General features: G+C 71.3%; 53 protein-coding genes, 2 tRNA genes and 1 riboswitch (2 of these 56 cut by a window edge). Of the genes, 26 read left to right on the forward strand and 29 right to left on the reverse strand.

The window, feature by feature from the left end; all coding sequences use genetic code 11:
* From ACFUJY_RS07015 to ACFUJY_RS07025, 3 genes are all read left to right on the forward strand, one after another.
* Positions 1 to 847: the 3' portion of a globin domain-containing protein gene (locus ACFUJY_RS07015; protein WP_383296459.1), read on the forward strand. Its footprint begins 347 nt before the window's first position; the window shows 847 of its 1,194 coding nt (coding positions 348–1,194); its start codon lies off the left edge, out of view; it ends in the stop codon at positions 845 to 847.
* A 132-nt stretch (positions 848 to 979) separates the two neighbouring features.
* On the forward strand, positions 980 to 1,573 hold the full coding sequence (locus ACFUJY_RS07020) for an N-acetylmuramoyl-L-alanine amidase (RefSeq protein ID WP_383295680.1): 594 nt from the start codon (positions 980 to 982) through the stop codon (positions 1,571 to 1,573).
* Between the two features lie 34 nt (positions 1,574 to 1,607).
* Complete coding sequence (locus ACFUJY_RS07025) at positions 1,608 to 2,525, forward strand: 1-aminocyclopropane-1-carboxylate deaminase/D-cysteine desulfhydrase (protein ID WP_383295683.1); 918 nt, start codon at positions 1,608 to 1,610, stop codon at positions 2,523 to 2,525.
* On the opposite strand, the gene ACFUJY_RS07030 is transcribed toward ACFUJY_RS07025, so the two are convergent.
* Positions 2,507 to 4,102, reverse strand: a complete 1,596-nt coding sequence (locus ACFUJY_RS07030; protein WP_383295686.1) for a Na+/H+ antiporter — start codon at positions 4,100 to 4,102, stop codon at positions 2,507 to 2,509. The genes ACFUJY_RS07025 and ACFUJY_RS07030 overlap by 19 nt on opposite strands.
* 35 nt (positions 4,103 to 4,137) lie before the next feature.
* Between ACFUJY_RS07030 and ACFUJY_RS07035 the strand changes: the two genes are divergently transcribed.
* The 3 genes from ACFUJY_RS07035 (at position 4,138) to ACFUJY_RS07045 (ending at position 6,020) form a co-directional block, all read left to right on the forward strand.
* Complete coding sequence (locus tag ACFUJY_RS07035; RefSeq protein ID WP_164398999.1) at positions 4,138 to 4,398, forward strand: UBP-type zinc finger domain-containing protein; 261 nt, start codon at positions 4,138 to 4,140, stop codon at positions 4,396 to 4,398.
* A 231-nt stretch (positions 4,399 to 4,629) separates the two neighbouring features.
* Positions 4,630 to 5,043, forward strand: a complete 414-nt coding sequence (locus ACFUJY_RS07040) for an anti-sigma regulatory factor (protein ID WP_018105584.1) — start codon at positions 4,630 to 4,632, stop codon at positions 5,041 to 5,043.
* Positions 5,040 to 6,020 (forward strand): RNA polymerase sigma factor SigF, encoded by a 981-nt coding sequence (locus ACFUJY_RS07045; protein ID WP_383295689.1) that lies wholly within the window; start codon positions 5,040 to 5,042, stop codon positions 6,018 to 6,020. Before ACFUJY_RS07040 ends, ACFUJY_RS07045 begins: the two co-directional genes overlap by 4 nt.
* 68 nt (positions 6,021 to 6,088) lie before the next feature.
* Here ACFUJY_RS07045 and ACFUJY_RS07050 read toward each other — a convergent pair whose 3' ends face one another.
* Positions 6,089 to 6,547, reverse strand: coding sequence for a hypothetical protein (locus ACFUJY_RS07050; RefSeq protein WP_383295691.1), 459 nt, complete (start codon positions 6,545 to 6,547; stop codon positions 6,089 to 6,091).
* 141 nt (positions 6,548 to 6,688) lie between these two features.
* On the opposite strand from ACFUJY_RS07050, the gene ACFUJY_RS07055 reads away from it, so the two are divergent.
* Both ACFUJY_RS07055 and ACFUJY_RS07060 read left to right on the forward strand, forming a co-directional pair.
* The gene (locus ACFUJY_RS07055; RefSeq protein WP_383295694.1) at positions 6,689 to 7,657 is read left to right on the forward strand and encodes a diacylglycerol/lipid kinase family protein; all 969 of its coding nucleotides are present in this window, start codon (positions 6,689 to 6,691) and stop codon (positions 7,655 to 7,657) included.
* Positions 7,658 to 7,976: 319 nt separating this feature from the next.
* A complete protein-coding gene (locus ACFUJY_RS07060) occupies positions 7,977 to 8,234 on the forward strand; it encodes a WhiB family transcriptional regulator (protein WP_003953983.1) in 258 nt (85 codons plus the stop codon).
* 161 nt (positions 8,235 to 8,395) lie between these two features.
* Here the strand turns inward: ACFUJY_RS07060 and ACFUJY_RS07065 are convergent, their stop codons facing one another.
* On the reverse strand, positions 8,396 to 9,862 hold the full coding sequence (locus tag ACFUJY_RS07065) for a sensor histidine kinase (RefSeq protein WP_383296461.1): 1,467 nt from the start codon (positions 9,860 to 9,862) through the stop codon (positions 8,396 to 8,398).
* Positions 9,863 to 10,221: 359 nt separating this feature from the next.
* A complete protein-coding gene (locus ACFUJY_RS07070) occupies positions 10,222 to 11,292 on the reverse strand; it encodes an SIS domain-containing protein (protein WP_383295696.1) in 1,071 nt (356 codons plus the stop codon).
* Positions 11,293 to 11,488: 196 nt separating this feature from the next.
* Between ACFUJY_RS07070 and nagB the strand changes: the two genes are divergently transcribed.
* Complete coding sequence (gene nagB, locus ACFUJY_RS07075; protein ID WP_383295699.1) at positions 11,489 to 12,274, forward strand: glucosamine-6-phosphate deaminase; 786 nt, start codon at positions 11,489 to 11,491, stop codon at positions 12,272 to 12,274.
* A gap of 60 nt (positions 12,275 to 12,334) precedes the next feature.
* Here the strand turns inward: nagB and ACFUJY_RS07080 are convergent, their stop codons facing one another.
* The 4 genes from ACFUJY_RS07080 to ACFUJY_RS07095 all read right to left on the reverse strand — a co-directional run bounded on the left by ACFUJY_RS07080 (position 12,335) and on the right by ACFUJY_RS07095 (position 17,170).
* A complete protein-coding gene (locus ACFUJY_RS07080; protein ID WP_383295702.1) occupies positions 12,335 to 13,873 on the reverse strand; it encodes a glycoside hydrolase family 3 protein in 1,539 nt (512 codons plus the stop codon).
* Between the two features lie 9 nt (positions 13,874 to 13,882).
* Positions 13,883 to 14,746: a carbohydrate ABC transporter permease gene (locus ACFUJY_RS07085; RefSeq protein WP_383295704.1), complete on the reverse strand. Its 864-nt coding sequence runs from the start codon at positions 14,744 to 14,746 to the stop codon at positions 13,883 to 13,885.
* Positions 14,743 to 15,756: a carbohydrate ABC transporter permease gene (locus ACFUJY_RS07090; protein WP_383295706.1), complete on the reverse strand. Its 1,014-nt coding sequence runs from the start codon at positions 15,754 to 15,756 to the stop codon at positions 14,743 to 14,745. Before ACFUJY_RS07090 ends, ACFUJY_RS07085 begins: the two co-directional genes overlap by 4 nt.
* A gap of 115 nt (positions 15,757 to 15,871) precedes the next feature.
* On the reverse strand, positions 15,872 to 17,170 hold the full coding sequence (locus ACFUJY_RS07095; protein ID WP_383295708.1) for an extracellular solute-binding protein: 1,299 nt from the start codon (positions 17,168 to 17,170) through the stop codon (positions 15,872 to 15,874).
* A 281-nt stretch (positions 17,171 to 17,451) separates the two neighbouring features.
* Between ACFUJY_RS07095 and ACFUJY_RS07100 the strand changes: the two genes are divergently transcribed.
* The 5 genes from ACFUJY_RS07100 (at position 17,452) to ACFUJY_RS07120 (ending at position 24,061) form a co-directional block, all read left to right on the forward strand.
* Complete coding sequence (locus ACFUJY_RS07100; protein ID WP_018105573.1) at positions 17,452 to 18,222, forward strand: GntR family transcriptional regulator; 771 nt, start codon at positions 17,452 to 17,454, stop codon at positions 18,220 to 18,222.
* Between the two features lie 241 nt (positions 18,223 to 18,463).
* A complete protein-coding gene (locus ACFUJY_RS07105; RefSeq protein WP_383295710.1) occupies positions 18,464 to 18,718 on the forward strand; it encodes a DUF3311 domain-containing protein in 255 nt (84 codons plus the stop codon).
* Complete coding sequence (gene mctP, locus ACFUJY_RS07110) at positions 18,715 to 20,331, forward strand: monocarboxylate uptake permease MctP (protein ID WP_383295713.1); 1,617 nt, start codon at positions 18,715 to 18,717, stop codon at positions 20,329 to 20,331. Before ACFUJY_RS07105 ends, mctP begins: the two co-directional genes overlap by 4 nt.
* A gap of 58 nt (positions 20,332 to 20,389) precedes the next feature.
* A riboswitch (cobalamin riboswitch) is annotated at positions 20,390 to 20,522 on the forward strand.
* A gap of 138 nt (positions 20,523 to 20,660) precedes the next feature.
* A complete protein-coding gene (locus ACFUJY_RS07115; RefSeq protein ID WP_383295714.1) occupies positions 20,661 to 23,042 on the forward strand; it encodes a ribonucleoside-diphosphate reductase subunit alpha in 2,382 nt (793 codons plus the stop codon).
* Positions 23,042 to 24,061 carry a ribonucleotide-diphosphate reductase subunit beta gene (locus tag ACFUJY_RS07120; RefSeq protein WP_383295716.1) on the forward strand — a complete coding sequence of 340 codons (1,020 nt, stop codon included), beginning with the start codon at positions 23,042 to 23,044 and terminating at the stop codon, positions 24,059 to 24,061. Before ACFUJY_RS07115 ends, ACFUJY_RS07120 begins: the two co-directional genes overlap by 1 nt.
* Here ACFUJY_RS07120 and ACFUJY_RS07125 read toward each other — a convergent pair.
* Complete coding sequence (locus tag ACFUJY_RS07125; protein WP_383295719.1) at positions 24,058 to 24,270, reverse strand: hypothetical protein; 213 nt, start codon at positions 24,268 to 24,270, stop codon at positions 24,058 to 24,060. The genes ACFUJY_RS07120 and ACFUJY_RS07125 overlap by 4 nt on opposite strands.
* Positions 24,271 to 24,351: 81 nt before the next feature.
* Here ACFUJY_RS07125 and ACFUJY_RS07130 point away from each other — a divergent pair, with 81 nt between their 5' ends.
* Positions 24,352 to 25,326 carry a GlxA family transcriptional regulator gene (locus ACFUJY_RS07130; protein ID WP_383295721.1) on the forward strand — a complete coding sequence of 325 codons (975 nt, stop codon included), beginning with the start codon at positions 24,352 to 24,354 and terminating at the stop codon, positions 25,324 to 25,326.
* A 95-nt stretch (positions 25,327 to 25,421) separates the two neighbouring features.
* Positions 25,422 to 27,326: a family 20 glycosylhydrolase gene (locus ACFUJY_RS07135; RefSeq protein WP_383296465.1), complete on the forward strand. Its 1,905-nt coding sequence runs from the start codon at positions 25,422 to 25,424 to the stop codon at positions 27,324 to 27,326.
* A gap of 47 nt (positions 27,327 to 27,373) precedes the next feature.
* Here ACFUJY_RS07135 and ACFUJY_RS07140 read toward each other — a convergent pair whose 3' ends face one another.
* The 9 genes from ACFUJY_RS07140 to ACFUJY_RS07180 all read right to left on the reverse strand — a co-directional run bounded on the left by ACFUJY_RS07140 (position 27,374) and on the right by ACFUJY_RS07180 (position 35,584).
* The gene (locus ACFUJY_RS07140) at positions 27,374 to 28,105 is read right to left on the reverse strand and encodes a D-Ala-D-Ala carboxypeptidase family metallohydrolase (protein WP_383295723.1); all 732 of its coding nucleotides are present in this window, start codon (positions 28,103 to 28,105) and stop codon (positions 27,374 to 27,376) included.
* A gap of 143 nt (positions 28,106 to 28,248) precedes the next feature.
* Positions 28,249 to 28,887 carry a peptide deformylase gene (def, locus tag ACFUJY_RS07145; RefSeq protein WP_073964049.1) on the reverse strand — a complete coding sequence of 213 codons (639 nt, stop codon included), beginning with the start codon at positions 28,885 to 28,887 and terminating at the stop codon, positions 28,249 to 28,251.
* Between the two features lie 59 nt (positions 28,888 to 28,946).
* Entirely contained in the window at positions 28,947 to 29,939 is a 993-nt protein-coding gene (locus tag ACFUJY_RS07150) for a hypothetical protein (RefSeq protein WP_018549909.1), read from the reverse strand.
* Positions 29,940 to 30,030: 91 nt separating this feature from the next.
* A complete protein-coding gene (locus tag ACFUJY_RS07155; RefSeq protein WP_383295727.1) occupies positions 30,031 to 31,305 on the reverse strand; it encodes an HD-GYP domain-containing protein in 1,275 nt (424 codons plus the stop codon).
* Entirely contained in the window at positions 31,302 to 32,687 is a 1,386-nt protein-coding gene (locus ACFUJY_RS07160; RefSeq protein WP_383295730.1) for an HD-GYP domain-containing protein, read from the reverse strand. Before ACFUJY_RS07160 ends, ACFUJY_RS07155 begins: the two co-directional genes overlap by 4 nt.
* 109 nt (positions 32,688 to 32,796) lie before the next feature.
* Complete coding sequence (gene rsrA / locus ACFUJY_RS07165) at positions 32,797 to 33,117, reverse strand: mycothiol system anti-sigma-R factor (protein ID WP_164401170.1); 321 nt, start codon at positions 33,115 to 33,117, stop codon at positions 32,797 to 32,799.
* Positions 33,114 to 33,770, reverse strand: a complete 657-nt coding sequence (locus tag ACFUJY_RS07170; protein WP_018105559.1) for a sigma-70 family RNA polymerase sigma factor — start codon at positions 33,768 to 33,770, stop codon at positions 33,114 to 33,116. Before ACFUJY_RS07170 ends, rsrA begins: the two co-directional genes overlap by 4 nt.
* A gap of 283 nt (positions 33,771 to 34,053) precedes the next feature.
* Positions 34,054 to 34,713 (reverse strand): alpha/beta family hydrolase, encoded by a 660-nt coding sequence (locus tag ACFUJY_RS07175; protein ID WP_383295735.1) that lies wholly within the window; start codon positions 34,711 to 34,713, stop codon positions 34,054 to 34,056.
* A 55-nt stretch (positions 34,714 to 34,768) separates the two neighbouring features.
* Entirely contained in the window at positions 34,769 to 35,584 is an 816-nt protein-coding gene (locus ACFUJY_RS07180; RefSeq protein WP_383295737.1) for an SOS response-associated peptidase, read from the reverse strand.
* A 65-nt stretch (positions 35,585 to 35,649) separates the two neighbouring features.
* On the opposite strand from ACFUJY_RS07180, the gene ACFUJY_RS07185 reads away from it, so the two are divergent.
* From ACFUJY_RS07185 to ACFUJY_RS07210, 6 genes are all read left to right on the forward strand, one after another.
* Positions 35,650 to 36,363, forward strand: coding sequence for a M50 family metallopeptidase (locus ACFUJY_RS07185; protein ID WP_383295739.1), 714 nt, complete (start codon positions 35,650 to 35,652; stop codon positions 36,361 to 36,363).
* A 47-nt stretch (positions 36,364 to 36,410) separates the two neighbouring features.
* Complete coding sequence (gene aroA / locus ACFUJY_RS07190; RefSeq protein ID WP_383295742.1) at positions 36,411 to 37,760, forward strand: 3-phosphoshikimate 1-carboxyvinyltransferase; 1,350 nt, start codon at positions 36,411 to 36,413, stop codon at positions 37,758 to 37,760.
* A 3-nt stretch (positions 37,761 to 37,763) separates the two neighbouring features.
* A complete protein-coding gene (rsgA, locus tag ACFUJY_RS07195) occupies positions 37,764 to 38,780 on the forward strand; it encodes a ribosome small subunit-dependent GTPase A (protein WP_383295744.1) in 1,017 nt (338 codons plus the stop codon).
* Positions 38,781 to 38,891: 111 nt separating this feature from the next.
* On the forward strand, positions 38,892 to 39,215 hold the full coding sequence (locus tag ACFUJY_RS07200; protein ID WP_383295747.1) for a DMT family transporter: 324 nt from the start codon (positions 38,892 to 38,894) through the stop codon (positions 39,213 to 39,215).
* Between the two features lie 51 nt (positions 39,216 to 39,266).
* Positions 39,267 to 40,067 carry a histidinol-phosphatase gene (hisN, locus tag ACFUJY_RS07205; RefSeq protein ID WP_383295750.1) on the forward strand — a complete coding sequence of 267 codons (801 nt, stop codon included), beginning with the start codon at positions 39,267 to 39,269 and terminating at the stop codon, positions 40,065 to 40,067.
* Positions 40,068 to 40,252: 185 nt separating this feature from the next.
* Positions 40,253 to 40,654 carry a cyclic nucleotide-binding/CBS domain-containing protein gene (locus ACFUJY_RS07210; RefSeq protein WP_383295753.1) on the forward strand — a complete coding sequence of 134 codons (402 nt, stop codon included), beginning with the start codon at positions 40,253 to 40,255 and terminating at the stop codon, positions 40,652 to 40,654.
* 73 nt (positions 40,655 to 40,727) lie between these two features.
* Here ACFUJY_RS07210 and ACFUJY_RS07215 read toward each other — a convergent pair whose 3' ends face one another.
* Positions 40,728 to 42,179: a catalase gene (locus tag ACFUJY_RS07215; protein WP_383295756.1), complete on the reverse strand. Its 1,452-nt coding sequence runs from the start codon at positions 42,177 to 42,179 to the stop codon at positions 40,728 to 40,730.
* A gap of 176 nt (positions 42,180 to 42,355) precedes the next feature.
* Between ACFUJY_RS07215 and ACFUJY_RS07220 the strand changes: the two genes are divergently transcribed.
* Positions 42,356 to 42,775, forward strand: a complete 420-nt coding sequence (locus tag ACFUJY_RS07220) for a Fur family transcriptional regulator (RefSeq protein ID WP_143622241.1) — start codon at positions 42,356 to 42,358, stop codon at positions 42,773 to 42,775.
* Positions 42,776 to 42,894: 119 nt separating this feature from the next.
* Here ACFUJY_RS07220 and ACFUJY_RS07225 read toward each other — a convergent pair.
* The 4 genes from ACFUJY_RS07225 to ACFUJY_RS07240 all read right to left on the reverse strand — a co-directional run bounded on the left by ACFUJY_RS07225 (position 42,895) and on the right by ACFUJY_RS07240 (position 48,462).
* Positions 42,895 to 42,968 (reverse strand) — tRNA-Met (locus ACFUJY_RS07225).
* Between the two features lie 93 nt (positions 42,969 to 43,061).
* The gene (locus ACFUJY_RS07230; protein WP_383295758.1) at positions 43,062 to 45,065 is read right to left on the reverse strand and encodes a sel1 repeat family protein; all 2,004 of its coding nucleotides are present in this window, start codon (positions 45,063 to 45,065) and stop codon (positions 43,062 to 43,064) included.
* A gap of 292 nt (positions 45,066 to 45,357) precedes the next feature.
* A tRNA-Met gene (locus tag ACFUJY_RS07235) sits at positions 45,358 to 45,431 on the reverse strand.
* 52 nt (positions 45,432 to 45,483) lie between these two features.
* The gene (locus ACFUJY_RS07240; protein ID WP_383296467.1) at positions 45,484 to 48,462 is read right to left on the reverse strand and encodes a UPF0182 family protein; all 2,979 of its coding nucleotides are present in this window, start codon (positions 48,460 to 48,462) and stop codon (positions 45,484 to 45,486) included.
* 128 nt (positions 48,463 to 48,590) lie between these two features.
* On the opposite strand from ACFUJY_RS07240, the gene ACFUJY_RS07245 reads away from it, so the two are divergent.
* Positions 48,591 to 49,160, forward strand: coding sequence for a PPA1309 family protein (locus tag ACFUJY_RS07245; protein ID WP_383295760.1), 570 nt, complete (start codon positions 48,591 to 48,593; stop codon positions 49,158 to 49,160).
* 28 nt (positions 49,161 to 49,188) lie between these two features.
* On the opposite strand, the gene ACFUJY_RS07250 is transcribed toward ACFUJY_RS07245, so the two are convergent.
* From ACFUJY_RS07250 to ACFUJY_RS07265, 4 genes are all read right to left on the reverse strand, one after another.
* Positions 49,189 to 50,277, reverse strand: a complete 1,089-nt coding sequence (locus ACFUJY_RS07250; RefSeq protein ID WP_383295763.1) for a PDZ domain-containing protein — start codon at positions 50,275 to 50,277, stop codon at positions 49,189 to 49,191.
* Between the two features lie 93 nt (positions 50,278 to 50,370).
* Positions 50,371 to 50,559: a hypothetical protein gene (locus ACFUJY_RS07255; RefSeq protein ID WP_123523681.1), complete on the reverse strand. Its 189-nt coding sequence runs from the start codon at positions 50,557 to 50,559 to the stop codon at positions 50,371 to 50,373.
* A gap of 127 nt (positions 50,560 to 50,686) precedes the next feature.
* Entirely contained in the window at positions 50,687 to 51,148 is a 462-nt protein-coding gene (locus tag ACFUJY_RS07260; protein ID WP_383295766.1) for a molybdenum cofactor biosynthesis protein MoaE, read from the reverse strand.
* Positions 51,149 to 51,237: 89 nt separating this feature from the next.
* Complete coding sequence (locus ACFUJY_RS07265) at positions 51,238 to 52,380, reverse strand: SDR family oxidoreductase (protein ID WP_383295769.1); 1,143 nt, start codon at positions 52,378 to 52,380, stop codon at positions 51,238 to 51,240.
* Between the two features lie 189 nt (positions 52,381 to 52,569).
* Here ACFUJY_RS07265 and ACFUJY_RS07270 point away from each other — a divergent pair, with 189 nt between their 5' ends.
* Both ACFUJY_RS07270 and ACFUJY_RS07275 read left to right on the forward strand, forming a co-directional pair.
* Positions 52,570 to 54,024 (forward strand): zinc-dependent metalloprotease, encoded by a 1,455-nt coding sequence (locus ACFUJY_RS07270; protein WP_383295772.1) that lies wholly within the window; start codon positions 52,570 to 52,572, stop codon positions 54,022 to 54,024.
* Complete coding sequence (locus ACFUJY_RS07275) at positions 54,021 to 54,569, forward strand: NUDIX hydrolase (RefSeq protein WP_383295775.1); 549 nt, start codon at positions 54,021 to 54,023, stop codon at positions 54,567 to 54,569. Before ACFUJY_RS07270 ends, ACFUJY_RS07275 begins: the two co-directional genes overlap by 4 nt.
* 75 nt (positions 54,570 to 54,644) lie before the next feature.
* Here ACFUJY_RS07275 and ACFUJY_RS07280 read toward each other — a convergent pair whose 3' ends face one another.
* Positions 54,645 to 55,400, reverse strand: coding sequence for an AIM24 family protein (locus tag ACFUJY_RS07280; protein ID WP_383295778.1), 756 nt, complete (start codon positions 55,398 to 55,400; stop codon positions 54,645 to 54,647).
* A gap of 19 nt (positions 55,401 to 55,419) precedes the next feature.
* Positions 55,420 to 55,431, reverse strand: the final stretch of a protein-coding gene (locus tag ACFUJY_RS07285; RefSeq protein WP_383295780.1) for an AIM24 family protein. Its footprint extends 669 nt past the window's final position; only the last 12 of its 681 coding nucleotides appear in the window; the start codon falls outside the window, past its right edge; the stop codon is at positions 55,420 to 55,422.

The raw sequence follows: 55,431 nt of genomic DNA on the forward strand, positions 1-55,431 counted from the left end.
GGTGACCCCCGAGGTCGCCGCCGCCTGGGACGAGGTCTACTGGCTGATGGCCAACGCCCTGATCGCCATCGAGGAGCGGCTGTACGCGGAGCAGGGCGTCGTCGCCGGCGACGTCTGGCGGGAGTGGGAGGTCGTCTCGCGCACCGAGGAGACCGACGACGTCGCCCGGTTCCGCATCCGCCCCGCCGACGGCTCGCCGGCCCCCGCCTTCCGCCCCGGCCAGTACGTCTCCGTCCAGGTCGAACTCCCGGACGGCGCACGCCAGATACGCCAGTACAGCCTCTCCAGCGCCCCCGGCTCGGCGCTCCGCTCCATCACGGTCAAGCGGGTCCACGGCAACGACGCGCCGGACGGCGAGGTCTCCCGCCACCTGCACGCGCAGGTCCGCGCCGGCGACCGGCTCCGCGTCTCCGCCCCGTACGGCGACCTCGTGCTGAAGTCCGACGTGGCACCGCTGCTGCTCGCCTCCGCCGGCATCGGCTGCACCCCGATCCTGTCGATGCTGGAGCACCTCGCCGAGGCCGGGCACCGCGCCCCGGTCACCGTCGTGCACGGCGACCGCTCCCCCGCCGACCACGCGCTGCGCACCGACCACACCGCGCTCACGGCCAAGCTGCACGACGGCGCCGCCCACTTCTGGTACGAGAACCCGGAGGACGGCCACCCCGCCGACCGCACCGGGCTCGTGGACCTGAGCGGCCTCGTCGTCCCGTCGGGCACGCACGCCTACCTCTGCGGCCCGCTGCCCTTCATGCGGTCGGTCCGCACCCAGCTGCTCGCCAAGGGCGTCCCGGCCTCCGACATCCACTACGAGGTGTTCGGCCCCGACCTGTGGCTGGCCTCCTGACCCGGCGGCACACCGCGAACTGACCGAATCGGCTCGCACAGAATCCGAACAGGGCCCCGCCGTCGCTCCGCGACCGGTCGGGGCCCTTCCGGCCGGGTAGAACCGCTCCTACACGCACCGAAGGAGCCGGCCATGTCCTCACCCATGTCCGCGAGCGCTTTTCTCGCCGCCCTCAAGAAGGAAGGGCTCACCGTCGTCGAGGTCGGCGACTGGCGCAGCCACAACCGGAACCACAAGGGCCCCTGGGGCCCCGTGAACGGCGTGATGATCCACCACTCCGCCACCAAGGGGACCGACGCCACCGTGAAGATGTGCCGGGACGGCCACCCGGACCTGCCCGGGCCGCTCTGCCACGGCGTCATCGCCAAGGACGGCCGGGTCCACCTGGTCGGCTACGGCAGGACCAACCACGCGGGGATGGGCGACGGCGACGTCCTGCGCGCCGTCGTCGCGGAGAAGAAGCACCTCCCCCACGACAACGAGGCCGACACCGACGGGAACCGGCACTTCTACGGCTTCGAGTGCGAGAACCTCGGCGACGGCGAGGACCCCTGGCCCGACGCCCAGCTCGAAGCCATCGAGAAGGTCTCGGCGGCCATCTGCCGCCACCACGGCTGGACCGCCCGCTCGGTCATCGGCCACCGCGAGTGGCAGCCCGGCAAGGTGGACCCGAAGGGATTCGCGATGAACGACATGCGCGACCGCGTCCACGACCGCCTCAAGTGACCCCCGGGCGGCGCCCGCCGCCACAATGGAACGCATGCCCGCCCCGTCCCCCGCATCCCGGCTGCGCCCGCTGCTGCCCTCGCCCGTGCAGCCGGCCGACGACGAACGCTTCGCCCGGCACGGTGTGACGCTGCTGCTCAAGCGCGACGACCTGATCCACCCCGATCTGCCGGGCAACAAATGGCGCAAACTCGCGCCCAATCTGGCAGCCGCCGCCGGTCGCCCCGTGCTCACCTTCGGCGGCGCGTACTCCAACCATCTGCGGGCCACCGCCGCCGCCGGCCGGCTCCTGGGATTCCGCACCGTCGGAGTCGTACGCGGTGACGAGCTGGCCCACCGCCCCCTCAACCCCTCGCTCGCCCGGTGCGCCGCCGACGGCATGCGGCTGCACTTCGTGGACCGGGCGACGTACCGCGCCAAGAACGACCCGGCGGTCCTGGCCGGACTGCTGGCGGCGTACGGGGACTGCGAGGTCGTCCCGGAGGGCGGCAGCAACGCCCTCGCGGCCAGGGGCTGCGCCGCGCTGGGGCGCGAACTGCGGGGCGTGGCCGACGTGGCGGCGGTGGCCTGCGGCACCGGCGGCACCCTGGCCGGGCTCGCCGCCGGACTCGCGCCGGGCCAGCGCGCGCTCGGCGTCCCGGTCCTGCGCGGCGGCTTCCTGGGTGAGGCGGTGCGGGAGCTCCAGCGGGAGGCGTACGGCGGGCCGGCCGGCGACTGGTGGCTGGACGAGCGGTTCCACTTCGGCGGCTACGCCCGTACGACACCCGGCCTGCACGCCTTCGCAAACGATTTCGAGGACCGGCACGGGCTGCCCGTGGAGCGACTGTATGTGGCCAAAATGCTGCACGCGCTCACCGTGCTGACCGAGGAGGGCGCCTTCCCCGCCGGGACCACGGTCGCGGCCGTGATCACCGGCCGCCCGGACGAGGACGCTCAGCCGTCCTCCCGGTAGGCCGCCGCCTCCTCCAGATCCAGGCGGCGCAGCAGGGTCCGCATCATCTCGTCGTCGATCCTGCGCTCGTCCCGCAGCCGGACGAAGACCTCCCGCTCGGTCTCGATCATCTCGCCGGCCAGCCGCCGGTAGGTGTCGTCCGCCGACTCGCCGGTCACCGGATTGGCCGCGCCCAGGCGCTCCCACACCGCGTTGCGGCGGCGCTCCAGGACGGTCCGCAGGCGGTCCGCCAGGGGCTGGGGCAGCCGGTTGCGCTCATCGGTGAGCAGCGCGTCCAGACGGGCCTCGGCGGCCGTGGACGCCTCGTTCTGGGCCTGCGCCTCGGCCAGCGTGTCGGCCTGCCGGTCCCGGCCCGGGAGCTTCAGCACGCGCACCAGGAGCGGCAGCGTGAGCCCCTGGACCACCAGCGTGCCGATGACGGTGGTGAAGGTCAGGAACAGCACCAGGTTGCGGGCCGGGAAGTCCGCGCCGTCGGTGGTGACGAGGGGGACGGAGAAGGCGATGGCGAGCGAGACGACGCCGCGCATCCCGGCCCAGCCGACGATCAGCGGCGAGGTCCAGTCCGTACCGGTCTCCCGCTCCCTGATCCGCCGCGACAGCCACCGGGGCAGGTAGGTCGCCGGGTAGACCCAGACGAAGCGGACCACCACCACGGCCAGGAACACCAGCACCGCGTATCCGAAGGCGTCCGCCACCGAGTACGTGCCGAGCCCCTTGAGCACGAACGGCAGCTGGAGACCGATCAGCGCGAACACGGCCGACTCCAGGACGAAGGCGATCATCTTCCAGACGGCGGCCTCCTGGAGCCGGGTGGCGAAGTCCACCTGCCAGGACCGGTGGCCCAGGTACAGCGCGACGACGACCACGGCGAGCACCCCCGAGGCGTGTACGCGCTCGGCCGCCGCGTACGCCACGAACGGGATGAGGAGCGACAGGGTGTTCTGGAGCAGCGGCTCCCGCAGGTGGGTCCGCAGCCAGTGCAGCGGGACCATGAGCAGCAGACCGACCCCGACACCCCCGACCGAGGCCAGCAGGAACTCCTCCACCCCCGCGCCCCAGCTGACGCCCTCCCCCACGGCGGCGGCGAGCGCCACCTTGAACGCGGTGATCGCGGTGGCGTCGTTCACCAGGGACTCGCCCTGGAGGATCGTCGTGACACGCGCGGGCAGCCCCACCCGGCGCGCGATCGCCGCGGCGGTGACGGCGTCCGGCGGGGCGATCACGGCGCCGAGCACCAGAGCGGCGGTCAACGGCAGGTCGGGCACCAGCAGGTACGCCAGCCACCCCACCGCGACCGTCGCGAACAGCACGTAGCCGACCGAGAGCAGCGCCACGGGCCGCAGGTTGGCCCGCAGGTCCAGATAGGAGCTGTCCACGGCGGCCGTGTAGAGCAGGGGCGGCAGCAGCAGGGGCAGCACGATGTGCGCGTCCAGGGTGTACGACGGCACCCCCGGCACGTACGAGGCGATCAGGCCGACGGCGACCAGGAGAAGGGGGGCCGGCACCGGCGTGCGGCGTGCGAGGCCCGCGGTCGCGGCACTGCCCGCGACCAGCGCCACCAGGGGCAATGCGTCCATCTCATGATCCTCCCATCCGTCGTAACCTGGCCATCATGAGTGGTTGCCCGCATGTACCGGATCTGCCGCGCCCCGAGCCCGCGCCCCGCGGTGAGACCTGTCCCGAGTGCCTGGCGGCCGGCACCCACCCGGTGCAGCTGCGGCTGTGCCTGAGCTGCGGCCACGTCGGCTGCTGCGACTCCTCTCCCGGACGGCACGCGACGGGGCACTTCGAGCAGACGGGCCATCCGGTCATGCGGAGCTTCGAACCGGGTGAGAACTGGCGTTGGTGCTTTGTCGACGGTTCGATCGTCTGACGTACGGGTACGTCAAACCGGCGCGCGTTGTTCGTAATTGAGTGACGCAGCCCCCTAGGCACTGTGTGTACCCATGGGCCTACCATGAGTGACAGCCGCGGGAGGGGGTTCCGGCGACACGGCATCATGGATCGCGATAGCGTCGCCGGGCCGAGAACCGAAGACGTACCGCATGGCTCCGGGCGCTCTTCCCGGAACCTCGAATGAGTTTGTGCCACCTTGGAGGTGAGGGTGTCCCAGATCGCAGGCGAGCCCGGGAATCAGGACTTCGTAGAGGTCCGGCTGCCCGCTGCGGGTGCCTACCTGTCGGTGCTGCGGACGGCCACGGCCGGTCTCGCAGCACGCTTGGACTTCACTCTCGACGAGATCGAGGACCTTCGCATCGCGGTGGACGAGGCGTGCGCGATCCTGCTCCAGCAGGCCGTGCCCGGTTCCGTCCTGAGCTGCGTCTTCCGCCTCATCGACGATTCACTCGAGGTGACGGTCGCGGCCCCGACCACCGACGGCCGCGCCCCGGAGCGTGACACCTTCGCCTGGACGGTGCTCTCCGCGCTGGCCGGGAAGGTCGACTCCTCGGTCGCCGACGACCGTACGGTCAGCATCAGCCTGTACAAACAGCGCGGCGCGGGACCCGGGCCGGCGTGAGCAACGGGAACGGGGACGGTCCGGTGCGGGACGAGACGATCCGACCAGGGGTGGTGCGTGCGGCGGGCATCCCGGATCAGCAGGCCCTGCCTCATCCGGTGGACGGGGCGGAGCTGCCCCGTGCGGTGGACGGGGCGGACGGGCCCGCCGGCATTACGGTCGCGGTGGAGCAGTCGCAGGCGGAGCGGGCAGGCCACATGAGCGAGCACGGGCACCACGATCCAAACGACCGCAGCGGGGCGCGGGCGTTGTTCATCGAGCTGGGCAAGCTCCCCGACGGTTCGCCGGAGCGGGCCGAGCTGCGCAACCGGCTGGTGCGGATGCACCTGCCGCTGGTGGAGCACCTGGCCCGCCGCTTCCGCAACCGCGGGGAGCCGCTGGACGACCTGACCCAGGTCGCCACGATCGGGCTGATCAAGTCCGTCGACCGGTTCGACCCGGAGCGGGGCGTCGAGTTCTCGACGTACGCGACGCCCACGGTCGTCGGGGAGATCAAGCGCCATTTCCGCGACAAGGGCTGGGCGGTGCGGGTGCCGCGCCGTCTCCAGGAGCTGCGGCTCTCGCTGACCTCGGCGACCGCGGAGCTCTCCCAGCTGCACGGCCGTTCGCCCACGGTGCACGAGCTGGCGGAGCGGCTGGGGATCTCCGAGGAGGAGGTCCTGGAGGGTCTGGAGTCGGCCAACGCGTACAGCACGCTCTCGCTGGACGTGCCGGACACGGACGACGAGTCGCCGGCCGTGGCGGACACGCTGGGTTCCGAGGACGAGGCGCTGGAGGGCGTGGAGTACCGGGAGTCGCTGAAGCCGCTCCTGGAGGACCTGCCGCCGCGGGAGAAGCGGATTCTGCTGCTTCGGTTCTTCGGCAACATGACCCAGTCGCAGATCGCGCAGGAGGTCGGCATCTCGCAGATGCACGTCTCGCGGCTGCTGGCCCGCACCCTGGCGCAGCTGCGCGAGCGGCTGCTCGTGGAGGAGTAGCGGGCGCGGTGACGCGGAGGAGGCCGCCGGATCGTCTCCGGCGGCCTCCTCGTGCGTGCGGTGAGCCGTCAGGCGTCCTCGGGGTCCGCGTCGGGCGTGCTGCCCGGCCTGCGGATACCGAGGGCCTCGATGGTGGCGGGCCTGACCAGCTGGTAGAGCGCGGTCAGCGCGACCGCCGCGAGCACGATCCCGGCCGGGATCAGCACGCCGTGGGAGCGCAGCAGCGTCCAGGCCACCGGCAGCGCGATGATCTGCGTGATGAGCGCGGGGCCCCGGCTCCAGCTGCGGCGGCGCAGCAGGCCGCGGGCGGCGAAGAGCGGGATCAGGCCGAGCGCGATGACGGTCAGCCCGCCCATCTCGGCCTGCTCGGGGCTGTCGGGCCGGCCCAGCAGGCCCATCACCAGCATGGAGATCCCGCCGATGACGAGGGCGGCGCCTTCGAGGCCGCTGATCGCGGCCACCAGCGTGATCCTGGCCGGCTTCGCCGGCTCGGCCAGGGGCGAGGGCGCGTTCTGCTGAGTACTCACCCTTGCAGGTTGGCATCCCGGCCCCGGCGAAGGAAAGCCGGGGTGGCGCGCGCCACCGCCGCGCCCCCGCGCCGTCACGGAGCGTGAGGGCCTGCGGGCAGGACTTCGGGGGTGTACCTCGCGGTAGGTAGGCTGGCAGTCATGCGCGCACTTCTTGTGGTCAATCCAGCCGCCACCACCACCAGTGCGCGGACCCGTGACGTGCTGATCCACGCGCTGGCGAGCGAGATGAAGCTGGAGGCCGTCTCCACGGAGTACCGCGGGCACGCCCGCGACCTGGGGCGGCGGGCCGCCGACAGCGACGACATCGACCTCGTGGTGGCGCTCGGCGGCGACGGCACGGTCAACGAGGTCGTCAACGGCCTGCTGCACCGGGGCCCCGACCTGGACAACCTGCCGAAGCTGGCCGTGGTGCCCGGCGGCTCCACCAACGTCTTCGCGCGGGCCCTCGGACTGCCCAACGACGCGGTGGAGGCGACCGGCGCCATTCTGGACGCGCTGGCGAACCGTACCGAACGCACGGTCGGCCTGGGCCTCGCGGCGGGGACGCCGGGCACGGAGGACGAATCCGTTCCGGAGCGCTGGTTCACCTTCTGCGCCGGCCTCGGATTCGACGCCGGGGTGGTCGGGCGGGTCGAACAGCAGCGGGAGCGCGGCAAGCGTTCGACCCATGCCCTGTACGTGCGCCAGGTGGTCCGGCAATTCCTGGAGGAGCCGCACCGGAGACAGGGCGTGATAACGCTCGACGTGCCCGGCGAGGAGCCGGTCACCGATCTGGCGCTTTCCATAATCTGCAACACGTCCCCCTGGACGTACCTGGGGAACCGGCCGGTGTACGCGGCCCCGAAGGCGTCCTTCGACACCGCTCTGGACGTGCTGGGCCTGCGGAAACTGTCCACGGCGGCGGTCAGCCGCTACGCCACCCAGCTGCTCACGTCGAGCCCGGAGAAGGGCCCCCGGGGCAAGCACGCGGTTTCACGGCACGACCTCACGGACTTCACCTTGCATTCAAAGGTGCCACTGCCCTTCCAGATGGACGGTGACCACCTCGGGGTGCGTACAAGTGTGACGTTCACAGGCGTACGCCGTGCACTGCGTGTGATTGTGTGAGTGGAAGGGACCAAAGTCCTTTAACTCGAACGTTTGGACTGGCTTCCACCCTCTAGAAGTACGGCTGTGACCTAGCCGACACCGAGGAATCAAAAAAAACTTTCCTGAAGGGGTTGTATCCGTCGCCGAGGTTTGCGAATCTCTACATGGCGATCGGGACGGCCCGCAACAACGGCCTCCACTGAGAGCCAGAACCCCTCCTCACTTCACAGGACCACAACCAGTTCTTCTGGGCGTCGGGCCTCCACCTGCGGGGGGATTCGTGAAAGCGTTCACATTCACAAGCCACAGTACGTAACACCAAGGAGAGGTAGCAGCCATGGACTGGCGTCACAACGCCGTTTGTCGTGAGGAAGACCCGGAGCTGTTCTTCCCCATCGGCAACACCGGTCCTGCGCTGCTGCAGATCGAGGAAGCCAAGGCCGTCTGCCGTCGCTGCCCCGTCATGGAGCAGTGCCTGCAGTGGGCGCTCGAGTCCGGCCAGGACTCCGGCGTCTGGGGTGGCCTCAGCGAGGACGAGCGCCGCGCAATGAAGCGCCGCGCCGCTCGCAACCGGGCGCGCAACGCCAGCGCCTGACCGACGCCACCGCTACGAACCTCAGCGCAGGCGGCGCGTGCAGCGCGTACGCACCACCCCGCCCCCCGAGTCGCAGCGCGCAGTACCCCCGAAGCGCATGCTTGACCGAAGAGCCCGGACCGTTCACGAACGGTCCGGGCTCTTCGGTGTGTACGGGCCCGCTACTTCTCGCTGCGGACCGGGATGTCCAGGACGACCTGGGTCCCGCGCTCGGGTGCCGGCACCATGCCGAACGAGCCGCCGAGCTCGCCCTCGACCAGGGTGCGGACGATCTGGAGGCCGAGGTTGCCGGCCCTCTGCGGGTCGAACCCCTCGGGCAGACCGCAGCCGTCGTCCTGGACGGTGATGAGCAGCCGCCCCTCGGTGGGCGAGCCGCCCCGGACCGCCGAGACCTCGACGGTGCCGGACTCCGCGACGGAGAAGGCGTGTTCCAGGGCGTTCTGCAGGACCTCGGTGAGGACCATCGAGAGCGGTGTCGCCACCTCGGCGTCGAGTATCCCGAAGCGTCCCGTGCGGCGGCAGGTCACCTTGCCCGGCGAGATCTCCGCGACCATGGCGATCACCCGGTCGGCGATGTCGTCGAACTCCACCCGCTCGTCCAGGTTCTGGGACAGCGTCTCGTGCACGATCGCGATCGAACCGACGCGCCGCACCGCCTCGTTGAGCGCTTCGCGGCCCTGCGGGGAGTCCATTCGGCGGGCCTGGAGGCGCAACAGGGCGGCGACTGTCTGGAGGTTGTTCTTCACCCGGTGGTGGATCTCCCGGATGGTGGCGTCCTTGGTGATCAACTCGCGCTCGCGGCGGCGCAGTTCCGTCACGTCGCGCAGGAGGACCAGCGACCCGATGCGGACCCCCTTGGGCTTGAGCGGGATCGCGCGCAGCTGGATCACCCCGCCTGCGCACTCCACCTCGAACTCACGGGGCGCGTAACCGCTGGCCATCTTGACCAGGGCCTCGTCCACGGGGCCCCGGGACGGGGCGAGTTCGGCGGTGATCTGGCCGAGGTGCTGGCCGACGAGGTCGGAGGCGAGGCCGAGGCGGTGGTACGCGGAGAGGCCGTTGGGGCTGGCGTACTGGACGACCCCGTCGGCGTCCAGCCGGACGAGGCCGTCGCCGACGCGCGGGGACGCGTCCATGTCGACCTGCTGGCCCGGGAAGGGGAAGGCCCCGGCGGCGATCATCTGGGCCAGGTCCGATGCGGACTGGAGGTAGGTCAGCTCCAGCCGGGACGGGGTGCGGACGGTGAGGAGGTTGGTGTTGCGCGCGATCACGCCGAGCACCCGGCCCTCGCGGCGTACGGGGATCGACTCGACCCGTACCGGCACCTCCTCGCGCCACTCCGGGTCGCCCTCGCGCACGATCCGCCCCTCGTCCAGGGCGGCGTCGAGCAGGGGGCGGCGGCCACGCGGGACCAGGTGGCCGACCATGTCGTCCTGATAGGAGGTCGGGCCGGTGTTGGGCCGCATCTGCGCGACGGAGACGTACCGCGTACCGTCGCGGGTGGGGACCCACAGGACGAGGTCGGCGAAGGAGAGGTCGGAGAGCAACTGCCACTCCGAGACCAGCAGGTGGAGCCACTCGAGGTCGGTGTCACTCAGGGCGGTGTGCTGGCGTACGAGGTCGTTCATGGAGGGCACGTGTGCGAGCGTACCCGTGGATGCGCGGCGGTCCGAACCGGAAGCGCCGCCCGTACGTGGGGTTGACCGGGGGCTGCATCGGCACCGCGCATGGATGGACACGGCCCAGTGGTCTAGTCCACAATGCTTGAGATGGAACCTCCGCTCTCCCCGCACAGGAGAGCGGACCGAGGTACCTGCGCTCTCTGCCCTGACTGCGCCGGTGCCTCTCCCCCGGCCGGGGGCACCGCACACCGCCGGCCGGACCGGCCGCCCGCGAGGGCGGCCCTGCTCCGGGCTGCGGTGCTGGTCGGGCTGAGGGTCCCGGCCCGGCGCCGCGGCCCGCGGGTTCTTCCGGGGCCTCCCGGATCTCAGCGGGTCTCGGTGACCTTCGCGAGCGCGCGCGGCGCGTCCGGGTCCTGTCCGCGGGCGATCGTCACCTCGTACGCCAGCATCTGGAGCGGCAGGATCTCCAGGACCGGCTGGAGCTCCTCGGGGACTCCGGCGGTCGGTAGCACGAACCCCGCGGACGCCGCCGCCACCTGGGCCGCCGGCCCGACGACGAAGAGGTCGGCGCCCCGGCCGCGCAGCCGGTCCAGGACGGGCTGGAGCGCCTCGCCGCCCCGGCCGTCGGTCACCACGGCGATGACCGGCGAGATGTTGTCGACCATCGCGAGGGGGCCGTGCAGCAGGTCGGCGCCGGAGTACGAGAGGGCGGGGATGTAGCTCGTCTCCATGAGCTTCAGGGCGGCTTCCTTGGCGGTGGGGTAGCCGTACCCGCGCGAGGTGATGACCATGCGCTCGGCAAACCGGTAGCGCGAGGCCAGGGCCCGCACCTCGTCCTTGCGGGCCAGCACCTCCTCCGCGAGGTCCGGCAGGACGCCGGCCGCCGCCCCGTCGCCGCCGCGCAGCCCCTCGACGAACAGGTACAGCGCGAGCAGGGACGCGGTGTACGTCTTGGTGGCCGGCAGCGCCTTCTCGGGCCCGGCCAGGATGTCGATGTGGTACTCGGAGACGGCCGCGAGCGGTGAGTCCGGGTTGTTGGTCACCGCCAGGGTGATCGCACCCGCCTCCCGGGCCGCCTTGGTCGACGCCACCAGGTCGGGCGAGCCGCCGGACTGGCTGACCGTGATCACCAGGACGTCGCGGAGGTCCGGCTTCGCCCCGTACGCCGTGGTGGTGGACATCGAGGCCAGCCCGCAGGGCAGCCCCAGCGTGATCTCCAGCAGGTACTTCGCGTACAGCGCGGCGTTGTCGGAGGTGCCGCGGGCGGTGAGCAGGACGAAGCGGGGATTCCTCGCCGCGATCCGCCCGGCGGTCTCGCGGACGGCGGGCGCGCCGCGCTCCAGGATGCGGCGGAGCATCGCGGGCTGCTCGGCCATCTCGCCGGACATGATGCGGCCGGGCCGCTCGCCGTCACCGGCCGGGTACGTGGCGGACATGTGGGTGCCTCCCGGGTCGCGCGATGCCTCGACCCAGTCGAACACGGGGCGCGCGGGGACCGCCAGCGGGCGGCGGCCGGTGGGGCGCGTCCGAGTGCCGGTACGGACACCTCGGGGCAGGGTGAGTCTGCTAGATTGGAACCTTGATTGGTCTATACCACATACCGTCACTCTCGATCGGATCGGCAGGCCCCGCGTGGAAGTTGTCATCGTCCCGGACGCCAAGGCAGGCGGCGAACTGATCGCGGGGGCCATCGGCACCCTGCTCGGCCGCAAGCCCGACGCCCTTCTCGGCGTTGCCACCGGCTCTACCCCGCTGCCCATCTACCAGGCCCTGGCGGACCTGGTCCGCTCCGGTGCCGTGGACGCCTCGCGCGCCCGCGTCTGCCAGCTGGACGAGTACGTCGGACTGCCGGCGGGCCACCCGGAGTCGTACCGCTCCGTGGTGCTCCGCGAGGTGGTCGAACCGCTCGGGCTCTCCGAGGCCGCGTTCATGGGCCCCGACGGCTCCGCCGAGGACATCCAGGCGGCCTGCGAGGCGTACGACAGGGCACTGGCCGAGGCCGGCGGCGTCGATCTCCAGCTGCTGGGCATCGGCACGGACGGGCACATCGGCTTCAACGAGCCCTGCTCCTCGCTCGCCTCCCGCACCCGGATCAAGACGCTCACCGAGCAGACCCGGGTCGACAACGCGCGCTTCTTCGACAACGACATCGACCAGGTGCCGCACCACGTCATCACCCAGGGCATCGGCACGATCCTGGAGGCCCGCCACCCGATCCTGCTCGCGACGGGCGAGGGCAAGGCGGACGCGGTGGCCGCGACCGTCGAGGGGCCGGTCGCCTCGGTCGTGCCCGCCTCGGCGCTCCAGCTGCACCCGCACGCGACCGTGGTCGTGGACGAGGCGGCGGCGTCGAAGCTGAAGCTGGCGGACTACTTCCGCGCGACGTACGCGGCGAAGCCGGCCTGGCAGGGGCTGTAGTTCCGCACGCGAGAGGGCCGGGACACCGTGGTGGTGTCCCGGCCCTCTCGCGTGCGCGGGTTACGCGGAGGCCGCGATGATCTCCGCCGCCGCCCGGCCGCAGACGCGGGCGGCACCGTGCGTCACGATGTGCAGGGCTCCCCGGGGTCCGGCCTGGGGGACGCCCATCTCGACCACGATCGTGTCCGGACGGGCCGCGAGCAGCGCGTCCAGGGCCTCGCCCATCCACGCGTGGCGGTGCGCGTCGCGGACCACGGCGACGATGCGCCGCTCCCCCGCCGCCCGCAGCGCGGCCTCGGCCGGGGCCTCGGAGTCGCCGTCGTAGGTGCCGGTCTCCGTGCCCGGGACGAGCCGGGTCAGCTCGGCCGCGAGGCCCCAGGGGGTCTCGTCGCCGACCGCGATGTTCGCGACCGGGGTGAAGGCGGCCACGTACGCCGGGCCGGTGAGCGGTGCGGTCTCGCCGGTCACCTTCACCGCGCGGCGGGCGGCGACCAGGCCGATGTCCGAGGCGATGCCGGTGCTCTGCGCGGTGCCGGGCGCGGTCCCCTCCTGTGCTGCCGCGCCCGGCTCCCGTACAGCCCCCCTGGCCTCCCGCGTCCAGGACGCGAGGGCCCGTACCCGTGCGGCGGCGTCGGCGAGCCGCTCCTCGGGAAGTTCGCCGGAGCGCACCGCCGCGACCAGCGCGTCGCGCAGCCGCAGGACGGTGCTGTCGTCGTCGAGACCGCCGCCGACGCAGAGCGCGTCGGCACCGGCCGCGACGGCGAGGACGGAGCCGCGCTCGATCCCGTACGTCGAGGCGATGGCCTGCATCTCCACGGCGTCGGTCACGATGAGGCCCTGGTACCCCAGCTCCTCGCGCAGCAGACCGGTGAGGATCTGGGGGCTGAGGGTGGCCGGGCGGTGCGGGTCGAGAGCGGGCAGCAGGATGTGCGCGCTCATCACCGACTTGGAGCCGGCCGCGATGGCCGCCCGGAACGGGACGAGCTCCCGGGCGTGCAGGGTCTCCAGGTCGACGTCGATGCGGGGCAGCGCGTGGTGCGAGTCGACCGCGGTGTCGCCGTGCCCGGGGAAGTGCTTGGTGCAGGCGGCGACACCGGCGGCCTGGAGGCCCTCGACGTACGCGGCCGTGTGCCGGGCCACCAGGTGCGGGTCGGCGCCGAAGGAGCGGACGCCGATGACGGGGTTGCCCGGGTTGGAGTTGACGTCCGCAGACGGGGCCCAGTTGAGGTTGACCCCGCAGTCGGCGAGCCGGCGGCCCAGCTCGTGGGCGACGGCCCGGGTCAGCTCGGTGTCGTCCACCGCGCCGAGCGCCAGGTTGCCGGGGAACGACGAGCCGTGCCGCACCTCGAGACGGGTGACGTCGCCGCCCTCCTCGTCGATGGCGACGAGCACGTCGTCCCGCTCGGCCCTGAGCTGGGCGGTGAGTGCGGCGAGCTGCTCGGGCGTCTCGATGTTGCGGCCGAACAGGCCGACGGAGGAGAGCCCTTCGCCGACCCGGCGCAGCAGCCACTCCGGCGCCGTGGTGCCGGTGAAGCCGGGCTGGAGCACGGCGAGGGCGTCACGGGTGAGGGTGTCCGTGGTGGAGGTGAGGGTGGTCATGGGGCGGCGTTATCCCTTCACGGCGCCGGAGGTGAGCCCCGCGGCCATCTTCTTCTGCACGAACATGAAGAAGATGACGACCGGAAGAGCGATCATGGTGGACGCCGCCATCAGGGCGCCGTAGTCCGTACCGCGCTCACTGGTGAACGTCATCAGCCACACGTTGAGCGTGTACTTGGAGTTGTCGTTGATCAGGATGTAGGCGAAGAGGTACTCGTTCCACGCGTTCACCAGCGCGAAGATCGACGCGGCGGCGAGGCCGGGCGCGAGCAGCGGCAGGATCACCCGGCGGAAGGCGCCGAAGCGGGTGCAGCCGTCCACCATGGCGGACTCCTCCAGCTCCACCGGGATGTTCACCACGAAGCCGCGGATCATGATCGTCGCGAACGGCAGCGTGGAGACCAGGTAGACGACGATCAGGCTCCAGTACTCGTCGATGCCGCCCATGGCGTTCAGCTGGGCGTAGATCGGGATGAGCATCGCCGTGGGCGGCAGCATCTGGACCAGGATCAGGATCAGGACCAGGGCCTTGCGGCCGAAGAAGCGGAACCGGCCGATGGCCAGGGCCGCCAGGGTGGCGATGACCATGCCGCCGACGACGGCGGTGATCGAGACGATCAGGCTGGACTGGACCGCGGTGCCGAAGTTCGGCTGGTCCACGGCCTTGACGAAGTTGTCGAAGGTGATCGACGAGGGCCAGAGGGTCTGGTCGTACGAGCGGATCTCGCGGCTCGGCCGCAGCGCGCTGATCACCAGCCAGTAGACCGGGAAGACCATGACCAGGGCGATGCCGAGGCCGAGGATGTTCAGGCCGACCCGGGTCTTCTTGCGGTCCGGGCGCAGGACCTGGGGTGTGTCGGTCGTGGTGCTCATTCGACCTCTCCCGTCTTCATGAGCTGGCGCAGGTAGTACACGGCCACCGCGGACAGCAGGATCACCGTGATCAGGGCGATCGCGGTGCCCTGGCTGAAGGAGGTGGACTCGAAGGCCTTGGAGTAGGAGTAGAGGCCGAGGGTCTCGTACTCCGGTTCGGGCTTGCTGCCGCGCAGCAGCCAGATCTGGCCGAAGACGTTGAAGTCCCAGATCACCGACAGCGTGGAGACCATGCTGAAGACCGGCTTGATGACCGGCCAGGTCACGTAGCGGAAGATGCCGAAGTTGGTGGCGCCGTCGAGCGAGGCGGCCTCCTCCAGCTCCTGCGGGACCTGGGTGAGGGCGGCGTACAGCGTGACGACGACGAAGGGGATGGCGCCCCAGACGACCAGCAGCGTGATGATCGCGAAGCCCTGGACCGGGTCGAGGTACCAGTTGTGGCCGAGCCAGTCCTCGCCCACGACCTTCGCGATGAGGGTGTTGATGAGGCCGTAGTCGGAGTCGGCCATGAACCGGAAGATGGAGGCGGCGACCATCAGCGGCATCGACCAGGCGGCGATCAGGCAGAAGGTCAGGATCAGCCGCACCCAGTTGGACAGCCGGCGCATCAGCAGGGCGATCAGCAGACCGATGCCCATGGTCAGCGTCACGCAGACGGCCATGAAGACGACGGTGCGGAAGGTCACCCACCAGAACTCGGAGTCACCGAGGATGTTGGTGAACTGGTCGAAGCCGACCCAGGGTGCGGGATCACCGGTCCACAGCTCGCGCCGGCCCATGTCCTGGAAGGACATGATGACGGTCTTGACGAGCGGGTAGAGGTAGACGGCGGCGATCGCCACGATCGCCGGGAGGATCAGGAAGTAGGGCAGCAGTTCGCCCTTCTTCCGCTTCCTCTTCTGCTTCAGGGGAGCGGTGCCGCCCTCATCGGACAGCGGGCTCCCGTCCGCCTTGGGATCACGTGGTACGGGGACCGGTGGCCCGGCGGCCTTGGTATCGGCGGCAGTCACGTGGCTGACCTTCCATCGCGGGTCCGAGGCAGCCCCCGGATAACACGGCGTTCTTGAGCTAAAGCGAGCGGGGGCCGCGGCGCAATGCCGGGCCCCCGCCTGGCGATCGGAAGACTTAGGCCTTCTTGTTGATCAGTGCGTCGATCTCGCTGTCGGCCTTCTTGGTGGCGTCGGCGACGGACGTGCCCTTGAGGATCTTCAGGAGCATGTTCTCCAGAATCTCCTCCTTCTCGATGGAGGCCCAGCCCGGCGCGATCGGCGTGAACCAGGCGTCCGGCACCGCGTTGGCGATGGCGGCCGTCTCGGGCTTGGCCTTCAGCGGCTCAAGCTGCTTCTCGTTGTTCGGGAGGATGTTCTTCGACGCGAGGACGTCCATGGACTTCGCGTTGGTGAAGAGGGAGATCCACTCCTGGCCGAGGTCCTGGACCTTGGACTTGGAGATGGTGGCGAGGTCGGAGCCGCCGATGAAGGAGGGGAGCGCCTTGCCGTTCGGGCCGGGCATACCGGCCGTGGCGATCTTGCCCTCGAGCTTCGGGTTGCCGTTCTCACCCGTGGTGACGCTGCCGGCCTCCCAGGCCTGGCCGTAGATGACCGCGGCCTTCTCGTTGGCCATGACGTTGGCGTGGTCCTGCTCGTCCTTCGTCTGGTCGGCCTTGTTGTACTTCTTGACCAGGTCGACGAAGTGCTGGATGCCCTTCTGCGCCTCGGGGGTGGAGAGGCTGGCCTTCCACTCCTTCGAGCCCTCGTCGTACTTGGCGATCTGGCCGCCCTCGGCCGCGACGTACGACATGGCGGCGTACCAGTAACGGCCCGGGTAGTACAGGGACGAGGCGCGCTTGTCCTTCTTCGCGAGCTCGGCCTGGACCTTGTCCATCGCCTTGAGGAACTCGTCCTCGTTCTGCGGGAGGGCGTCGCTGCCGGTGCCGGCCTTCAGCATGTCCTTGTTGTAGACCGCCAGACGGGCACTGGCGTAGTAAGGAACGCAGTAGATCTTGCCCTCGTAGGAGCAGGTGTCCTTCAGGCCCTTGATCCAGGTGTCCGAGTTCTCGTACTTGGAGGGGTCGATCTCGCCGAGCGCACCGTTGAGGATGTACTGCATGGTCTCGGTGTTGCCGAGTTCGACAACGTCCGGGAACTTGTCGCCACCGAGGGAGGTGTCGAGCTTCTTGACCTTGTCAGCCCAGCCCTGGTACTGGATCTTGACGTTGACGTTCGGGTACTTCTTCTTGAACTGGGCGTTGACGTCCTTGACCAGTTCGGGCCAGGTCGACTGGGCCTCGCCCATGAGCCAGACAGTCAGGTCTTCCTTGCGGTCCTTCGGGTCCTTCGAGGACGTCTTGTCGTCCGAACCACACGCCGCGATGGAAACCAACATGCCCGCGACGCCGATCGCCGCGATGAGCTTGCGCTTCACGCCACCCTCCTCAGGGATGCTGCAACCCCCTCCCCACCGCGCGAAAACGTCGACGAGTACCTCTGGGGCTGGGACCTGGTCTTTAATGGTTTAGACCAGTACCGGGAGCTTGGCCTAGACCTTTAGGGGTGTCAAGGGTGTATAAGAAGTGCACTCGCGTCCGTTATAGGACCGACACCTGAGGGAGGGCGACGAGCCGTGACCGGACCGTGCCACCATGTGAGCCGCGACAGACGGAGGAGCCGGTGACGGCAGCAACGCAGCAGTCGGGAAGGCGGGCCATGGGCGCCGACGGGGGCAGTTCGGAGAACGAGACGGGTGCGGGCGCCGGGACGCGCACCGCGCGCGTACCGAAGTACTACCGGCTGAAGCGACATCTCCTCGACATGACGGACACCATGCCGCCGGGCACCCCGGTCCCCCCGGAACGGACCCTGGCCGCCGAGTTCGACACCTCGCGCACCACCGTGCGCCAGGCGCTCCAGGAACTGGTCGTCGAGGGCCGGCTGGAACGCATCCAGGGCAAGGGCACCTTCGTCGCCAAGCCGAAGGTCTCCCAGGCCCTGCAACTCACCTCGTACACCGAGGACATGCGCGCCCAGGGGCTCGAACCGACGTCGCAGCTCCTGGACATCGGCTACGTCACCGCCGACGACACCCTCGCCGGGCTGCTCGACATCAGCGCCGGCGGCCGGGTCCTGCGCATCGAGCGCCTGCGCCTGGCGAGCGGCGAGCCGATGGCCATCGAGACCACGCACCTTTCGGCCAAGCGCTTTCCCGCGCTGCGCCGTTCACTGGTCAAGTACACCTCGCTCTACACCGCGCTTTCCGAGGTGTACGACGTCCGGCTGGCCGAGGCCGAGGAGACGATCGAGACCTCCCTGGCCACGCCGCGCGAGGCGGGGCTGCTCGGTACCGACGTGGGCCTGCCGATGCTGATGCTCTCCCGGCACTCGCTGGACGAGCAGGGCGAACCGGTCGAGTGGGTCCGCTCGGTCTACCGCGGCGACCGCTACAAGTTCGTGGCCCGCCTGAAGCGGCCGCTGGACTGACCCACCGTACGCACGTACCCCCGAACGGCCCCCGGTCCCGCCTCCGGGGGCCGTTCGGCGCTTCCCGAGGGCCGGCTTGGCCTGGACCAGCTCCCGGACGATTGCCGCCATTCCGGCCATCCGGCCGGTCCGTGGCGACCGTTGCCGGACCGCAATGCGGACGGGGGGTGACGGTGGCCGGATCTCTCGCCTAGATTTCCTGCGCATTACAGGTGATCAGCGAGGGGACGGAGTCGCCGCCATGGCGGAAGAACCAGAAGGAAAGCCACCCACCGTCACACCGTTGCGGGTGGTCATCGCCCTGTGCCTCATCGCGCCGTTCGTGGCGATGCTCTGGGTGAGTTCTTATTCGAAGATAGACCCGACCTTCATCGGTATCCCGTTCTTCTACTGGTACCAGATGCTCTGGGTGCTGATCTCCACCGCGCTCACGATGATCGCGTACAAGCTGTGGCAGCGTGACCAGCGCGCCCGCAAGGGGGGTGCGTCGGCATGAAGGACGGCGTGAACGGCGTCGCGCTCGGCATCTTCATCTTCTTCTTCCTGGCCGTCACGGTCATGGGCTTCCTGGCCGCTCGCTGGCGCAGGGCCGAGAACGAGGCCACCCTGGACGAATGGGGCCTGGGCGGACGCTCGTTCGGCACCTGGGTCACCTGGTTCCTGCTCGGCGGCGACCTCTACACCGCGTACACCTTCGTCGCCGTGCCCGCGGCGATCTACGCGGCCGGCGCGTCCGGCTTCTTCGCGGTGCCGTACACCATCCTGGTGTACCCGCTGATCTTCACCTTCCTGCCGCGCCTGTGGTCGGTCTCGCACAAGCACGGGTACGTCACCACCTCGGACTTCGTCCGCGGCCGGTTCGGCTCGAAGGGGCTTTCGCTGGCCGTCGCGGTCACCGGCATCCTCGCCACCATGCCGTACATCGCGCTCCAGCTCGTCGGCATCCAGGCGGTGCTGGACGTGATGGGCGTCGGCGGCGGCGAGAACACCAACTGGTTCGTCAAGGACCTGCCGCTGCTGATCGCGTTCGCGGTGCTGGCCGCGTACACGTACTCCTCGGGGCTGCGGGCGCCCGCGCTGATCGCGTTCGTCAAGGACGGGCTGATCTACCTGGTCATCGCCGTGGCGATCATCTACATCCCGATCAAGCTGGGCGGCTTCGACGACATCTTCGCCTCCGCCCAGGACAAGTTCACTCAAGCGGGCGCGGGCGGCCTCGCGCCGGCGGCGGCCGGCCACTGGGGTTATGCCACCCTGGCGCTCGGGTCCGCACTCGCGCTGTTCATGTACCCGCACTCGATCACGGCGACGCTCTCCAGCCGCAGCCGTGAGGTGATCCGCCGCAACACCACCATCCTGCCGCTGTACTCGCTGATGCTGGGCCTGCTCGCGCTGCTCGGCTTCATGGCGATCGCCGCCGGCGTCAAGGTGCAGAACGGCCAGCTGGCCATCCCGCAGCTGTTCGAGAACATGTTCCCCGACTGGTTCGCGGGGGTGGCGTTCGCCGCGATCGGCATCGGCGCCCTGGTGCCGGCCGCGATCATGTCCATCGCCGCGGCGAACCTGTTCACGCGCAACATCTACAAGGACTTCCTGAAGCCGGACGCGACGCCCGAGCAGGAGACCAAGGTCTCCAAGCTGGTCTCGCTGCTGGTCAAGGTCGGCGCGCTCGCCTTCGTCCTCACCATGGACAAGACCGTCGCGATCAACTTCCAGCTGCTGGGCGGCATCTGGATTCTCCAGACGATGCCGGCCCTGGTCGGTGGCCTGTTCACCCGGTGGTTCCACCGCTGGGCGCTGATCGCCGGCTGGGCGGCCGGCATGATCTACGGGACGGCTGCCGCGTACGGGGTCGCGAGCCCGACGCAGAAGCACTTCGGCGGGTCCTCCAAGGAGATCCCCGGCCTCGGCGAGATCGGCTACATCGGCCTGACCGCCTTCGTGCTGAACGTCGTGGTCGTCGTCGTCCTCACCTTCGTCCTGAACGCCGTGAAGGCACCCGTCGGAATCGACGAGACCTCCCCGGGCGACTACACCGCGGACGCGGGCGACCCGGGTGTCCAGGAGAAGCTGCCGCCGGCCACGGCGGGGGCGCCGGGCGGTCACTGACCGCACACTTTCCCACCACGCGACACAACATGTGGGGGCCGCCCGACAGGGCGGCCCCCACATGTATGCTCATGCTCGCTGTCGCCGCAGGGGAATCCGGTGCGAATCCGGAACTGTCCCGCAACGGTGTATCCGGTGCGCTTTCGCGCACCCGTGGAGTCCGAGGACCTGCCGACAGCGCATCCGGCTCGACCGAACCGGATGCCCAGACGTCCGGGCCTCGTGGATGGGCCGGTGGACGCCGCACGGAGTGCCGCCCTGCCCGGGCCCGCTCCTGCCCGGCTGCCCCGCTCCCCGCCGGCCCAGAGCCGAGCGAGGGAGAGCACCACGTGACCATCGCGCCAGCCGATCCGGCTTCAGCGGCCGCATCAACGGGGACCGCGAGCGACGGACCGGGCACCGCACTGCTGCGGACCCTGACCGACCTCACCGCCGATCTGCCCGACACCGATCCCGGACGCGTCGCCGCCGCCGCCCTGCGCGGCCGCAACGCCCGGTCGGACGAGGCGGAGCTGCGCTCACTGGCCACCGAGGCCGCGGCGGGCCTCATCTCCGAGGACCCCGCGTACTCCCGGCTCGCCGCCCGCCTGCTCACCCGGTCCGTCGCGGACGAGGCCGCGGGCCAGGGCGCCACCTCGTTCTCCGCGTCCGTCGCCGTGGGCCACCGGGAGGGCCTGATCGCGGACCGCACCGCCGAGTTCGTCACGCTGCACGCGGCGGCCCTGGACGCCCTGGTCGAGCGGTCCCTCGCGGACGGGGCCGACGACCGCTTCGGCTACTTCGGACTGCGCACCCTGCACAGCCGCTACCTGCTGCGCCACCCGATCACCCGCCAGGTCATCGAGACCCCCCAGCACTTCATGCTCCGGGTCGCCGCCGGGCTCGCCGAGGACACCTCCGAGCGGGCGCTGGACGAGGTCGCGGCGCTGTACGGGCTGATGAGCCGGCTGGACTACCTGCCGTCCTCGCCGACGCTCTTCAACTCCGGCACCCGCCACCCGCAGATGTCGTCCTGCTACCTGCTCGACTCGCCGCTGGACGAGCTGGACTCGATCTACGACCGCTACCACCAGGTGGCCCGCCTGTCGAAGCACGCGGGCGGCATCGGCCTCTCGTACTCCCGCGTCCGCGCCCGGGGCTCCCTGATCCGGGGCACCAACGGGCACTCCAACGGCATCGTGCCGTTCCTCAAGACGCTGGACGCCTCCGTCGCGGCCGTGAACCAGGGCGGCCGGCGCAAGGGTGCCGCCGCGGTCTACCTGGAGACCTGGCACGCGGACATCGAGGAGTTCCTGGAGCTCCGCGACAACACGGGCGAGGACCAGCGGCGCACGCACAACCTGAACCTGGCGCACTGGATTCCGGACGAGTTCATGCGCCGCGTCGACGCGGATTCCACCTGGTCGCTGTTCTCCCCGGCGGACGTGCCGGAGCTCGTCGACCTGTGGGGCGACGCGTTCGACGCCGCGTACCGGGCGGCCGAGGCGAAGGGCCTGGCCCGCAGGACCATGCCGGCCCGCGAGCTGTACGGCCGGATGATGCGCACCCTGGCGCAGACCGGTCAGGGCTGGATGACGTTCAAGGACGCCTCGAACCGCACGGCGAACCAGACCGCCGAGCCGGGCAGGGTCGTGCACTCCTCGAACCTCTGCACCGAGATCCTGGAGGTCACCGACGACGGCGAGACGGCCGTCTGCAACCTCGGCTCGGTCAACCTGGGCGCGTTCGTCAAGGGCTCCTCGATCGACTGGGAGCGGCTGGACGCCACCGTGCGCACCGCGGTGACCTTCCTCGACCGGGTCGTGGACATCAACTTCTACCCGACCGAGCAGGCCGGCCGGTCCAACGCCCGCTGGCGGCCGGTCGGCCTGGGCGCCATGGGCCTCCAGGACGTCTTCTTCCAGCTCCGGCTGCCCTTCGACTCCCCGGAGGCCCGGGCGCTCTCGACCCGGATCGCGGAGCGCATCATGCTCGCCGCCTACGAGGCGTCCTGCGACCTCGCGGAGCGGTCGGGGCCGCTGCCCGCCTGGTCCGAGACCCGGGCCGCGCGCGGGGTGCTGCACCCGGACCACTACGACGCGGAGCCGGCCTGGCCGGAGCGCTGGGAGGCGCTGCGGGCCCGGATCGCGAAGACCGGGATGCGCAACTCGCTGCTTCTGGCGATCGCCCCGACGGCGACGATCGCCTCGATCGCGGGCGTCTACGAGTGCATCGAGCCCCAGGTCTCGAACCTCTTCAAGCGGGAGACCCTGAGCGGTGAGTTCCTCCAGGTCAACGGCTATCTGGTGGACGAGCTGAAGCGGCTCGGCGTGTGGGACGCGCGGACGCGTGAGGCGCTGCGCGAGTCGAACGGCTCGGTGCAGGGCTTCGCCTGGATTCCGGCGGACGTGCGGGCGCTGTACCGCACGGCGTGGGAGATCCCGCAGCGCGGCCTGATCGACATGGCGGCGGCGCGTACGCCGTTCCTCGACCAGAGCCAGTCGCTCAACCTGTTCCTGGAGACGCCGACCATCGGGAAGCTCTCCTCGATGTACGCGTACGCCTGGAAGCAGGGCCTGAAGACGACGTACTACCTGCGCTCCCGCCCGGCGACCCGGATCGCCCGCGCCGCGTCCGCCGCCCCCGTCCCCGTACAGCAGGCGCAGGCTCCCGACGCGGACGCCGTCGCCTGCTCCCTGGAGAACCCCGAGTCCTGCGAGGCATGCCAGTGATGAGCACCACCCCCACCGAGAAGAACCTGCTCGACCCGGGCTTCGAGCTGACCCTGAGGCCCATGCGCTACCCGGACTTCTACGAGCGCTACCGGGACGCGATCAAGAACACCTGGCACGTGGAGGAGGTCGACCTCCACTCGGACGTGGCGGACCTCGCGAAGATGACGCCCGCCGAGCAGCACCTGATCGGGCGGCTGGTCGCGTTCTTCGCGACCGGTGACTCGATCGTCGCCAACAACCTGGTGCTGACGCTGTACAAGCACATCAACTCCCCCGAGGCGCGGCTGTACCTGTCGCGGCAGCTGTTCGAGGAGGCCGTGCACGTCCAGTTCTATCTGACGCTGCTCGACACCTATCTGCCCGACCCGGACGACCGCGCGGCGGCGTTCGCGGCGGTGGAGAACATCCCCTCGATCCGCGAGAAGGCGCAGTTCTGCTTCCGGTGGATGGACTCGGTGGAGAAGATCGACCGGCTGGAGTCGAAGGCGGACCGCCGCCGCTTCCTGCTGAACCTGATCTGCTTCGCGGCGTGCATCGAGGGGCTGTTCTTCTACGGCGCGTTCGCGTACGTGTACTGGTTCCGCTCGCGCGGGCTGCTGCACGGTCTCGCCACGGGGACCAACTGGGTCTTCCGGGACGAGACCATGCACATGAACTTCGCGTTCGAGGTCGTGGACACGGTCCGCAAGGAGGAGCCGGACCTCTTCGACGACGCCCTCCGCCAGCAGGTCACCGACATGCTGAAGGAGGCCGTCGAGGCGGAGCTGCAGTTCGGCCGCGACCTGTGCGGCGACGGGCTGCCCGGCATGAACACCGAGTCGATGCGCGAGTACCTGGAGTGCGTCGCGGATCAGCGGCTCACCCGGCTGGGCTTCCCGGCGGTGTACGGCTCGCAGAACCCGTTCTCGTTCATGGAGCTCCAGGGGGTGCAGGAGCTCACGAACTTCTTCGAGCGCCGCCCCTCGGCGTACCAGGTGGCCGTCGAGGGCACGGTCGCCTTCGACGACGACTTCTAGATCCTCGCCCAGCTCCTGACGTACGGACGCCGTGCGGCCGCCACCGGCCGCGCGGCGTCCGCCGTTCGGGGTGGACGTGTGCTGCGGTCCTGTTCCGCTTCGCGCAGCTCGCGGTCGATGCGGCGCTCGCGGGCGGCACCGATCAGCGCGGGCAGCAGGACGAGGGCGAAAAGTGCGGAAATGCCGAGGAAGTTCAGGAATGTGTTCATGCCTCTACTGTCCTCGTTCCGCCGGGGAACCGGCAGTGGCAGGACTGCCATAGGGCATCGAATTACTGCCACACTGGGTCCATGCTGAACAACGTCGCCGCCCTGATGCTCGATGACGTCCACCCCTTCGAACTCGGTGTGCTCTGCGAGGTGTTCGGCCTCGACCGCAGCGACGAGGGCCTGCCGGTGCACGATTTCGCGGTGGTCTCCGGCGAGGGCCCCCAGCTGAGGACCCACGCCGGCTTCACGATCAACACCCCGTACGGCCTCGACCGGCTGGAGGAGGCCGACCTCGTCGCCGTACCGGCCGGCAGCCGCTTCGGGGAGCGCGAGTTCCCCGAGGAGGTCCTGGCCGCCCTGCGGCGGGCCGTGGAACGGGGGGCCCGGGTGCTCAGCGTCTGCTCGGGGGCGTACCTCCTGGGCGCCGCCGGGCTGCTGGACGGCCGCCGCTGCACCACGCACTGGCGGCACGCCGACGACCTGGCCCGCCGCTTCCCCGGGGCCGCCGTCGAGCCGGACGTGCTGTACGTGGAGGACGGGCCGGTCACCACCTCGGCGGGGACGGCGGCGGGGATCGACGCCTGCCTGCACCTGGTCCGCCAGGCGTACGGGCCCGCCGCCGCCAACACCATCGCCCGCCGGATGGTGGTGCCGCCGCACCGGGACGGCGGGCAGGCGCAGTACATCCAGCGGCCACTGCCGCGCACCCGGTGCGACACGGTGGGCGACACGCTGGCCTGGATGGAGCGCCACCTCGACCGCGAGATGACCGTCGAACAGCTCGCCGACCGGGCGCACATGTCGCCGCGCACCTTCGCCCGCCGCTTCCAGCAGGAGACCGGGACCACTCCGTACCGCTGGCTGCTGCGCCAGCGCGTCCTGCTGGCCCAGCATCTGCTGGAGACATCCGACGAAACCATCGACACCATCGCCGACCGGACCGGCTTCGGGACGGCGGCGGCACTGCGCCACCAGTTCGTACGGGCGCTGGACACCACGCCGCAGGCGTACCGGCGCACCTTCCGGGGCCCTTCCGTCGTCGCCGAGGCGGCCTGAGGGCCGCCGGGCACATCCGATCATTCGTCCAACCGATCGCGCGACCTGTCCATGGACCGGCCCTTCCCGCGCGCGTCAGGGTCGATGCCATGGACATGCAGAAGGCAAGACGAAGGACCGTCGGGGCCGTGGTGGCCGCGCTCGCCGCCACCCTGCTCCCCTGGCAGACCGCCTCGGCCGGGGAGGCCCCGGCGACGGCCTCCCCGCCGGAGGTGCTGCCCTCGCTGCGCGCATGGCAGCCGGGCAGCGGCGAGTTCGTCCTCACCGGCCGGGCCAGGATCGTGCTGGACGGGGTGCGCGAGCGGCGTACGGCGGACGACGCGGCCCGGTTCGCCGGTGAGCTGGAAGGCGGCCGGCAGGTGTCCCGGGGCCGGGCGCGCGCCGGTGACATCGTGCTGCGCCAGGACGCCTCGCTGAAGGGCTCGCTCGGGGCGGAGGGCTACCGGCTGGAGGTCGGCGACCGGGTCACGGTCACGGCGGCCACCTCGGCGGGCGTGTTCTACGGCTCGCGCACGGTGCTGCAACTGCTGAACGACGACGGGCGGGCCGCGCGCGGCTCGGCCACCGACGTGCCCGCGTACCGGGAACGCGGGGTCGGGGTCTGCGCCTGCTACATCAACGTGTCGCTGCCCTGGTTCGAGCGGCTGATGAAGGACATGGCGTCCCAGAAGCTCAACCAGCTCTGGATCGAGGCGAAGGTCAGGAGCGACACGGACCCGGAGTCGGCGTTCTGGGGCTACTACACCAAGCCGCAGATCCGCACGCTGGCCGCGACGGCGAGGAAGTACCACATCGATCTGGTGCCGGAGATCAACTCCCCCGGCCACATGGACCCCTACCTGAAGAACCACCCGGAGTTCCAGCTCAAGGACAGGAACGGCGTCGCCTCCCCGCCCCGCCTGGACATCTCGCGGCCCGAGGCGCTGACGTACTACACCTCACTGGTCGACGAGGCCCTGGACGTCTGGGGCACCGACACCTGGCACATGGGCGCCGACGAGTACATGCTCGGCTCCTCCTACCCGGACTATCCGCAGATCCAGGCGGCGGCGACCGCGAAGTTCGGCGCCTCGGCCACCCCCGACGACCTGTTCGTGGACTTCATCAACCAGGTGAACGCCCATGTGAAGGAGCGGGGCCGCTCGCTGCGCATCTGGAACGACGGGCTCCTGGGCCGCAACACGCTCGTCCCGCTGGACCGTGACATCACCGTCGAGCACTGGCTCGGCGGCGGCGCCATCCAGCAGCCGTCCGCCCTGCTCGGCGAGGGCCGCCCGGTGATGAACTCCGCCTACGCGCTGTACCTGGTGCGCGGCGGCTACACCACCAGGACCCAGCAGCTGTACGAGAGCGACTGGACGCCCCTGCGCTTCGAGGGCCAGACGCTCCCCGCCGCGGCCGCGAACCTGACCGGCGCGAAGATCAGCCTGTGGCCGGACAGCGCGGCGGCCGAGACCGAGAACGAGGTCGAGGCGAAGACCTTCATGCCGCTGCGGTTCATCGCCCAGGCCACCTGGGGCGGCCCGAAGCCCAGCCCGACGTACGCCGGTTTCGAGGCCATGGCCCGCCGCATCGGGCACGCCCCCGGCTGGGCGAACACCGACCGCACCCCGCTGGCCGACGGCACCTACCGGCTGACGTCCGGCGCGAAGGCACTGGCCCCGGCCGCGGACTCCGGTGTCGCCCTGGTCGAGCGCTCGAAGGCGGCCTGGACGCTCACCGCGACCGCCGACGGCTACTACACGGTCCGCTCGGCGGACGGGCTGTGCCTGGACGCGGTGCGCGGCGAGAAGTACCTGGGCGCCCCGCTGGAGGTGGGCGCCGAACTGTCGCTCGGGGCCTGCTCGGCGGGCTCGCGCACCCAGCGCTGGCAGCTGGACGCCGGCCACGGGGCGTTCGTCCTGCGCAACGCGATCTCGCAGCTGCGGCTGACCGAGCGCCGGGCGGACGGGGCGGCGGTGCAGACGACGGGCGGCACGCCGCTGCGGGCCGGGGCGTAGGCACACGTGTGGGGCCCGCCGACGACCGGCGGGCCCCACCGGGTGGATCAGATACCGCAGTTGGGCGCCGACCAGTAGTGGCTGGGGCCCTGGTTCACGTGGACGTGGTCGTTGTGGTCCGGGTAGCCCGGGCCGAGAATCCCGTTGAACCCGTGGTAGCGGGCCTCCTTGGCGAGGGTGCAGAAGGCGATCCCGCCGAGGTCGGCCGCGTCACCGTACAGATGGCGGCTGTTCGAGGCACCGCCGACGGCGCTGTTGCAGGACGTCGAGCGGAACCCGCTGTTGATGTTGATGGGCCGGTCGCCGAGCGCGTGGCGCAACGCCTCCAGCTTCCACATGGTGCTCAGCGCGTTGGCCTTCGCCGTGGCCGCCGATACCGCGCCGCCCGACCAGGTGCTGTTGCAGCGGTTCATCTCGGCGTACGTGAAGTGTGCCGGGGTGCAGTCGTTGTCCTGGAGTGCGTAGATCTTGGCCTGGGTGTCGGGGCCCGCGATGCCGTCGGCGGCCAGCCCGTAAGCGGCCTGGAAGCGCTTGACGGCGGCGGTGGTGGCGGGGCCGTACGAGCCGTCGATGGCCAGGACCGAGTTGTAGCCGGGGTATCCGGCGACCCGGATCTGGAGTTGTTTCACGTCGCTGCCGGTGGCGCCCGGCCTCAGGGTGCGGGTCCAGGAGTAGCAGCCGTCGGCGTGCGCGGTGCCGGCGGTGACCACGGCACCACCCCATGCGAACGCCATGGTCATGACAAGGCTGAGCAGGAGTCGTGCGGAACGTCTGATCACGGGGGCTCCCAACCACTGTCGAAGGTGTGGTGCACGAGCCTGTCGGATGAGACGGCGCCCGTCAACTACGCGTGTAGAAACGGTGGTTGACGGAAAGGCGAACGCGGCGCGGGACGGGCCCGCGCCGCGTTCGCCGCACCGGATCAGTCGTTCGGGACGACCTCGTAGCGCGGGGTGTTCTCCGCCATCTGCCGCAGCGCGTCCTTGCGCTCGCGCTTGGAGAGCCGGTCGATGTACAGGTAGCCGTACAGGTGGTCCGTCTCGTGCTGGAGGCAGCGCGCGAAGTAACCCGTGCCGCGCACCCGCACCGGGTTGCCCTTCGCGTCCTGGCCACGCACCACCGCGTAGTCCGGGCGGGCCAGCTTGGCGTACGCCGTCGGCACGGAGAGGCAGCCCTCGCCGGAGTCGTCCAGGACGCGCGCCTCGGGCGGCAGCTCCTCCAGGACCGGGTTGCAGATGGCGCCGACGTGCCGCACGCCCTCGTCGTCGGGGCAGTCGTAGACGAAGACCTTGAGGTCGACGCCGATCTGGTTGGCGGCCAGGCCGACGCCCTCCGCCGTGCGCTGGCTCGCGAACATGTCGTCGATCAGCGCGGCCAGCTCGTCGCCGAACTCCGTGACGTCCTTGCACTCCTTGTGCAGGACTGGGTTGCCCACGACCGTGATCGGACGGGAGGTGCCGCGCTCGCGGTGTGCCGTCTCGCGCGCCTCACAGTCCTCGGTGTCGATGAGGAAGCCCTCCTCGTCGACGCTGACCTGCTCGTCCGTCTCCTGCTGCGCCATGTCCGCCGTACGCCTTCCTCAAAACCCGAATCGGTGCGCCCATAGCCTACGGGCACGGGTCAGCAGACTTCTTCGAGATCCCGCCACTCGCGGCTGTCCGGGCTGTCCGCCACCCAGCCGTCCAGCAGCCCGCGCACCAGACCGGCCGGGGCCGCCAGACCGCACTCACGCTCCGGCACCCACAGCTCACCGGCCGTGCGGTGACCGAGCGGGCCCGGGTGGCCCGGCTCGCTGTGGTCGTGCGGGTCCAGGTGCTCGCCGTCGCCCTCGTCGCTCTCCATCCGGCTCTCCGAGCACGACCGGCACAGCAGCCGCACCGACGAGGACCAGTCCTCGGCGGCGAATCCCGCGTCCGAGGCCAGTTGCTCCAGCGCGTCCCGGTCCGCCTCCGTGGCCGCCTCCAGCAGCACCACCCAGGTCGGCACGGGCGACGGGGCCCACAGCTCGATCTCGTCGAACACCGGATAGGAGGGGCCCGCCGCGGTGATCCGCTCGCCGTTCGGCACCCCGTCGTGCAGCACGACCTCGCCCCAGCGCCGCCCGGACGACGGCAGCGGGATCGACAGCACCTCTATGCGGGCCGGGTCGAGACGGCGGCCCCAGACGACCTCGGCCTCGCCCTCCGGCGACAGCCGTACCGCCGCGCTGCCCAGCTCCATGCCGACCGGCTCGCTGCCCGCGGCCGGGGTCTGCTGCCCGCCACCGGGCACCTTCAGGCCGTACGCCTGCCAGGCACGGCGGGCCAGCGGCCAGTCCTGGAGGGCGGTCGCGGCGATGCCCACGTTCCACCAGTCCGGCGCCCCGGACTCCTTGTCGAGCAGGGCCACGGCCCGCAGCCCGGCGGCCCTCGCCTGTTCCCAGTCGTGCCGGAACTTGTGCAGCAGTGCCAGGTTGAACCACGACTCGGAGAGCCAGGGCTCCAGGTCCGCAGCACGCGTCAGCAGCGCCCCCGCGTCCTCGTACCGGCCGTCGCCGATCAGCGTGAACGCGCGGTCCGTGGCCTGCCGCCAAGAGGCGGACGGCCGATGCCGTACCTTCCCGAAGATCCTCACGATTCCCGCCTGTCCCGACTGGACACCCTCGTTCTACCGCTCTCTTCGCATCCAACCATGCCGGGCCGGACGCCCGCTCATTACCCATCGGTTACCCAGGCGGCACGGGGGTCAGGCCGCCCCGGGCCAGCACCCGGGCCAGGGACTCCACCACCTGCGGCTGGTAGTCGTGCCCGGTCCCGAGCCTGAGCTGTTCCAGCGCACCCAGTGGCCCGGAGAGCCTTTCCCCGCTGAGGTCGTCGTATGCGTTCACCGCCCGGACGATCCTGGCGGACAGCGGCTGCTCGCGGTAGGGGTCGGCCTGCCGCTCCACCACGACGGCGACCTTCGCGTCCACCCCGGTCTGCCGGACCACCGCACCGCCGAGCAGCGCGATCCGGCGCTGCTCGGCGGCCGGCAGCAGGGCCGTCGCCCCGTCCGGCACCGGGTCGACCAGGGAGAGCTGGCCGATGTCGTGCATCAGCGCCGCGTACTCCAGGACGGTGAGCTCGGGCCCGGACAGGCCCATCTCGCGTCCGACGGCCGTGCACAGCTCGGCCACCCGGCGGGCGTGGCCGTGCGGGGTGTAGCCGGCGATCTCGGTGGACCGGGCGAGCGAGGCGATGGTCTGCCGGTACGTGGTGCGCACGGCGGCGAACCGGCGGTACGAGAGCTGGGTGAGCAGCAGCGGTACGCAGAGCACGGGCAGCGCCCACAGCCCGGCGGCGGCGACCCCGAGCGCCATGACCGCGCCGGTCGCGCAGACGGCCGAGCCGATGCCGGTGAGCGCCCGCAGCTCGTCGCGGAGCAGCGGCCCGTACGGGGCGGGGGCCTGTCCGCCGCGGGGGCCGGGGGGCCGGGTGCGGGCGCGCTGCAGGAACGCGGCGAGCACGGCGTCGCAGAGGGCGGTCAGGCCGAGCAGCAGGAGCAGGAAGGCCGCGTAGTACGGGCCGTCGCCGAACCATCGCTCGCTGCGGCCCGCGTTGTACAGCGGCTGGAAGCAGACGGCGGCAAAGGCCACGGTGAGCAGCCGCCGGGCCACCCGGTCGGCGCCCGGCCCGTCGCCCCGCGCCAGCTGCGGCACCGAGGCGACGAGCTGGGCGGCGGCGAGGACCGCGACGACCTGGAGGGCCCCGTGACTGGTGGGCTGCCCGCCGCTGCGTCCGAGCAGGGCGTACGCGAGCGCCCCGGCGGCCCCGAGAGGCGCGGGCTCCCGCTCCCCCGGGAGGGCGCCCCAGCGGGTCAGCTCCCCGAGGGTGATGAGGGCGCCGAAGGCGAGGGCGTGCCCCGGATCGTGGACCCCGCGCCACAGGGTGTGCCCGAGCCCGGCGGCGGCGAGCACGAGGGCGGCGCCGCGCAGGCCCAGGGTCACGGGTCCCGGGGTCACCGGGGTACCTCGGTGCCGCCGTCGGGCGGTGGGGGGCCGAGGGGCGCCTTGAGGGCCGAGGCGCCCTGAGCGCCGCGGTCGCCGTCCGCCTCGCGCGGGGGCGGCGGCTGCGCGTCGTCCGCCGTGGCCGCCCCGAACCAGCCGTACCGCTCCAGGCCGCGCGCCAGGGCCCGCACCATCTGCGGGTCGAACTGCGTGCCCGCGCACCGCTTCAGTTCCTCCACGGCCGCCGGGACCGGCCGGCCCCGACGGTAGGAGCGGGTCGAGGTCATGGCGTCGAACGCGTCGGCGACGGCAACGATGCGGGCGCACTCGGGGATGCCCCGGCCGGAGAGCCCGTACGGGTATCCGCTGCCGTCGAGGCGTTCGTGGTGGTGCAGGATCGCGGCCCTGGCCTCACCGAGGAAGCCGATGCCCCGGACGATCTCGTGCCCGTACTCGGGGTGCAGCTCGATGACGCGCCGTTCCTCGGGCGTGAGCGGGCCGTCCTTGCGCAGGACGCGGGTGGGCACGCCCAGCTTGCCGATGTCGTGGAGGATGCCGGCGAACCGGAGGACCTCGACGCGCTCCCGGTCCAGGCCCAGTTCGTGCGCGATGAGGACGGAGGCGCGGCCGACCCGTTCGCCGTGGCCCCGGGTGTAGGTGTCCTTGATGTCGACGGCCTGGACGAGCGCCCTGATGGTGGCCCGGTGCGCGGCGTGCTCGCGGTGGTACTGCGCGTAGACCCAGCAGGAGATGTACATGGGCAGCAGGACGAAGAGCGCGGCCAGCGGCCCGTACGAGCTGTTCCAGAGGACGGCCATCATCAGCCCGGCGAGGCCGTGCACCAGGTGGGGGGCGAGCGAGCGCGGCAGGAGCCCGCGCCAGGCGCGCCGGACGGGCAGCCGTTCCGCGACGAGCAGGATCGAGCCGTCGAGGGCGGCGAGCACGGCGCTGAAGGCGAGGGCCGCCGCGCAGACGGGCAGCAGCGCGTAAGGGAGGTCGGGCGGGCTGCCGAGGGCGGCGGGCCCGCCGAGCAGCGCGTGGACGCGGGCGGCGGCCCAGACGGCGACGGCCGGCTCGGCGGCCCGCCAGATCCGGCGGGCGGCGGCGGGCGGTTTGCCGGCCCGGCTCGCCAGGGAGCCGGGGACGGCGACGAGCGCCGCCGCCGCGGGCGGGAGCAGGAAGGCGGCGGCGAGCAGCAGCGGGAAGAACGAACCCGCGCCGACGGAGCCGACCGGGAAGGGGCGACGGCCGAGGAGTTCGCAGGCGAGGTAGAGCCCGGCGAGCAGGGCGAGGGTCGTCCAGGGGGTGCCGGGGCGCAGCGCGGGCCCGGCGCACAGGGCCGCGCCGAGGGCGACGGCGCCGATATGGGCCCGCGCCGCCCCGCGTGTGGCTCTCACCCTCGCTCGCCCCCCAGCTCCGCTCGTGAAGGGGCCACGCTAACGAGCGCGGTGGTCCCGGCGGGTGCCGTTGGGGGCGATTAGCACGTTCGGGTGAAGCGCGGAGGTCCTACTCCTTGGCGGCGCTCGGCACCTCGGGGCCGGAGACCGCGACGTCCTGTTCCGGTACCGCCTGTCCCGAGCGGATGAGGTCGATGCGGCCCATCACCTTGGAACGCAGGTCGGCCGGCACGTCGTCCTGGCCGCAGCAGCGCTTCACCAGCTTCTTGACGGCCTGCTCCAGGCCGTACTTCTCCAGGCACGGGGAGCACTCGACGAAGTGCTCCTCGAACTTGGTGCAGTCGCTGTCGGGCATCTCCCGGTCAAGAAACTCGTAGAGGTGGTCGAGGACCTCTGCGCACTCCGTCTCGTGCGGCTCTCCGCAGCTCATGAGCCCGAGCCTTTCCGATCGTCCGACTCACCGGCGCCGGCGGGGACGAGCCCGCGGTCACGGGCGTAGTCCTCCAGCATGCCGCGCAGTTGACGGCGGCCCCGGTGCAGTCGGGACATCACCGTACCGATGGGAGTCCCCATGATGTCCGCGATCTCCTTGTAGGCAAAGCCCTCGACATCGGCGAGATACACCGCGATGCGGAACTCCTCGGGGATCGCCTGCAACGCCGACTTCACGTCCGAGTCGGGAAGGTGGTCGAGGGCCTGCGACTCGGCGGAGCGCAGCCCGGTCGACATGTGCGACTCGGCGCGGGCCAGCTGCCAGTCCTCGATCTCCTCGGCGGCACTGCGCTGGGGTTCACGCTGCTTCTTGCGGTACGAGTTGATGAACGTGTTGGTGAGGATGCGGTACATCCACGCCTTGAGGTTGGTGCCCTCACGGAACTGGTGGAAGGAGCCGTACGCCTTGGCATACGTCTCCTGGACCAGGTCCTCGGCGTCCGCGGGATTGCGCGTCATGCGCAGGGCGGCCGAGTACATCTGGTCGAGGAAACCGAGGGCGTCGCGCTCGAAACGCGCGTTTCGCTCGGCCGTCGTCTCCTGCGGGCGGCCGTCGTCGGTCCCTGTGTCGGTCCCAGTGACCGGACCCACCTCCTCCAACGCTGGGGCGGAGCCGAAACCGGACCCGCTCGAATCGGAGAATAGTCGACCTTGGTCCGGCGCGGGCTGTCGTTCCGTGCCGCCGAGTGACCGCTCGGGAGTGGTCTTGGCCGCGTGCAGGACCGTCCACTCCAGGTCAGCGGCGTTCGAGCGACGTGGGCAGATGGTCGAACCCATGCGACGGACTCCCTCTCCACTTACGACGTTGGCGTACCGATGTCCGGAACAACAGCGGCCCCCGGCCGGGCATTCCCGGGGGTGCGAGGGGTGCGTGTCACGCCAATTCCGCCACCCATCCGGTGACCGCCGCGGTGAGGATCTCCATCGCCCGCTGCTCGGTGAGCCCGGACCTCTTGGGTACGGAGAAGCCGTGGTCGCCGTACGGCACTTCGGTGATCCGGTAGTCGCCGGGCGGGAATTCGGCGGGCTTCCCGAACGGGTCGTTGCCGCCCTGGACGACGAGCGCGTCCACCCCGCAGTCCAGCAGCTCGTCGGCGCGGCTCTTCTCGGGGCGGCCCGGGGGGTGCAGCGGGAAGCTGAGCGCCAGGACCGCCCGGGCGCCGAGCCCGGCGGCGGTGCGGCAGGCCACGCGGGCCCCGGCGCTGCGTCCCCCGGCGACGACCGGCAGCCCCGGGGCGGTGAGGGCCGGCCAGAGTCCGCGCCAGCCGGTGTCCAGGGTCTTCGGGGCGGGCGCCAGCTTCTTGCCGGCCACCCGCCAGGGCTGCTCCACGAGGGCGACGCTCACGCCGTGCGCGGGCAGGACGGCGCCGAGGGCCTTGAGGTCGCGTGCCTCGATGCCGCCGCCGGCGCCGTGGCCGAGGGCGAGCACGAGGCGCGCGGCGGGGGCGGCGAGCCAGGTGACGCGGGCGGTGCCGGCCCCGGTCTCGACGGTCTCGGCGCGGGGGGTCACGTCGTCGGTGTTCACGGTGTCCATCCAACCAACACCCGGTGGGCGGTGCGGGGACGGCGCGAGCACCGTGGCGTACGGCTCAGAAGAGGGTGCTCACCTCGGGCTCGGCCAGCTCGTCCTTCAGCTCGGGGCCGTTGTTGCGGACGTTGCTGACGGCGGTCGCGACGGGGTAGGCGCGCATCAGGCCGGGCGGCGGCGGTGCGAGCAGGGCGCGCAGTTCCTCGACGTCGGTGCGCGAGGGGTCCAGCCAGTCGTCCCAGCGGTCCGGGGTGAGCATCAGCGGCATCCGGGGGTGGATGTCGGAGAGCGAGGCCGGTCCGTCGGCGGGGGCGACGGCGAGCGGGCCGGTCTCCGCCTCGGTGGTGATCACGGAGCAGGTCACCCACCACGCCTGCGGGTGGTCGTCGGGCAGGGTGCGGTCGCGCCAGAACTCGTAGAGACCGGCCATCGCGAAGACCGAGCCGTCGGCCGGGGTCACGAAGTACGGCTGCTTACGGGGGCGCTTGCGGCGCCCCTTCTCCTCCAGCTGCCGTTCCTCGGCGCCGGTCACCCACTCGTAATAGCCGTCGGCGGGCAGGATGCAGCGCCGGGAGACGAAGGGGCGGCGGAAGGACGGCTTCTCGTGGACGGTCTCGGCCCGGGCGTTGATCATCCGGGCGGCGCCCTCCGGGTTCTTGGCCCAGGACGGGACGAGCCCCCATTTCAGGGCCCGCATCTGGCGAACCGGGCGCTGGTCGTCGGCGTCTTTCACAGGACGTTCCAGTACGGCGTAGACCTCCTTGGTCGGCGCCACGTTGTAATCGGGTTCCAGCGCCTCGGCCGGTTCCCACTTCTCCACCTGGAAGAGTCCGGTCAGGTCCTCGGGCCGCCGACTCGCTGCATACCGTCCGCACATAAGTGCCAGACTGCCACGACCGCCGTCCCGGACGGCCCCCGATCCGGTAAGGAGCCGCCCGCCCCATGGACAGCACCGATCTCGGCAACCTGTGGGACCGCGTCACCGGCACCCAGCCCGCCCCGGAGCAGTGGCTGGTGGTGGTGACGGCGACGGCGGCGCTCATCGCGGTCGTGCCGAACCTCCTGTGGCGGATGTCCCGGAACGCGATCACCATCGCGCACGAGGGCGGCCACGGGCTGGTCGCCCTGCTCTCCGGCCGGCAGCTCTCGGGCATCCGGCTGCACTCGGACACCAGCGGTCTGACGGTGAGCCGGGGCAAGCCGACCGGGATCGGGATGGTGCTGACCGCGGCGGCGGGCTACACCGCGCCCTCGCTGCTCGGGCTCGGCGGCGCCTGGCTGCTGGTGGACGGCCGGATCACGCTGCTGCTGTGGCTGGCGACCGCTCTGCTCGCGGTGATGCTGGTGATGATCCGCAATGTGTACGGGGCGCTGACGGTGATCCTGACCGGCTCGGTGTTCCTGCTGGTCTCCTGGCTCGCCTCACCCGCCTGGCAGTCGTTGTTCGCGTACAGCGCGGTCTGGTTCCTGCTGCTGGGCGGCGTACGCCCGGTGTTCGAGCTCCAGTCGAAGCGGCGGCACGGCGGGGCGCCGGACTCGGACGCGGACCAGCTGTCCCGGCTGACCGACGTCCCGGCGGCGCTCTGGCTGTTCCTCTTCCACGCGGTGTCGCTGTGCTCCCTGATCGGCGGCGGGCGCTGGCTGCTGGGGCTGTGACGGACTGTGACCGGGCTCACGTCCGCCCCAACCTCTAAAGTGAGCGCATGACCGAAAGCACCGTGCACCCCGCCCTCTGGCCCGCCCCCTTCGCGAGCGGCGCCGTCGACGCGACCGTCACGGTGCCGGGTTCCAAGTCCGTCACCAACCGCGCGCTGGTGCTCGCGGCGCTCTCCTCGGAGCCGGGCTGGCTGCGCCGCCCGCTGCGCTCCCGGGACACCCTGCTGATGGCGGACGCGCTCCGGGCGATGGGCGTACGCATCGAGGAGACGGTGTCCTCCAGTTCCGCCGCGACCGGTGCGGCCGCCGGTGCGGAGTCCTCGGGCGAGGCGTGGCGGGTCATCCCGGCCCCGCTGCACGGCCCGGTCACCGTCGACGTCGGCAACGCCGGTACGGTCATGCGCTTCCTGCCCCCGGTGGCCACGCTCGCCGACGGCCCCGTCCGCTTCGACGGCGACCCCCGCTCCTACGAGCGCCCGCTGACCGGGGTGATCGAGGCCCTGCGCGTCCTCGGCGCCCGGATCGACGACGACTCCCGGGGCTCGCTGCCGATGACCGTGCACGGCAGCGGTGTGCTGGACGGCGGACCGGTCACGATCGACGCCTCCTCGTCCTCCCAGTTCGTCTCGGCGCTGCTGCTGTCCGCGCCGCGCTTCAACCAGGGCGTGGAGGTCCGGCACACCGGCGACCGGCTGCCCTCGATGCCGCACATCCGGATGACCGTCGACATGCTCCGGGCCGTCGGCGCGCAGGTGGACGAGCCGGAGACCGGCGGCGAGCCGAACGTCTGGCGGGTCTCCCCCTCGGCGCTCCTCGGCCGCGACCTGACCATCGAGCCGGACCTGTCCAACGCCCAGCCGTTCCTGGCGGCGGCGCTGGTGACGGGCGGCCGGGTGACGATCCCGGACTGGCCGGCGCGCACCACGCAGCCCGGTGACGCGCTGCGCGAGATCTTCACCGCGATGGGCGGCAGCTGCGAACTCACCGAGCACGGGCTGACCTTCAACGGCTCCGGCCGCGTCCACGGCATCGACGTGGACCTCTCCGAGGTCGGCGAGCTCACCCCGGGCATCGCCGCCGTCGCCGCCCTGGCCGACTCCCCCTCCACGCTGAGCGGCGTCGCCCATCTGCGGCTGCACGAGACGGACCGGCTGGCCGCGCTCACCAAGGAGATCAACGAGCTGGGCGGTGACGTCACCGAGACGGCGGACGGCCTGCACATCCGCCCGCGCCCGCTGCACGGCGGCACCTTCCATACGTACGACGACCACCGGATGGCCACCGCGGGGTCGGTCATCGGCCTCGCCGTCCCCGGAGTGGAGATCGAGAACGTGGCGACGACCGCCAAGACCCTGCCGGACTTCCCGCAGATGTGGACCGGAATGCTCGGGGCCTGAGACATGCGCCGCTACGGCAAGAACCCCGACGAGGACGACATCCGCGTCCGCCCCAACCGCAAGGGCAACCGCCCGCGCACCCACATCCGGCCCAAGCACGAGGACGCCGAGGACGGCATGGTCCTCACCGTGGACCGGGGCCGCCTCACCGTCCTGGTCGGCGACCGCACGGTCGTCGCGATGAAGGCCCGCGAACTGGGCCGCAAGGCCGCGGTGGTCGGCGACACCGTCTCGCTCGTCGGCGACCTGTCCGGCGACAAGGACACCCTCGCCCGGATCGTCCGCATCGGTGAGCGGCGCTCGGTGCTGCGCCGGACGGCGGATGACGACGACCCGTTCGAGCGGGTCGTCGTGGCCAACGCGGACCAGCTGGCGATCGTGACCGCGCTGGCCGATCCGGAACCGCGTCCGCGGATGATCGACCGGTGCCTGGTCGCCGCGTACGACGGAGGGCTCTCCCCGCTCCTGGTGCTGACCAAGTCCGACCTGGCGTCCCCGGACACGCTGCTGGGCGCGTACACCCCGCTGGGGGTGCCGTTCGTCGTCACCAGCCGCGAGGAGCTGGAGAACGGGGACGCGGCCGACCGGGTCCGCGAGCAGCTCGACGGCCGGGTGACGGCCTTCGTCGGACACTCGGGCGTCGGCAAGACCACGCTGGTCAACGCACTGGTGCCGAAGGAGAAGCGGCGCACCACGGGGGTCGTCAACGCGGTGACCGGCCGGGGCCGGCACACCACCACGTCGGCCCTGGCGCTGCCGCTGCCGGGGTACCGGGGCTGGGTGATCGACACCCCCGGGGTGCGCTCGTTCGGGCTGAACCACATCGACCCGTCGCGGGTCATCAACGCCTTCCCGGACCTCCAGCCCGGTACGGAGGAGTGCCCGCGCGGCTGCACCCACGACAGCCACGAACCGGAATGCGCGCTGGACGCCTGGGTGGCGGCGGGGCACGCGGACCCGGCGCGGCTGGACTCGTTGCGCCGGCTGCTCTCCACCCGTAACCGGCGCGAGGGCGACTGATCTCCGACCGGGCCGGGAACGTTTGCGATCACTCGCTTCCGGTAAGTGCATAATCACGCCCAGCGGCACCGGCCGGTGCGGGGCGGACGGCGATGCGGGAGGGTGCGGACGATGGCATGGCTGCTGGTCGTGGTCGCGGGACTTCTGGAGACCGGGTTCGCGGTCTGCCTGAAGCTCTCGCACGGCTTCACCCGGCTGTGGCCGACCATCGCGTTCTGCATCTTCGCGCTGGGCAGCTTCGGTCTGCTGACCCTGTCCCTGAAGAAGCTCGACGTCGGGCCCGCGTACGCGGTGTGGACCGGCATCGGCGCGGCGGGCACGGCCATCTACGGCATGGTCTTCCTCGGTGACGTGGTCTCCACGCTCAAGCTGGTGTCGATCTCGCTGGTGATCCTCGGCGTGATCGGCCTCCAGCTCTCCGGCTCCGCGCACTGACCGCTCCGGCCCGTGTGGCCCGGCTCACCGGCGGGTCGCTACTGTGACGGCATGCCCGATTACCACGATGATCTGCGCCTGGCCCACGTACTGGCGGACGCCGCCGACGCGGTGACGATGGACCGGTTCAAGGCTCTGGACCTCAAGGTCGAGACCAAGCCGGACATGACGCCGGTGAGCGAGGCCGACAAGGCCGCCGAGGAGTTGATCCGGGGCCATCTGCACCGGGCGCGCCCGCGCGACGCGATCCTGGGCGAGGAGTACGGCATCGAGGGCACGGGCCCGCGGCGCTGGGTGATCGACCCGATCGACGGCACCAAGAACTACGTGCGGGGTGTGCCGGTCTGGGCGACGCTGATCTCGCTCATGGAGGCGGGAGAGGATGGCTTCCAGCCCGTCGTCGGCGTGGTGTCGGCGCCCGCGCTGAGCCGGCGCTGGTGGGCGGCGAAGGGCTCGGGCGCGTACACCGGGCGCAGCCTGACCTCGGCGACCCGGCTCCAGGTCTCCCGGGTGGAGCGGATCGCGGACGCCTCGTTCGCGTACTCCTCGCTGACCGGCTGGGAGGAGCAGGGGCGGCTCGACGGGTTCCTGGACCTGACCCGGGCCTGCTGGCGCACCCGGGGCTACGGGGACTTCTGGCCGTACATGATGGTCGCGGAGGGGTCCGTGGACATGTGCGCGGAGCCGGAGCTCTCGCTGTGGGACATGGCGGCGAACGCGATCGTCGTCCAGGAGGCGGGCGGCCGGTTCACCAGTCTGGACGGTGTGGACGGGCCGGGCGGCGGGAACGGGGCGGCGTCCAACGGCGCGCTCCACCGCGAGCTGCTGGGTTACCTGAACCAGCGTTACTGAGTGCGCCCCGCCCGCAGGGCGGCGTAAAGGACATTCGAGGGGCGTGCGGGGAGTCCGCGCGCCCCTCTTCTGATCTTCGCGACCCCTTGTCGCCCTCCCGTATCGGTGCAACTCTGAGGATTCTCCCACTTGTGAACTTGTGAATCGGCTCACGCGGTCGCTTCACAGAGGAGGTGGCACCCTTCATGCTCGTCCGTGACGCCATGAGCACGATGGTCCTCACCATCGGCCCGGCCCATACCCTGCGCCAGGCCGCCCGGCTGATGTCGGCCCGCCGGATCGGGGCGGCCGTCGTCCACGACCCCGATACCTGCGGGCTCGGCATCCTCACCGAGCGCGACATCCTCAACGCCGTCGGCGCGGGCCAGGACCCCGACACCGAGACGGCCTCCGCCCACACCACCACCGACGTCGTCTTCGCCGCGCCCGGCTGGACGCTCGAAGAGGCCGCGGCGGCCATGACGCACGGCGGCTTCCGCCACCTGATCGTCCTCGACGACGGCGGCCCGGTAGCCATCGTCTCGGTCCGCGACATCATCCGCTGCTGGACGCCCGCGCCCCGCCGCCCGGCCGCGCTGGTCGGCTGACGGACACCTCCGCTCACGCGACCGGCCCGGCCCCCGCGGGTGCGGGGCCGGGCCGGTCGTACGGCCGGGGGACTCAGGCGCGCAGCGCCTGCACGGCCGCCTCCAGCCGTTTGCCGAAGTCCTCGTCGGCGCGGCGGAAGTTGCCGATCGCGCGCTCGGCGATGTCGTCGCGCGAGACCTGCGCGATGAAGCCGGAGAGATTGTCGACCAGCCGGGCCTTCTCGTCCTCGGTCATGAGCCGGTAGAGGTTCCCGGCCTGCGTGAAGTCGTCGTCCTCGGCGTGCCTCGGGGTCTCGTGGTTGCCCGTGCCGCCGGTGACGTCGATGGCGCCCCAGAGCGGCCGGCCGGTCTCGGCGGGGCCGCCGAAGCTGTTCGGCTCGTAGTTCTTCGCGCCCTTGTGGCGGCCGTCGTACAGGTAGCCGTCCCGGCTGTTGGTCCGCGCCTCGGTGGCGTGCGGGCGGTTCACCGGGAGGTGGTCGGCGTTGATGCCGACGCGGTAGCGGTGCGCGTCGCCGTACGCGAAGAGACGGCCCTGGAGCATCTTGTCCGGGGACGGGCCGATGCCGGGCACGAAGTGCGCCGGGCTGAAGATGGACTGCTCGACCTCGGCGAAGATGTTCTCCGGGTTGCGGTTGAGCTCCAGCTTGCCGATCTCGACCGGCGGGTAGTCCGCGTGCGGCCACACCTTGGTGAGGTCGAACGGGTTGAAGCGGTACGTCGCCGCCTCGGCGGCCGGCATGATCTGCACCTGCACGGTCCAGGACGGGAAGTCACCGCGCTCGATGGACTCGCGCAGGTCCCGCTGGTGGCTGTCCGGGTCCACGCCCGCGAGGCGGGCGGCCTCGTCCGCGGTGAGGTTCTTGATGCCCTGGTCGGTCTTGAAGTGGTACTTGACCCAGAACACCTCGCCGGCCTCGTTCTGCCACTGGTAGGTGTGCGAGCCGAAGCCGTCCATGTGCCGGTACGAGGCGGGGATGCCCCGGTCGCCGAAGAGCCAGGTCACCTGGTGGGTGGACTCGGGCGAGAGTCCCCAGAAGTCCCAGATGTTGTCCGCCTCCGAGGAGCCGGTGTACGGGTCGCGCTTCTGGGTGTGGATGAAGTCGGGGAACTTGATGGCGTCCCGGATGAAGAACACCGGGGTGTTGTTGCCGACGAGGTCGTAGTTGCCGTCCTCGGTGTAGAACTTCAGCGCGAAACCGCGCGGGTCGCGCACGGCGTCGGCGGCGCCGAGGTTGCCGGCGACCGTGGAGAAGCGCAGGAACGTCTCGGTCTGCTTGCCGGCCTCCGAGAGGAACTTCGCCCGCGTCCACCGCGACACGTCACGGGTCAGCGTGAACGTCCCGTACGCGCCGGCGCCCCGGGCGTGCACCACGCGCTCCGGAATGCGCTCGCGGTTGAAGTGCGCCAGCTTCTCCATCAGCAGCTGGTCCTGCACCAGGACCGGGCCGCCGGCACCGGCGGTCTCGCTGTTCTGGTTGTCGGCGACCGGTGCGCCTGCCTCCGTGGTGAGCGGTCCCTGCGTCACGTGCGCCTCCTGCGTCGTTTCCGCACGTCATGCCGTCATGCCGTGCCCCTGCGTGCGGCCTTCCTGTCCTCCGGCCGACGCCTAAGCGATCCTACATTGGACAAAGTCCAAGTCAAATGGGCATCCAAAGTCGCACCCATTCAAGACCTGGCCCGCGCGCTGCTAGACTGGCGCCCATGAGTGACCTGCTGGAACGACTTCGAGGACGCGGCTGGCGCATGACCGCGCAGCGGCGCGTCGTGGCCGAGGTCCTCGACGGGGACCATGTGCACCTGACCGCCGACGAGGTCCACGCCCGCGCGGTGGCCAAGCTGCCCGAGATCTCCCGAGCCACGGTCTACAACACGCTGGGCGAGATGGTGAGCCTCGGCGAGGTCATCGAGGTCTCCACCGACCGCCGCGCCAAGCGCTACGACCCCAACGCGCACCGCGCCCACCACCACCTGGTGTGCGCGCGGTGCGGCGCCATCCGCGACGTGCACCCGTCGGGCGACCCGTTGGCGGACCTGCCCGCCGGTGAGCGCTTCGGCTTCACGATCTCCGGCGTCGAACTGACCTACCGGGGCATCTGCCCGGACTGCGCCGCTACGGCCTGAACGCACCGCGCCGCCCTCCGCGCCCACGCCGGGGGGCGGCTTTCGTATGCGCAGCGGTTTTTGCGTGCGCATACGACTGAGGGCCGGATCTTCGAAAAGATCCGGCCCTCAGTCTTCAGTAGCGGGGACAGGATTTGAACCTGCGACCTCTGGGTTATGAGCCCAGCGAGCTACCGAGCTGCTCCACCCCGCGTCGTTGTGTTCACAACCCTACGGGACGGTTCGGACCAGCGCAAATTCGTTTGAGCAGCGGCGCTCGCACGGGGCGCCCGGCCGCCCCCGGGGCTCACGCCGTCAGCTCCTGGTGCAGGGCCTCGCGCAGGCGCGCCGCGCGTTCCGCGACCTCGGCCGGGCCCAGCTCGACCGCCCGGGCGCACCACCGCTGCCCCTCCGCCAGCTCACCGCGGCGCGCGGCGAGCAGGGCCAGGCGCAGCGCGGCCCGCCCGTGGCCGTCGGCGGCGGCGCGGGTCCACCACAGGGCGGCCTCGCGCTCGCTGCCCTCGCGGGCCAGGAGCAGGCCGAGGTTGAACGCTCCGTTGCGGCTGCCGGACTCGGCCGCCTCCCGGTACCAGTGCCCGGCGCTCTCCACGTCGCCCCGGGAGGCGGCGAGCATGCCGACGCGGACCTGGGCGCGGCGGTGCCCCTGCTCGGCGGCCCGCTCGTACCACTCCTCGCACTCGGTCTTCTCGGGCAGCGGCTCGCCCAGCGCCGGCGGCCCGGGCGGCGGCTGCCGCGCGTCGAGCAGACCGGCCAGCCGGAAGGCCGCCTCCGCGCTGCCGCCCCCCGCCGCGCAGCGCAGATGGCGCTCGGCCTCCTGCTCCTCGCCGTGGTGCAGGAGCGCCATGCCGACCTGGAGGGCCGCCTCGGTGTGCCCGGCCGCCGCGGCCCGCTCGTACCAGAGGAGGGCGGTGCGGTCCTCGTCGCGCCCGGCGTAGAGGATGCCGAGGTTGAAGGCCGCGTCGACGCTGCCCGCCTCGGCCGCCTTGGAGAACCAGGGCTCGGCGCCGGCCGGGTCGCCGGCCTGGAGCAGGAGCACGGCGAGCGCGTTGGCAGCCTCGCGATGGCCCGCGTAGGCGGCGCGGCGGTACCACTGCTCGGCCTGGGCGGTGCGGTCCTGGGCGGCGCAGAGCAGCCCGAGGTTGTACGCGCCGTTGACGTCGCCCGCGTCCATCGCCGCGCGGTACCAGCGCTCGGCGGTCTGCTGCTCTCCCCGGGCCGCGTGCAGTGCGCCGAGGGCGTTCGCGGCGTTGCCGTCCCCGTCCTGGGCGGCGCGCAGCCACCACACGGCCGCGCTCTCCCGGTCGCCCGCGTCGCGCAGCAGGAAGCCGAGCGCGCAGGCGGCCCGGGCCTCGCCCGCCTTGGCCGAGATGAGGTACCAGCGGCCGGCCTCCTTGAGCTCGCCGCGCTGTTCGAGGATCGCGCCGAGGTGCAGGGCGGCGCGCCGGTGACCGCGCGCGGCGGCCTGCCGGTACCACTGCTCGGCCTCCCCCCCGCCGCGCGTGTGGCCGGGGCCGGCGACCGGGCCGTCGCCGTCGGCGGTGCGGCGGGGCGCGGCGGGCTCCGCGCCGGAGCGCGGGCCCAGGGCGGGGCGGCCGAAGACCTCGTGCGGGGCGTCGGCGGCGTTGCGCTCCAGGAGGCGCGCCAGCCGGTAGGCCGCCTCGCGGTGGCCCTGCTCGGCGGCAGCGCGCAGCCAGCGCTCCGCGCCGACGTCGCTGCGGTGCTCCAGGAGGTCGGCGAGGGCGTAGGCGCCGAGCGCGTGGCCCTGCTCGGCGGACTGGCGCAGCCAGTACTCGGCGGCGGGCTCGTCCCCGCGCTCGCGGAAGTGCCGGCCCAGGGCGTGCGCGGCGGCGGCGGACCCGGCCACGGCGGCGGTGCGCCACCAGCCGGCCGCCTCGTCCGGGTAGCCGCGCTGGTGCAGCAGGACGCCCAGGTTGTTGGCGGCGGCCCGGTCCCCGTCGGCGGTGGCGCCCCGCAGATAGGGCTCGGCGCCGGCGAGGTCGCCCCGGCGCAGGAGCAGCGCGCCGAGCACGCTCATCGACGCGGTGTCACCGGCGTCGGCAGCACGGCGGTGGCGGGCCTCGGTCTCCGCGCCGTCCGCGCTCGCCTCGGCCTCCGCCCGCTCGGCGTTCTCCACGCCGTCGGCGGTCTCGATGGTCGCTGCGGTCTCGGCGGTCGCGGCACTCTCCGCGTTCTCGGAAGTCTGGGCGGTCTCGGAAGTCTGGGCGGTCTCGACGCTCTCGATGATGTCGTTGTACTGCTCGGCGGCAGCGGCAAACACCGCATCCGCCATCTTTTCCGCCGGATGGACGTGACTCCGCGCAAACCGCCCTGTCTTCAACAGAGTTGCCCTGTCCCCCATAAATACCATCGTCGCACCACCTGTAACCCGCGTACACCTGGTATATCGCGGTCAGTGACGTCACTTCAGCGTTTTGTCGACATGCCCACAGAGAGACAAGTCAAACACGTCCCCGGCCAACACGTGCCCCTCGAACCGCACTTCACGCCCACCTCGCGAAACAGGCCGTCACGGCACGACGAAGGCCCGGATCCCCTGGAGGATCCGGGCCTTCGTCGTGCAGTAGCGGGGACAGGATTTGAACCTGCGACCTCTGGGTTATGAGCCCAGCGAGCTACCGAGCTGCTCCACCCCGCGTCGTTGTGTTCAAACCGTACCACGACGCGGAGGTGGAGCTTTACCGGGTTACTCAGCCCCCGCCCTCATCGCCCGCCTTGTCCGAAGCGCTGGCTTGGCTCGCCTTGTCACTCTTGTCTGCCTTGTCGGCCTTGCCGTCATCGGGCTTGTCGGCCTTGCCGTCGCCGCCCGCCTTGGACTGGGCCGCGGCCGCCCGCTCCAGCGCGTCCTGGAGATCGGTCTGCGCCTTGCCGTAGGCGGCCCAGTCCTGCTTCTTCAGCGCCGCCTCGCCTTCCGTGTACGCCTTCTGGGCATCGGCGATCGCCTTCTTGAGCGCGGCGTCCCCGGTGGCCGGCGGCTGACTGGTGTCCGGTGGCTCGGTCGTGTCGCCCGGTGGCTCGCTCGTATCCGAACCCTCGGCGCCGAACACGGCGTTCAGGGCCTCGCCGAGGCTGTTCTCGAAGACGATCTTCGAGCCGTACGAGGCGGCGACCTTGCGCAGCAGCGGGTAGTTCTGCGTCCCACCGCGCGTGTAGACCGGCTCGATGTAGAGGAAGCCCCCTTCGAGCGGCACCGTCAGCAGGTTGCCGTACTCGATGTCGGAGTCGGTGCCCTTGAGGTTCCTCACGAACTCGGCGACGTCGTCGTTGCCGTTGAGCTCACTCTGCACCTGCCCGGGGCCCTTCACCGCACCGGTGACTCTCAGGAGCCTTATGGTGCCGTAGTCCTTGCTGGCCGCGTCGGCGTCCACCGCCATGAACGCCCCGAGGTCGGGCCGCCCCTTCGGGGTGAACGTCGTGGTCAGCGAGAACTTCTGAGCCGTCTGACCCGGCATCTTTATGCTCAGGTAGTACGGCGGGACGGAGCCGGACTCCTTGTTGGTCGGGTCGTCCGGGACCTGCCAGGCGTCACTGCCGCTGTAGAACTGCGCGGGACTTGTGACGTGGTAGCGGGTCAGCAGCTCGCGCTGCACCTTGAACAGGTCCTGCGGGTAGCGCAGGTGGTCCATCAGCTCCTGCGGGATGTCCGCCTTGGGCTTCACGGTCCCGGGGAACGCCTTGCGCCAGGTCTTCAGGACCGGGTCCTGCGTGTCCCACTCGTACAGCGTGACCGTGCCGTCGTACGCGTCGACGGTGGCCTTCACCGAGTTGCGGATGTAGTTGACCTGGTTCTGCTGGGCGACGACCGCGCGCTGGTTGGTGGTCAGCGAGTCGGCCGTGGTGTCACCGAGCGTGGTGCGCGAGGCGTACGGGTAGCCGTTGGTCGTCGTGTAGGCGTCGACCACCCACTGGATGCGCTTGTTCACCACGGCCGGGTAGGCGTCGCCGTCGATGGTGAGCCAGGGGGCCACCGCCTCGACGCGCTCCTTGGGCGTGCGGTTGTAGAGAATCCGCGAACCGTCGCCGATGGCGCCCGAGTAGAGGATCTGCGGCTCGCTGAACGCCACCGCGTACGCGGCGCGGTTGAACGTGTTGGAGAGACTGACCCCGCTGTCGCCCTTGTAGCTGGTGGTCTTCTCGCCGTCCTCCTCGTAGTCGAGCTCCTTCTGGGGCCCGCCGACGATGGAGTACTGCTCGGTCTTCTCGCCGTAGTAGATCTCCTGCTTGTACGTGCCCAGGTCGCCGGTGGTCGGCAGCCCGGACTCGGTGAAGTCGGGAGACCCCTTCGGGTTCTTGCCGGTGGTGGTCCCGCGGGCGGCGATGGCGCCGTAGCCGTGGGTGTAGGTGAAGTGGTCGTTGATCCAGTTGCGCTTGGGAATGCCCTGGATGTTGAGCTCGCGCAGACCGATGACCGTGTCCTGCTCCTTGCCCGCTTCGTCCTTGTAGCGGTCGACGTCCAGCGTCTTGGGGAACTGGTAGTAGTTCCTCTTCTGCTGGAGCTGCTGGAAGGCCGGCGAGACGACGTTGGGGTCCATCACCCGGTAGCTGGCCGCGTCGTTCGCAGCCGCCCGGAGCTTGGCGTCGTCGTCCTCGGTGGACTTGCCCGTGTAGTCCGAGACCTGCGCGTCGTCGATGTCGTACGCGTTGCGCGTGGCCTCGATGTTCTTCCGGATGAACGGGGCTTCCTTGGCCTGCTCGTTCGGCTGGACCTGGAACTTCTGCACGATGGCCGGGTAGAGGCCGCCGATCAGGATGGCCGAGAGGACCATGAGACCGAAGCCGATCACCGGCAGCTGCCAGGTGCGCCGCCAGAGCGTCGCGAAGAACAGCACGGCGCAGATCGCGGCGATGCAGAACAGGATCGTCTTCGCCGGAAGGTACGCGTTGGCGTCGACGTACCGCAGCCCCGTCCAGTTGTCCGTGGCCTTGAAGTCACTGGACTTCACCGCCAGGCCGTACCGGTCGAGCCAGTAGGCCACGGCCTTCAGCGCGACGAAGACCCCGAGCAGCACCGACAGGTGGCCGGTGGCCGCACCCGTCGCCCGCGCGCCGGGGCTGGTGACGCGCAGCCCGCCGTACAGGTAGTGGGTCAGCGCGGCGGCGATCAGCGAGAGCACCGTGGCCGCGAACCCGAAGCCCAGCAGGAAGCGGTACCAGGGCAGGTCGAAGGCGTAGAACGACACGTCCAGATGGAACTGGGGGTCCTTCTGGCCGAACGACACGCCGTTCACGTACATCAGCCAGGTCCGCCACTGACCCGAGGCGGAGGCGCCGGCGATCAGACCGACCAGCGCGGTGACCGCGAGCAGCACCCACTTCTTGTACGGGGCGAGGCCCATCCGGTAGCGGTCCAGGCTCTGCTGCTCCAGCGACATCGCGCTCAGCGGCGGCCGGAGCCGGTGCGCGAGCCAGATGTTCAGGCCGACGGCCAGGGCCATCAGCAGTCCGAAGACGAGGAACAGCCCGATCTTGGTCCACAGGGTGGTGGTGAAGACGGACGAATACGCGACCGACCTGTACCAGAGCCAGTCCGTCCAGAACCCGGCGAACATGACGAACGCCATGGCGAGAATCGCCAGGACGCCCAGAGTCATGAGCAGGGTTCGGGCGCGCCGGGACGGGCGGCCGACTCTGATCCGTGGCCCGGTCGGGCCTCCGCCGCGGTCCGGCATCTGGAAAGCCAACGTGCGCACCTCGAAGTTCGCGGGTCGTGTGGAGCGGGCCCAGCGATCGTAGAGCCCATCCCTTCAACTTACTGATGCTTTACCTAGTTCCCGTTCCGGGGGCGGAAGGAGGCAGGATGTTGCCCATGTCCAACGTTTCCCCCTCAGGCCCTCCGATGGCCGCGAGCCCGCTCACCGTCGCGGTGCTCGAAATCGACGAGTACGTCTCCACCCTCGGCTGGGACCAGCCGGCCCGTCTCTTCGCCCTGGTCGACACCGCGCGGCTGCGGGCCCAGGAGCCCGGTATCGCCGCCCAGCTCGGCCTCGACGACGACGGCGCGAAGGCCGCCGCGCTGACCCCCGTGGAACAGGAGGAGCTGCCCGCGGGCACGGCGCTGGACGAGTTCCTCGCGACGATCGCCTGGCCCGACGCGGTCGCCGGGTGCGCGATGACGGTGGAGCGCCTGATGCTGCCGCCGTCCGCCGAGGCGTCCGTGCCGGAGGGGCTGGACGACAAGCGGCTGACCAAGTGGGTCGCCGAGCACCCCGACCGGCAGGAGGTGCGGATGACCGTGGCCGTTCTGCGGGACGGGGCGCGCGAGTCCGCCGTACGCCTGCGTGAGAAGGACTCGGCGAGCGAGGTGCTGACCGGTGCCGGTCTCGTGCCGGGGCTGGCCGAGGCGCTCGCGGCCACCTTCGAGTCCTGACCGTCCGCCGTGTGTCGCGGGGGCGCGGTCAGCCCGCCGAGCAGCTCGGCAGCCCGGCCGTGTCCCCCGCGCGGAGCTTGTCCAGGGACTTCCTGGCGTCGTCGATGGTCTTGACCCGGATCAGGGTGAGCCCGTCGGGGGTGTCCGCCGCGGCGGCCTCGCAGTTGTCGTCGGGGGTCAGGAAGTAGCGTGCGCCCGCGTTGCGCGCGCCGACCAGCTTCATGGTGATCCCGCCGATCGGGCCGACCTTGCCGGCGTCGTCGATCGTGCCGGTGCCGGCGATGAACTTGCCGCCCGTCAGCTGCCCCGGGGTCAGTTTGTCGAGGATGCCGAGGGAGAACATCAGCCCCGCGCTCGGACCGCCCACATCGGCGAGCTTGATGTCGATGTCGAAGGGGAAGGTGTGGTCGGTCCCCGCCTGGATGCCGACGATCGCACGGTCCCCCTCGGGGGCCTTCACCGTCGTGAGGGTGACCTTCTCGGTGCCCTCGGGCTTCTTGCCGGCCTTCTCGGCCGCCGCCGCGGTCTTGGCCGGAATCACCGTGAAGACGACGTCCTGGCCGGGCTTGTGCTCGGTGACCAGCTTCGCGACGTCCTCGGGCTTCTCGACCGCGGTGCCGTCGACGTTCTTGATGATGTCGCCCGCGTGCAGCTTGCCTTGCGACGGGCTGCCCTTGACGACGCTGGATACCACGACGTACGAGGTGACCGGGATGTTCAGCTCCTTGAGGGCCGCGACCTTGGCGCTCTCCTGGGACTGGCTGAACTCCTCGGCGTTCTCCTGCGTCGACTCCTCCTCGGTCTTGCCGTCCGGGTAGAGGGTGTCGTGCGGTACGACGACGCTGTCGTGGCCCAGCCATCCCGCGACGGCCTCGACCAGGTTCATGCTGTAGTCGGCACCGGTGACGCGGACCGTCGTCATGTTGAGGTTGCCGGACGTCCGGTACGTCTTGTGACCGCTGATCCGCAGCACGGGGTCGCCCTCGACATCACCGAGCGTGTTCACCGTCGGACCGGGAGACATCTCCGAGTACGGCACTTTGATCAGGACGCCTGCGCAGAGCAGCGCGATCAGGATCAGCGTGGAGGCGAGCATCGTCGCGGTGCGGCGTGGCATGGAACGACAGTACGGGAAGGGTCTCTCCGTGCACCGCCGGGGCCGGTCCGTACGGGGGCCGGGGCCGGGGGTGCGAGGACGCCGGACGCGGCCTCAGACGTTCGATATCTGCTCCACCGGCTCGGAACCGGAGTGGGACTTCTCCATGGCTTCGCGGAACCGCGCGTATCCGGCGAGTTCGGTGACGTCACCGGTCGTGCGGTTGCGGGCGGCCCAGCTTCCCCATATCGCCGCGCCGAACGCGGCGAAAAGCGGAATCAACAACCAGGCGAGCGCTGCCATGCCGACCTCCCTACCCCCTGATGCGGCCGACTGGCCGATCAGCAGATTAACCGTCTGGAAAACCAACGCTCGTGGCAGGGGTGCGGTTACGCAAATCGGGGCGGATGCCCGCCGTTCCGGTTTGCGCTCAGCAGGCGCCGACCCATTCCTCCGTACCGTCCGAGAAGCGCTGGTGCTTCCAGATCGGAACCTCGTGCTTGAGGTCGTCGATGAGCCGGCGGGAGGCCGCGAACGCCTCCGCGCGGTGGGGGCAGGAGACCGCCACGACCACCGCGATGTCCCCCACCCGCAGTTCACCCACCCGGTGGACGGCGGCCAGCGCCCGGACCGGGAAGTCGCCCACGACCTTCTCCGCCACCCGGCGCAGCTCGTCGGCGGCCGAGGGGTGGCACGAGTAGCCGAGGCCGTCGACGTCCTGTCCGCCGTCGTGGTCACGCACCGTGCCGACGAAGAGGGTGGTGCCGCCCGCGGCGGCGTCACCGACCGCCTGGAGGACCTCGTCCACCGAAAGCGGCGTGTCACGGATGTCCAGCAGCCGGATCGGGTCCTGCGCCGACTGCTCACCGGGGTGGTCGTACGTGAGTGCCATGCCCCCATCGTGCCGTACCGCACCGACAACGCGGTATTGCCGATTCGCCCGGCGGGCCGCGCCCGGGCTTGGAGCCTCCTACAGGGTGGTCAGATGCGCCGGCGGGCCTTGCGGGCGCGGCGCACCAGGGCCGCGGTGCCGAGGAGCGCGACGGTCGCCCCGGCGGCACCGGCCGCGGTGGCGTCCTTGCGGCCGAGGCGGCGGCCCGCGACGGTGTGGCGTCCCTCCACCTCTTCCAGGAGCGCGGCGAGCACCTCCTCGTTGGTCCAGGCCGGGCGCCAGCCCGCGTCGTGCAGCCGGCTGACGCTGACGACCCAGGGGTGCATGGTGTACGCCAGGTCGCCCGCGGGCGAGGGGGTGAGGCCGATCCGGTGCAGCCGGGCGGCGGCGCCCAGCGCGACGGCCGAGGGGAGCTCCATCCGGCGCACCCCGCTCAGCTCCTCGACCTCCTCCTGCTCCAGCCAGCCGTCGCAGCCGACCGCGAACTCGCCGTCGATCTTCTCCAGGGCGGCGTACTCCAGCGCCGTGACCAGGTCCTCCACGTGGCAGAACTGCCAGGCGGGCCGGGAACCGGCGACCACGAGCAGCCGGGGCGACTCGAAGTAGCGGGTCAGCGCGGTGTCCGTGCCGCCGACGAGCACGGCGGGGCGTACAACGGTGACGTGCAGCCCGGGGTGGGCGCGCGGGGCGCGGCGGCCGAGCCGTTCGATCTCCAGCAGGTCGCCGACGCCGGTGGCCTCGGCGGTGGCACGCAGCTCGGCGTCCTCGGCGAGCGGGAGGTCGTTGTCGGGCAGCGCCCCGTAGACCATCGCGGAGGTGCACAGGACGACGCGGTGGACGCCGGCGGCCGCGGCGGCGGTCAGTACGGTCTGGGTGCCCCGCACGTTGTAGGCGGTGCGCGCCGCGGGGTCGGTCTCCAGGTCGAGGTCGAGCGCCAGGTGGACGACGACGTCCGCGCCGCGCAGCTTGTCGGCGATCGCGGGGTCGCGGACGTCGAGCAGGTGCCAGGTCGCGTCGGAGACCTCGCCCCGGCGCTCGTCGATGGCGACGACCTGCTTGATCTCCTCGGAGGCGGCGAGGCGCGCGGTGAGCAGCTCACCGACACCCGTCGCGGCTCCGGTGACGGCCACGACGGGGCCGCGTCCTCCGGGGCGGCCGGGGACGGATTTCTTCTCGGGTGACGGGTCGGCCAGGTTTCGCGCTGCGCGAACCTGCGGATCTGGGGAACTCACCGGGCGTCTCCAGCGGTTGTCTTCAGTACGTACCCGCGTGACACGTACGTACCAGGTGGCGTCCATCCTGCCGCAGGGCCGGACCGGGCGGAGCACTGAGGCCCTGAGCGGACTTGGTGTCTACGCTGGATGGTGATGTCGGGCAGTCGCCGTCGGTTCCCCCGGCGGCCCTACGAGCCGAGGAAACCCGTGAGTGACACCCCATTCGGATTCGGCCTTCCGCCGGAGGAGCCGGACGACGGCGACCAGGGCAAGAAGAACGACCCCACCGGAGGTGGGCAGGGTTCGGGCGGTCCGGCGAACCCGTTCGGCTTCGGCCCCGGCGCGGGCGGTGACAACCCCTTCGCCGCCATGTTCGGCTCGATGAACCCGAACGATCTGGGCGCGGCCTTCCAGCAGCTCGGCCAGATGCTGAGCTACGAGGGCGGGCCGGTCAACTGGGACATGGCCAAGCAGATCGCCCGCCAGACCGTGTCGCAGGGCACGCCGGACGGCTCCAAGGACGCGAGCGTGGGCCCGGCCGAGCGCTCGGCGGTCGACGAGGCGCTGCGCCTGGCCGACCTGTGGCTGGACGGGGTGACGTCGATGCCGTCCGGTGCCATCTCCAGTGTGGCGTGGAGCCGCGCGGAGTGGGTCGAGGCGACGCTCCCGGCATGGCAGCAGCTGGTCGACCCGGTGGCCGAGCGGGTGGGCCTCGCCATGGGCGATGTGCTGCCCGAGGAGATGCAGGCGATGGCGGGCCCGCTGATCGGCATGATGCGGTCGATGGGCGGCGCGATGTTCGGCCAGCAGATCGGGCAGGCCGTCGGCGTGCTGGCGGGCGAGGTGGTCGGCTCGACCGACATCGGGCTGCCGCTCGGCCCGGCGGGCCGGGCCGCGCTCCTCCCGCTGAACGTGGAGCGGTTCGGCAAGGACCTGTCGGTCCCGCAGGACGAGGTGCGGCTGTATCTGGCGCTGCGCGAGGCCGCCCACCAGCGGCTCTTCGCCCATGTGCCGTGGCTCCGCTCGCACCTGTTCGGCGCGGTCGAGGGTTACGCGCGCGGCATCAAGGTCGACACCTCCAAGCTGGAGGACGTGGTCGGCCAGTTCGACCCCTCGCAGCCCGAGCAGCTCCAGGAGGCCCTTCAGCAGGGCATGTTCCAGCCGGAGGAGACGCCGGAGCAGAAGGCGGCCCTGGCCCGCCTGGAGACGGCCCTGGCGCTGGTCGAGGGCTGGGTGGACGCCGTGGTGCACGCCGCCGCGAAGTCCCGGCTGACCTCGGCCGACGCGCTGCGCGAGACGATGCGCCGGCGCCGTGCGTCCGGTGGCCCGGCCGAGCAGACGTTCGCCACCCTCATCGGTCTCCAGCTGCGTCCGCGCCGGCTGCGGGACGCCTCGCGGCTGTGGGCCTCGCTCACGGACGCCCGAGGTCTGGAGGGGCGGGACGCCCTGTGGGAGCACCCCGACATGCTCCCCACCGCTCACGACCTGGACGATCCGGACGGCTTCGTCCACCACGAGCAGATGGACTTCTCGGAGCTGGACAAGATGCTCGGCGAGGCGGCGAACGGCCCGGAGAAGCCCGCGCCGGGGGCGGACACCCCGGACGACGCCTCGGGTCGGGGCGACGGCGACGGCGACGGCAAGGACGACACCGACAAGTGAGCCTGCACGACGACGCCGTCCTCGTACTCAAGGGTTACGGGGCGGGGGCGGACGCCGCCCAGGAGGAGTTGCGCGACGCCTATCTGGAGCACCTCGCGCGCCATCCGGACGGCATGTGGAAGGCCTGCGCGGCCGGACATCTCACGGCCAGCGCCCTGGTCGTCGACCCGGAGCGCGGCCGGGTGCTGCTCACGCTGCACCGGAAGCTGCGGATGTGGCTGCAGATGGGCGGCCACTGCGAGCCCGGGGACGCCACGCTCGCGGCGGCCGCGCTGCGGGAGGCGACGGAGGAGTCGGGGATCGCCGGGCTGACGCTGCTGCCGGGCGGGCCGGTGGTCCTGGACCGGCATCCGATCCCCGCGCCGTGCCACTGGCACCTGGACGTGCAGTACGCGGCGGTCGCGCCGGCCGGCGCGACGGAGAGCATCAGCGACGAGTCCCTGGACCTGCGCTGGTTCGCGTACGACGAGGTGGCCGGGGTCGGCGACGCCTCGGTGGTCCGGTTGGTGGAGCGTACGCGCGCGGTGCTGGAGGGCGGCCGGTAGCGCCCGTACGGCGGTGAACGGTAAGGGGCGGCCTCCCAGGAGGCCGCCCCTTACCGTTCACCGCCCCGTCGCGGCTCAGTTCCAGGCGTTGTTCTGGTTCTGGCCGTGCGCGCCGTGCTGGCCCATGCCGTACTGGGCGGCGAGGCCCTGTCCGATCTGGGCGTTCTGCGGCGGCATCAGCTCACTCGGCTGCACCAGGGCGAAGCCCTGTCCGAGGAAGCTGAGCTCCCAGCCCTCGCCGGTGTTGCCGCGCCGGCGGAAGACGCCCGAGGAGTGCGTCTGGGCCTGCATCTGCACCCGCAGCGAGGTCGACCAGGCGACGATCGCGTCGGCGTCGGCGCTGACGTACTTGTCGGGCGTGACCTGCATCATCAGCGGCTGGCCCGACGTCATCAGGGCGACCTTCCCGGTGCCCGAGATGTTGAGCTGGTACTTGCCGGTGCCCGAGATCCCGTACTGGCTGTCCACCGCGATGACCTCGGTGTGCAGCGAGGAGTCGAGCGCCAGGACGTAGGAGCTGTCCACGGTCAGGCCGTCGTGGTCGACGTCCACGACGTGGATGTACTGCGCCAGATTGGCGAGGTAGACGGTGCCCTGTCCGGAGCAGCGCATCAGGTCCAGGCCCTCGCCGGTGTGGGCGCGGGAGCGGCGCTGCGCGTTCGACTGGTACTCGCCGTCGAACTCCATCAGCCCCTGGTAGGCGACCATGGCGCCCTTGCGGGCGAGGACGTCGTCGTGGCCGGTCAGCGCGACCCGCAGGAGCTGCGGGTTCTGCACGGTGTAACGCTCCTGGGACTGCTGTTCCGTGAGGCCGAAAAGCGAACTCTGCATGGTGTGTTCTCCCTCCCCGTCAGTGCCGGAC

Source organism: Streptomyces sp. NPDC057249, assembly GCF_042669245.1.
Lineage (GTDB): Bacteria > Actinomycetota > Actinomycetes > Streptomycetales > Streptomycetaceae > Streptomyces.

Excerpts from the sequence above, each read along its gene's own strand:
- ACFUJY_RS07020 (WP_383295680.1), top strand. The coding sequence starts at position 980 with ATGTCCTCACCCATGTCCGCGAGCGCTTTTCTCGCCGCCCTCAAGAAG.
- ACFUJY_RS07025 (WP_383295683.1), top strand. The coding sequence starts at position 1,608 with ATGCCCGCCCCGTCCCCCGCATCCCGGCTGCGCCCGCTGCTGCCCTCG.
- ACFUJY_RS07030 (WP_383295686.1), bottom strand. The coding sequence starts at position 4,102 with ATGGACGCATTGCCCCTGGTGGCGCTGGTCGCGGGCAGTGCCGCGACC.
- ACFUJY_RS07035 (WP_164398999.1), top strand. The coding sequence starts at position 4,138 with ATGAGTGGTTGCCCGCATGTACCGGATCTGCCGCGCCCCGAGCCCGCG.
- ACFUJY_RS07055 (WP_383295694.1), top strand. The coding sequence starts at position 6,689 with ATGCGCGCACTTCTTGTGGTCAATCCAGCCGCCACCACCACCAGTGCG.
- ACFUJY_RS07060 (WP_003953983.1), top strand. The coding sequence starts at position 7,977 with ATGGACTGGCGTCACAACGCCGTTTGTCGTGAGGAAGACCCGGAGCTG.
- ACFUJY_RS07065 (WP_383296461.1), bottom strand. The coding sequence starts at position 9,862 with ATGAACGACCTCGTACGCCAGCACACCGCCCTGAGTGACACCGACCTC.
- ACFUJY_RS07070 (WP_383295696.1), bottom strand. The coding sequence starts at position 11,292 with ATGTCCGCCACGTACCCGGCCGGTGACGGCGAGCGGCCCGGCCGCATC.
- ACFUJY_RS07080 (WP_383295702.1), bottom strand. The coding sequence starts at position 13,873 with ATGACCACCCTCACCTCCACCACGGACACCCTCACCCGTGACGCCCTC.
- ACFUJY_RS07085 (WP_383295704.1), bottom strand. The coding sequence starts at position 14,746 with ATGAGCACCACGACCGACACACCCCAGGTCCTGCGCCCGGACCGCAAG.
- ACFUJY_RS07100 (WP_018105573.1), top strand. The coding sequence starts at position 17,452 with ATGGGCGCCGACGGGGGCAGTTCGGAGAACGAGACGGGTGCGGGCGCC.
- ACFUJY_RS07105 (WP_383295710.1), top strand. The coding sequence starts at position 18,464 with ATGGCGGAAGAACCAGAAGGAAAGCCACCCACCGTCACACCGTTGCGG.
- mctP (WP_383295713.1), top strand. The coding sequence starts at position 18,715 with ATGAAGGACGGCGTGAACGGCGTCGCGCTCGGCATCTTCATCTTCTTC.
- ACFUJY_RS07120 (WP_383295716.1), top strand. The coding sequence starts at position 23,042 with ATGAGCACCACCCCCACCGAGAAGAACCTGCTCGACCCGGGCTTCGAG.
- ACFUJY_RS07125 (WP_383295719.1), bottom strand. The coding sequence starts at position 24,270 with ATGAACACATTCCTGAACTTCCTCGGCATTTCCGCACTTTTCGCCCTC.
- ACFUJY_RS07130 (WP_383295721.1), top strand. The coding sequence starts at position 24,352 with ATGCTGAACAACGTCGCCGCCCTGATGCTCGATGACGTCCACCCCTTC.
- ACFUJY_RS07135 (WP_383296465.1), top strand. The coding sequence starts at position 25,422 with ATGCAGAAGGCAAGACGAAGGACCGTCGGGGCCGTGGTGGCCGCGCTC.
- def (WP_073964049.1), bottom strand. The coding sequence starts at position 28,887 with ATGGCGCAGCAGGAGACGGACGAGCAGGTCAGCGTCGACGAGGAGGGC.
- rsrA (WP_164401170.1), bottom strand. The coding sequence starts at position 33,117 with ATGAGCTGCGGAGAGCCGCACGAGACGGAGTGCGCAGAGGTCCTCGAC.
- ACFUJY_RS07175 (WP_383295735.1), bottom strand. The coding sequence starts at position 34,713 with ATGGACACCGTGAACACCGACGACGTGACCCCCCGCGCCGAGACCGTC.
- ACFUJY_RS07180 (WP_383295737.1), bottom strand. The coding sequence starts at position 35,584 with ATGTGCGGACGGTATGCAGCGAGTCGGCGGCCCGAGGACCTGACCGGA.
- ACFUJY_RS07185 (WP_383295739.1), top strand. The coding sequence starts at position 35,650 with ATGGACAGCACCGATCTCGGCAACCTGTGGGACCGCGTCACCGGCACC.
- aroA (WP_383295742.1), top strand. The coding sequence starts at position 36,411 with ATGACCGAAAGCACCGTGCACCCCGCCCTCTGGCCCGCCCCCTTCGCG.
- rsgA (WP_383295744.1), top strand. The coding sequence starts at position 37,764 with ATGCGCCGCTACGGCAAGAACCCCGACGAGGACGACATCCGCGTCCGC.
- ACFUJY_RS07200 (WP_383295747.1), top strand. The coding sequence starts at position 38,892 with ATGGCATGGCTGCTGGTCGTGGTCGCGGGACTTCTGGAGACCGGGTTC.
- hisN (WP_383295750.1), top strand. The coding sequence starts at position 39,267 with ATGCCCGATTACCACGATGATCTGCGCCTGGCCCACGTACTGGCGGAC.
- ACFUJY_RS07210 (WP_383295753.1), top strand. The coding sequence starts at position 40,253 with ATGCTCGTCCGTGACGCCATGAGCACGATGGTCCTCACCATCGGCCCG.
- ACFUJY_RS07220 (WP_143622241.1), top strand. The coding sequence starts at position 42,356 with ATGAGTGACCTGCTGGAACGACTTCGAGGACGCGGCTGGCGCATGACC.
- ACFUJY_RS07230 (WP_383295758.1), bottom strand. The coding sequence starts at position 45,065 with ATGGCGGATGCGGTGTTTGCCGCTGCCGCCGAGCAGTACAACGACATC.
- ACFUJY_RS07240 (WP_383296467.1), bottom strand. The coding sequence starts at position 48,462 with ATGCCGGACCGCGGCGGAGGCCCGACCGGGCCACGGATCAGAGTCGGC.
- ACFUJY_RS07245 (WP_383295760.1), top strand. The coding sequence starts at position 48,591 with ATGTTGCCCATGTCCAACGTTTCCCCCTCAGGCCCTCCGATGGCCGCG.
- ACFUJY_RS07250 (WP_383295763.1), bottom strand. The coding sequence starts at position 50,277 with ATGCCACGCCGCACCGCGACGATGCTCGCCTCCACGCTGATCCTGATC.
- ACFUJY_RS07255 (WP_123523681.1), bottom strand. The coding sequence starts at position 50,559 with ATGGCAGCGCTCGCCTGGTTGTTGATTCCGCTTTTCGCCGCGTTCGGC.
- ACFUJY_RS07260 (WP_383295766.1), bottom strand. The coding sequence starts at position 51,148 with ATGGCACTCACGTACGACCACCCCGGTGAGCAGTCGGCGCAGGACCCG.
- ACFUJY_RS07280 (WP_383295778.1), bottom strand. The coding sequence starts at position 55,400 with ATGCAGAGTTCGCTTTTCGGCCTCACGGAACAGCAGTCCCAGGAGCGT.